Annotated in this window: 42 protein-coding genes, 8 tRNA genes and 1 pseudogene; 15 read left to right on the forward strand and 36 right to left on the reverse strand. The window is 55.5% G+C overall.

What is annotated here, in order from left to right; genetic code table 11:
• Nucleotides 1–239: 239 nt before the first annotated feature.
• On the forward strand, nt 240–752 hold the full coding sequence (locus ACI5FR_RS32350; RefSeq protein WP_405462294.1) for an SRPBCC family protein: 513 nt from the start codon (nt 240–242) through the stop codon (nt 750–752).
• A 95-nt stretch (nt 753–847) separates the two neighbouring features.
• Here the strand turns inward: ACI5FR_RS32350 and ACI5FR_RS32355 are convergent, their stop codons facing one another.
• From ACI5FR_RS32355 to ACI5FR_RS32370, 4 genes are all read right to left on the reverse strand, one after another.
• Nucleotides 848–1,294 carry a GyrI-like domain-containing protein gene (locus ACI5FR_RS32355; RefSeq protein ID WP_405462296.1) on the reverse strand — a complete coding sequence of 149 codons (447 nt, stop codon included), beginning with the start codon at nt 1,292–1,294 and terminating at the stop codon, nt 848–850.
• Nucleotides 1,295–1,334: 40 nt separating this feature from the next.
• A complete protein-coding gene (locus ACI5FR_RS32360) occupies nt 1,335–1,721 on the reverse strand; it encodes a VOC family protein (RefSeq protein ID WP_405462298.1) in 387 nt (128 codons plus the stop codon).
• 63 nt (nt 1,722–1,784) lie between these two features.
• The gene (locus tag ACI5FR_RS32365; RefSeq protein ID WP_405462300.1) at nt 1,785–2,258 is read right to left on the reverse strand and encodes a DinB family protein; all 474 of its coding nucleotides are present in this window, start codon (nt 2,256–2,258) and stop codon (nt 1,785–1,787) included.
• Between the two features lie 11 nt (nt 2,259–2,269).
• Nucleotides 2,270–2,998: a class I SAM-dependent methyltransferase gene (locus tag ACI5FR_RS32370; RefSeq protein WP_405462302.1), complete on the reverse strand. Its 729-nt coding sequence runs from the start codon at nt 2,996–2,998 to the stop codon at nt 2,270–2,272.
• A gap of 60 nt (nt 2,999–3,058) precedes the next feature.
• Here ACI5FR_RS32370 and ACI5FR_RS32375 point away from each other — a divergent pair, with 60 nt between their 5' ends.
• Nucleotides 3,059–3,568: a DinB family protein gene (locus ACI5FR_RS32375; RefSeq protein WP_405462303.1), complete on the forward strand. Its 510-nt coding sequence runs from the start codon at nt 3,059–3,061 to the stop codon at nt 3,566–3,568.
• A gap of 2 nt (nt 3,569–3,570) precedes the next feature.
• Here the strand turns inward: ACI5FR_RS32375 and fabZ are convergent, their stop codons facing one another.
• From fabZ to ACI5FR_RS32390, 3 genes and pseudogenes are all read right to left on the reverse strand, one after another.
• Nucleotides 3,571–3,999: a 3-hydroxyacyl-ACP dehydratase FabZ gene (gene fabZ, locus ACI5FR_RS32380; RefSeq protein ID WP_405462383.1), complete on the reverse strand. Its 429-nt coding sequence runs from the start codon at nt 3,997–3,999 to the stop codon at nt 3,571–3,573.
• A gap of 110 nt (nt 4,000–4,109) precedes the next feature.
• Entirely contained in the window at nt 4,110–7,625 is a 3,516-nt protein-coding gene (locus ACI5FR_RS32385) for an Ig-like domain repeat protein (RefSeq protein WP_405462386.1), read from the reverse strand.
• A gap of 765 nt (nt 7,626–8,390) precedes the next feature.
• A pseudogene (locus tag ACI5FR_RS32390) lies at nt 8,391–9,710 on the reverse strand (hemoblobin-interacting domain-containing protein); the annotation flags it as partial.
• 443 nt (nt 9,711–10,153) lie between these two features.
• On the opposite strand from ACI5FR_RS32390, the gene ACI5FR_RS32395 reads away from it, so the two are divergent.
• The 3 genes from ACI5FR_RS32395 to ACI5FR_RS32405 are packed head-to-tail and all read left to right on the forward strand — an operon-like array spanning nt 10,154 to nt 11,875.
• The gene (locus tag ACI5FR_RS32395; RefSeq protein WP_405462305.1) at nt 10,154–10,522 is read left to right on the forward strand and encodes a GntR family transcriptional regulator; all 369 of its coding nucleotides are present in this window, start codon (nt 10,154–10,156) and stop codon (nt 10,520–10,522) included.
• Nucleotides 10,519–11,220, forward strand: coding sequence for an ABC transporter ATP-binding protein (locus ACI5FR_RS32400; protein WP_405462308.1), 702 nt, complete (start codon nt 10,519–10,521; stop codon nt 11,218–11,220). The genes ACI5FR_RS32395 and ACI5FR_RS32400 overlap by 4 nt, the downstream gene beginning before the upstream one ends.
• A complete protein-coding gene (locus ACI5FR_RS32405) occupies nt 11,207–11,875 on the forward strand; it encodes an ABC-2 transporter permease (protein WP_405462310.1) in 669 nt (222 codons plus the stop codon). Before ACI5FR_RS32400 ends, ACI5FR_RS32405 begins: the two co-directional genes overlap by 14 nt.
• 22 nt (nt 11,876–11,897) lie before the next feature.
• On the opposite strand, the gene ACI5FR_RS32410 is transcribed toward ACI5FR_RS32405, so the two are convergent.
• Nucleotides 11,898–12,716 carry an HAD-IIA family hydrolase gene (locus ACI5FR_RS32410; RefSeq protein WP_405462312.1) on the reverse strand — a complete coding sequence of 273 codons (819 nt, stop codon included), beginning with the start codon at nt 12,714–12,716 and terminating at the stop codon, nt 11,898–11,900.
• Between the two features lie 108 nt (nt 12,717–12,824).
• Here ACI5FR_RS32410 and ACI5FR_RS32415 point away from each other — a divergent pair, with 108 nt between their 5' ends.
• Nucleotides 12,825–13,163, forward strand: coding sequence for a DUF1801 domain-containing protein (locus ACI5FR_RS32415; protein WP_405462314.1), 339 nt, complete (start codon nt 12,825–12,827; stop codon nt 13,161–13,163).
• A gap of 77 nt (nt 13,164–13,240) precedes the next feature.
• On the opposite strand, the gene asd is transcribed toward ACI5FR_RS32415, so the two are convergent.
• From asd to ACI5FR_RS32430, 3 genes are all read right to left on the reverse strand, one after another.
• Complete coding sequence (gene asd / locus ACI5FR_RS32420) at nt 13,241–14,311, reverse strand: aspartate-semialdehyde dehydrogenase (protein ID WP_405462316.1); 1,071 nt, start codon at nt 14,309–14,311, stop codon at nt 13,241–13,243.
• 365 nt (nt 14,312–14,676) lie between these two features.
• Nucleotides 14,677–15,864 (reverse strand): iron-containing alcohol dehydrogenase, encoded by a 1,188-nt coding sequence (locus ACI5FR_RS32425; RefSeq protein ID WP_405462318.1) that lies wholly within the window; start codon nt 15,862–15,864, stop codon nt 14,677–14,679.
• A gap of 20 nt (nt 15,865–15,884) precedes the next feature.
• Nucleotides 15,885–17,060, reverse strand: a complete 1,176-nt coding sequence (locus tag ACI5FR_RS32430; protein WP_405462320.1) for an MFS transporter — start codon at nt 17,058–17,060, stop codon at nt 15,885–15,887.
• A gap of 106 nt (nt 17,061–17,166) precedes the next feature.
• Between ACI5FR_RS32430 and ACI5FR_RS32435 the strand changes: the two genes are divergently transcribed.
• The 3 genes from ACI5FR_RS32435 to ACI5FR_RS32445 all read left to right on the forward strand — a co-directional run bounded on the left by ACI5FR_RS32435 (nt 17,167) and on the right by ACI5FR_RS32445 (nt 20,060).
• The gene (locus ACI5FR_RS32435; protein ID WP_405462322.1) at nt 17,167–18,729 is read left to right on the forward strand and encodes a HAMP domain-containing sensor histidine kinase; all 1,563 of its coding nucleotides are present in this window, start codon (nt 17,167–17,169) and stop codon (nt 18,727–18,729) included.
• Nucleotides 18,680–19,270, forward strand: a complete 591-nt coding sequence (locus ACI5FR_RS32440; RefSeq protein ID WP_405462324.1) for a response regulator — start codon at nt 18,680–18,682, stop codon at nt 19,268–19,270. Before ACI5FR_RS32435 ends, ACI5FR_RS32440 begins: the two co-directional genes overlap by 50 nt.
• Nucleotides 19,271–19,358: 88 nt before the next feature.
• Nucleotides 19,359–20,060: a DUF3995 domain-containing protein gene (locus tag ACI5FR_RS32445; RefSeq protein WP_405462325.1), complete on the forward strand. Its 702-nt coding sequence runs from the start codon at nt 19,359–19,361 to the stop codon at nt 20,058–20,060.
• A gap of 50 nt (nt 20,061–20,110) precedes the next feature.
• On the opposite strand, the gene ACI5FR_RS32450 is transcribed toward ACI5FR_RS32445, so the two are convergent.
• Both ACI5FR_RS32450 and ACI5FR_RS32455 read right to left on the reverse strand, forming a co-directional pair.
• On the reverse strand, nt 20,111–21,031 hold the full coding sequence (locus ACI5FR_RS32450; protein WP_405462327.1) for an NADP-dependent oxidoreductase: 921 nt from the start codon (nt 21,029–21,031) through the stop codon (nt 20,111–20,113).
• Nucleotides 21,028–22,446 (reverse strand): MFS transporter, encoded by a 1,419-nt coding sequence (locus tag ACI5FR_RS32455; RefSeq protein ID WP_405462329.1) that lies wholly within the window; start codon nt 22,444–22,446, stop codon nt 21,028–21,030. Before ACI5FR_RS32455 ends, ACI5FR_RS32450 begins: the two co-directional genes overlap by 4 nt.
• A 137-nt stretch (nt 22,447–22,583) precedes the next feature.
• Here ACI5FR_RS32455 and ACI5FR_RS32460 point away from each other — a divergent pair, with 137 nt between their 5' ends.
• Nucleotides 22,584–23,453 carry a LysR family transcriptional regulator gene (locus tag ACI5FR_RS32460; protein WP_405462331.1) on the forward strand — a complete coding sequence of 290 codons (870 nt, stop codon included), beginning with the start codon at nt 22,584–22,586 and terminating at the stop codon, nt 23,451–23,453.
• On the opposite strand, the gene ACI5FR_RS32465 is transcribed toward ACI5FR_RS32460, so the two are convergent.
• Genes ACI5FR_RS32465 through ACI5FR_RS32485 form a run of 5 tightly spaced genes read right to left on the reverse strand, consistent with a single transcriptional unit; the run spans nt 23,450 to nt 26,960 of the window.
• Entirely contained in the window at nt 23,450–24,559 is a 1,110-nt protein-coding gene (locus ACI5FR_RS32465) for a sensor histidine kinase (RefSeq protein ID WP_405462333.1), read from the reverse strand. The genes ACI5FR_RS32460 and ACI5FR_RS32465 overlap by 4 nt on opposite strands.
• Nucleotides 24,552–25,247, reverse strand: a complete 696-nt coding sequence (locus ACI5FR_RS32470; protein ID WP_405462336.1) for a response regulator transcription factor — start codon at nt 25,245–25,247, stop codon at nt 24,552–24,554. Before ACI5FR_RS32470 ends, ACI5FR_RS32465 begins: the two co-directional genes overlap by 8 nt.
• A 33-nt stretch (nt 25,248–25,280) precedes the next feature.
• Nucleotides 25,281–25,517, reverse strand: coding sequence for a hypothetical protein (locus ACI5FR_RS32475; protein ID WP_405462337.1), 237 nt, complete (start codon nt 25,515–25,517; stop codon nt 25,281–25,283).
• A gap of 40 nt (nt 25,518–25,557) precedes the next feature.
• The gene (locus tag ACI5FR_RS32480) at nt 25,558–26,079 is read right to left on the reverse strand and encodes a VanZ family protein (protein WP_405462340.1); all 522 of its coding nucleotides are present in this window, start codon (nt 26,077–26,079) and stop codon (nt 25,558–25,560) included.
• Nucleotides 26,076–26,960, reverse strand: a complete 885-nt coding sequence (locus tag ACI5FR_RS32485; protein ID WP_405462343.1) for a M15 family metallopeptidase — start codon at nt 26,958–26,960, stop codon at nt 26,076–26,078. Before ACI5FR_RS32485 ends, ACI5FR_RS32480 begins: the two co-directional genes overlap by 4 nt.
• Nucleotides 26,961–27,107: 147 nt before the next feature.
• Between ACI5FR_RS32485 and ACI5FR_RS32490 the strand changes: the two genes are divergently transcribed.
• Genes ACI5FR_RS32490 through ACI5FR_RS32505 form a run of 4 tightly spaced genes read left to right on the forward strand, consistent with a single transcriptional unit; the run spans nt 27,108 to nt 30,643 of the window.
• Complete coding sequence (locus tag ACI5FR_RS32490) at nt 27,108–28,367, forward strand: ABC transporter ATP-binding protein (RefSeq protein ID WP_405462345.1); 1,260 nt, start codon at nt 27,108–27,110, stop codon at nt 28,365–28,367.
• Between the two features lie 3 nt (nt 28,368–28,370).
• Nucleotides 28,371–29,030 carry an ABC transporter permease gene (locus ACI5FR_RS32495; RefSeq protein WP_405462348.1) on the forward strand — a complete coding sequence of 220 codons (660 nt, stop codon included), beginning with the start codon at nt 28,371–28,373 and terminating at the stop codon, nt 29,028–29,030.
• Nucleotides 29,027–29,935, forward strand: coding sequence for a glycine betaine ABC transporter substrate-binding protein (locus tag ACI5FR_RS32500; RefSeq protein ID WP_405462351.1), 909 nt, complete (start codon nt 29,027–29,029; stop codon nt 29,933–29,935). Before ACI5FR_RS32495 ends, ACI5FR_RS32500 begins: the two co-directional genes overlap by 4 nt.
• A 6-nt stretch (nt 29,936–29,941) precedes the next feature.
• Nucleotides 29,942–30,643: an ABC transporter permease gene (locus ACI5FR_RS32505; protein ID WP_405462354.1), complete on the forward strand. Its 702-nt coding sequence runs from the start codon at nt 29,942–29,944 to the stop codon at nt 30,641–30,643.
• A 121-nt stretch (nt 30,644–30,764) separates the two neighbouring features.
• Here ACI5FR_RS32505 and ACI5FR_RS32510 read toward each other — a convergent pair whose 3' ends face one another.
• The 14 genes from ACI5FR_RS32510 to ACI5FR_RS32575 form a co-directional block, all read right to left on the reverse strand.
• Complete coding sequence (locus ACI5FR_RS32510; RefSeq protein ID WP_405462357.1) at nt 30,765–31,628, reverse strand: RNA polymerase sigma-70 factor; 864 nt, start codon at nt 31,626–31,628, stop codon at nt 30,765–30,767.
• The gene (locus ACI5FR_RS32515; RefSeq protein WP_405462358.1) at nt 31,606–32,907 is read right to left on the reverse strand and encodes a phytoene desaturase family protein; all 1,302 of its coding nucleotides are present in this window, start codon (nt 32,905–32,907) and stop codon (nt 31,606–31,608) included. The genes ACI5FR_RS32510 and ACI5FR_RS32515 overlap by 23 nt, the downstream gene beginning before the upstream one ends.
• A gap of 328 nt (nt 32,908–33,235) precedes the next feature.
• Nucleotides 33,236–35,065 carry a glutamine--fructose-6-phosphate transaminase (isomerizing) gene (gene glmS / locus ACI5FR_RS32520; RefSeq protein ID WP_405462359.1) on the reverse strand — a complete coding sequence of 610 codons (1,830 nt, stop codon included), beginning with the start codon at nt 35,063–35,065 and terminating at the stop codon, nt 33,236–33,238.
• A gap of 605 nt (nt 35,066–35,670) precedes the next feature.
• Nucleotides 35,671–37,017 (reverse strand): phosphoglucosamine mutase, encoded by a 1,347-nt coding sequence (gene glmM / locus ACI5FR_RS32525; protein ID WP_405462361.1) that lies wholly within the window; start codon nt 37,015–37,017, stop codon nt 35,671–35,673.
• A gap of 317 nt (nt 37,018–37,334) precedes the next feature.
• Nucleotides 37,335–38,771, reverse strand: coding sequence for a CdaR family protein (locus ACI5FR_RS32530; RefSeq protein ID WP_405462364.1), 1,437 nt, complete (start codon nt 38,769–38,771; stop codon nt 37,335–37,337).
• Nucleotides 38,755–39,576, reverse strand: coding sequence for a diadenylate cyclase CdaA (cdaA, locus tag ACI5FR_RS32535; RefSeq protein WP_405462366.1), 822 nt, complete (start codon nt 39,574–39,576; stop codon nt 38,755–38,757). Before cdaA ends, ACI5FR_RS32530 begins: the two co-directional genes overlap by 17 nt.
• A gap of 164 nt (nt 39,577–39,740) precedes the next feature.
• The gene (locus ACI5FR_RS32540) at nt 39,741–40,346 is read right to left on the reverse strand and encodes a zf-HC2 domain-containing protein (protein WP_405462369.1); all 606 of its coding nucleotides are present in this window, start codon (nt 40,344–40,346) and stop codon (nt 39,741–39,743) included.
• 148 nt (nt 40,347–40,494) lie between these two features.
• Complete coding sequence (gene sigW, locus ACI5FR_RS32545) at nt 40,495–41,067, reverse strand: RNA polymerase sigma factor SigW (RefSeq protein ID WP_405462371.1); 573 nt, start codon at nt 41,065–41,067, stop codon at nt 40,495–40,497.
• A 211-nt stretch (nt 41,068–41,278) separates the two neighbouring features.
• Nucleotides 41,279–42,190, reverse strand: coding sequence for an EamA family transporter (locus ACI5FR_RS32550; RefSeq protein ID WP_405462374.1), 912 nt, complete (start codon nt 42,188–42,190; stop codon nt 41,279–41,281).
• A 113-nt stretch (nt 42,191–42,303) separates the two neighbouring features.
• Nucleotides 42,304–45,093: a phosphoenolpyruvate carboxylase gene (gene ppc, locus ACI5FR_RS32555; protein ID WP_405462377.1), complete on the reverse strand. Its 2,790-nt coding sequence runs from the start codon at nt 45,091–45,093 to the stop codon at nt 42,304–42,306.
• 148 nt (nt 45,094–45,241) lie between these two features.
• Nucleotides 45,242–45,312 (reverse strand) — tRNA-Gly (locus ACI5FR_RS32560).
• A gap of 18 nt (nt 45,313–45,330) precedes the next feature.
• Nucleotides 45,331–45,407: transfer RNA gene (locus tag ACI5FR_RS32565), tRNA-Pro, on the reverse strand.
• A 29-nt stretch (nt 45,408–45,436) separates the two neighbouring features.
• Nucleotides 45,437–45,513 (reverse strand) — tRNA-Arg (locus ACI5FR_RS32570).
• A 6-nt stretch (nt 45,514–45,519) separates the two neighbouring features.
• Nucleotides 45,520–45,594 (reverse strand) — tRNA-Gly (locus ACI5FR_RS32575).
• A gap of 304 nt (nt 45,595–45,898) precedes the next feature.
• Here ACI5FR_RS32575 and ACI5FR_RS32580 point away from each other — a divergent pair.
• Nucleotides 45,899–47,059 (forward strand): oxalate decarboxylase family bicupin, encoded by a 1,161-nt coding sequence (locus ACI5FR_RS32580; RefSeq protein WP_405462380.1) that lies wholly within the window; start codon nt 45,899–45,901, stop codon nt 47,057–47,059.
• Nucleotides 47,060–47,115: 56 nt separating this feature from the next.
• Here ACI5FR_RS32580 and ACI5FR_RS32585 read toward each other — a convergent pair.
• The 4 genes from ACI5FR_RS32585 to ACI5FR_RS32600 all read right to left on the reverse strand — a co-directional run bounded on the left by ACI5FR_RS32585 (nt 47,116) and on the right by ACI5FR_RS32600 (nt 47,575).
• Nucleotides 47,116–47,195, reverse strand: a tRNA-Leu gene (locus ACI5FR_RS32585).
• An 11-nt stretch (nt 47,196–47,206) separates the two neighbouring features.
• Nucleotides 47,207–47,282 (reverse strand) — tRNA-Lys (locus ACI5FR_RS32590).
• 78 nt (nt 47,283–47,360) lie between these two features.
• Nucleotides 47,361–47,432, reverse strand: a tRNA-Gln gene (locus ACI5FR_RS32595).
• 67 nt (nt 47,433–47,499) lie between these two features.
• Nucleotides 47,500–47,575 (reverse strand) — tRNA-Thr (locus ACI5FR_RS32600).

The raw sequence follows: 47,575 nt of genomic DNA on the forward strand, positions 1-47,575 counted from the left end.
CCTGGCGATCCCGGGCTACGCCGTGCTGAAGGTTATCTGCACGCACCTGTTCCGTTGGTTCCAGGCGCGCTCCGGCTTGTATGAGGAACGGGCGTGATGGGGGAATTTCTCAAAAAATTATAATTGTATTCCTTTACAGGAATATTCCATATATGTTATATATTATAAAGTGAGCCCTATCACCCCAGTGAAATCGATCGATCACTCATCCCAACAATCATACTCAAGGAGGCTATCTGATGTCCGACTCTCAAGCTACCGAACACGCACTGGTTCTCTCCCGCGTCTTCAATGCCCCTCGCGAGCTCGTTTTCCAAGCGTGGACGGATCCCGAGCATCTGAAGCGCTGGTGGGGCCCCAAAGGCTTCACCCTGGACGTCGTCCAGCTGGACCTGCGTCCGGGCGGCATGTTCCTGGGCAGCCAGCGTTCCCCGGAGGGCCATGTCATGTGGGGGAAATTCGTGTATGAGGAGATCTCTCCTCCCGATAAGCTCGTCTATATCCAGTCGTTCTGCGATGCCGAAGGCAACACGATCCGCGCCCCGTTCAACGCCGACTGGCCGCTGGAGATCATCAACATCCTGACGCTGACCGAGCAGGACGGCCAGACGCTGCTCACCCTGCAGGGTGGTCCGATCAACGCCACCGAGCAGGAACGCGCGGCGTTCGAAGGCATGAGGCCAATGGTGGCTCAAGGGTTCACCGCCACGTTCGATCAATTGGCCCAACACTTGGCCAGCCAGCAGCAATAACAACGTCATTCAACGGAGAGGGGCCCTGCGGCCCCTTTTTGGCGTTCAAAAAGCTCCGCCCTTGTAAAAGAGCGGAGCCTGGTCGCGTCGCGGATTCAGGCCGTCCGAATCGGAACGTAGATCTCGGCGTTATACTTGCTTTCGGCCTGCCCGAACCGGAACACTTCCATGGAAAGCGTCCCGGCGTTCAGCTCCCATCCGTGCTCGGCTATGTACTTCTGGATCGTACTGTAGGGCTCGTCCTGGGGCTGCTTGATGCAAGCGTACGTGTTGGCCGGCAACCTGAAGGAGATCATCCCCTCCGGCTTCTCCGACGCATCCGACACCTCCATGCAGTAAATGTACGTGAACAACACCTCATTCGAAAAATGCAGGCAAACGTACTTCTCCGGATTCGCGGCATGAAGGATCTCGTCGCGTCTCTCCATGAAGGCGGATTGAACCGCTCCGATAGGGGACGGATCGCTATACGAACATGTGACCGGAAGCCCCACGAACTGCTTGCCCTCCAACTCCACGATCTCGACCGGTATGGTTTTCATTGGAATCGCTCCTTCCAAGTATGGTCTTCCATCCGTTCACTCACTTCTTCGGATCTTCGATCGCCCAGAGCCGGTTGCCGCTAGGATCATAGAACATCATGTCCCAGCCCCCTCCGCCGCCTCGTGCCAGATCACCAACGCGCGCCCCGTTCGCGATTAACTCCTCGCGCAGCCGCCGGATATCCGATGTGACGAATTGGATGCAGAAATGCGGATGGGCCTTATAGTCTCCGGCATACCAAATGCTAGACTCTTCCGGGTCCGGTTCATAAAGAAGCAGCTTTTGTCCCGAAGGCAGCTTCACTTGGGCAATGCCCATTTTGAAAACCAACTCACACCCCAATACCTTTACATACCAATCAATCGCACTGTCGTAATCCTCCACGGGGATGCCTATTACCGCTTCTCTAGCTGGGATGAAGTCCAATGGAACACCACCTTATAGGTTTTTAGGATAATTTTACCACATACCGAGCATTCTGGGTCGTGGTTATTCCCTAGCAGCATAGATTTTACGTCCGATCACATTGGCCGACACTGGTTGAAGACCAAGTTCTCGGGACCAGACCGACAACTGCCCTATATGATGAATTTCATGAGCAATGAGATGGCGTAAGATCTCGCCTTGTGCGTGGGCTTCTTCTGTCCACGGAACGTGAACCGGAAGATCCTCCTGGCGGGGATCCCAGGAATCCGAGAATGGTTCGATCTCGGACTGGCAGAGGGCTGATAATTCCCTCACCTGCTGTAGCGACGCATAGGCTTCGAGACGAATCGGTACATCTGACTTGCCCTGCATCCCTCGGATCCAACTATACTCGACATCCAGGATATGGACGAAAGTAGCCAGAATACCGCCAGCCCCTCCCACTCTCGGCCGCAGCAGTTCATCGTTCGAGAGCCGTTCGCACCAATCCAGCCATTCTTCCCGAACGATCCAATTGTAACGGAACCATCTGCTCATGTCTCTCATCGTTACCTTTTCTGGGCCTTCACGATTAGGAAATGCGGATTTTTGGACAACGGCTCCTCCCATCGCTTATACCATTCCGATGCCTGGGGATCCTTCGCGAAATCCGGGCTTGGCTGCGGCTCAACGATACGATCGATCACGAAGTGTTCGGCGGTTACGTTCACGATCTCTTGGAGCGGTCTCCGGTAGAAGGTCACCTCGACGATACCCGCCTCTTTTTTGTTCCAAGTATCCTTCAGCAGCTCATGAGCGAAATAATCCGGCCTGTCAAAGAGCTTAAAATCCGCAAAGGGATGATGGACCGAGTAGATGAACGTCCCCCCGGGCTTCAAGATTCGACGAAACTCCCGGAAGGTCGGCCCCCAATCGTCAAGATAATGCAGCGTCAACGAACTGACAATGAGATCGAACGAGTCGTTCTCGAGCGGAAGCGGCTCCGTCAGATCGCAAGCAAATACCGTCGCCTTCCCGTTCACGCGTCTCTTGCAGGCTTCCACCATCTCGGGGCTTAAATCGATCGCCGTCACGCTTGCTCCGAGCTTCATCAACCGCTCCGTATACCACCCTGCTGCGCAACCTGCATCCAAGGCGGATTGCCCCCGCATCTCGGTAGGCAGCATGTTCACCATGGCCGGCCGTTCGTAATAGGCGTTATGTCCGCTTTCGGTATCGACGTGCTTTTCGTAATCCAGGGCCATTTTATTATACGCTTCGAGTACTTTGTCCTTCATTCTCCGCCTCCGTTCTGCTACAATTAAGCTTCATAACGTCCAACAGGAGGTGCACCCGCCATGCATATCCCCAAACCGCAGGAAGGCGATTTCCCGCCGCACTTCGCTCCTTACCTCGACGCCGTTCCAGAAGAGGATCTGATCTTACTTCTCCAAAAGCAGGAGCAAGACCTTCTTTCGGTGTACTACACGTTCAGCGAAGAGAGGAGCTTGTACCGCTACAGCGAAGGCAAGTGGAGTCTCAAGGAAGTGCTCGGCCATATCCTCGATACGGAGCGCATCATGAATTATCGGCTGCTCGTCGCTGCCAGGAACGATCAAACTCCTCTGCCGCGACACCAGGAGCTCTATGTAACCGCCACTAACTTCGACCGTCGTCCTCTTAGCGAGCTGGTCGCCGAATTTCGCGCCGTCCGGGCTGCTACGATTGCGCTTGTACAGGGTCTCACTGAAGAGGAGCTGCTGCGGGCCTGTGTCCTGAACACCGCTCGGGCGACCGCGGCGGCGCTGGTGTACTTTATCGTCGGGCACGCCGTCCATCACCTGAATGTGGTTCGTGAGCGTTACTAGCGCTAGACCGCGCTTAACGCGAACATGATTTCTGCCTCACAGGCCGTTTCTCCGTCCACTTTGGCGGTGCCCTTCCCTTTCACGATCGAGCCTTTGGCCCGAGTGACTTCGAATTCCAGGATCAGCCGATCCCCCGGCGTCACTTGCCGCTTGAACCGGCAGTTATCGATCCCAGCCAGCAACCCGATCGTGTTGCGGCTCTCCTCCGGATTCGAGACGGCCAGCCCGCCTACTTGGGCTAAAGCTTCGACAATTAGCACACCAGGCATTACGGGATAATCCGGAAAATGGCCGGCAAAAAACGGTTCATTGAGGGTCACATTTTTGACGCCTACCGCACGTTTGCCGGCCTCGATCTCGATAATCCGATCTACTAGCAGAAAGGGATACCGATGAGGAATGCGTGCTTGGATCTGAGTAATGTTGAGCAGGGAGATTGCTCCTTTCGTTGATGGGATCGAACTTAGTTTACCAGAAAATCAGAATGAAGAATGAAAAAACGCGCTTCCTCTGCTGAGAGCAGAAGAAACGCGTTTCTTGCTTATTGGGTAAAAGTCGTGGAAGCCGATTCTACATCCGCCGACGCCCAATGCGTGAGCGAGACATCGGACCAAGTCGATTTCGTCACGCCCGACCGGTGCGGTCGATGGTACAGACGATTGAGCACGGTAACCGCCTCCGCCCGAGTCAATTGACCGTCGGGGTGGAACAGTCCGTCGGCGTAGCCCTGCATGAGGCTGATCGCCTGAACCTTGGCGATCGATGCTTCAGCCCAGTGGCCGGTCGAATCTGCGAAGACAGGCGCCTGTACAGGCGCGGTGGTCGAAGCCACTTCGGCCAGCGCAGCGGCGAGCTTCGCGAGCTCCGCGCGCGTGATGGGGGCGTCGGGGCGGAACACGCCGCCGTCATAGCCGTTCATGACGCCCGTGCTTTGCAGAGCGGCGATATAGCCGCTGGCCCAGTGGCTGGCCGGCACATCAGTATAAGCAGCCGTCGGAGCGGCTGGTACCGTCTGCTTCGAGTTACGTGCGAGGATCGCAGCAATCTCAGCGCGTGTGATTGGCGCTTCCGGACGGAATGTCCCGTCCTCGTAGCCAAAGATATATTTCTCGTACGTCATCGCCGGCTTTTGTACGCTGACTATTGTGAATGTACTGAACTTCTCAATCGTAATCTCGAGTCCGACCGGCTTGCCTGCTTTATCGTAGATGATGGTGCCGCGTTGCAGCGCCTTCTCCCCGTCACTATGCTCGATATAGACGCTGAGCCCGTCGAGGAAACGCTGCAGCTCCTGCGGATCGGTCGGGAGGTTGATGCCCGCCAGTGGGAATTCCACCTTCGTCGCGCGGCTGCTATAGTTCGTCTCGATCGTCATCGGCTTACCGACGACATCGACGTCGCCGCCTTGGGCGACCTGCTTCACTTGATCCGCCGTCACGGCGCGGTCTTCCGTTTGCTTCCGCTCCTCCGGCTTGTTGATCGGCACGATGCGGAAGAAGAAGTCTTTGTTGTCGCCGCTCAGCTTCTCCAGCGTATCCTGCGACAATGTGATCTTGACGTCCTTCGTGGCGATCTCGAGTGTAACGTCGCTGTCTTTCAGCTTACCAATGGTGCTCTTCGGCAAGTCGACCTTCACTTCGTCCGCCGGGTTATTGGGCAGATCGTCGATGACGATGCGTGTGACGGTCTGGCCGGCAGCGAGCGCTTTGTTGATCGATTCTTCCGCTTTCTTCTCATCGAACTTCACCGTGTCGACCTGCAGGCCGTTCTCGGTGCTGCGGGTAATATCGACCTTCGCCGCCACCGATTGGTTATCGCCTACGACGACATCCACTTGTCTGGTTCCGGTTGTCGGAACGGTTGGTGCCGGATTGGAGCCTGTGCTAGGGGCCGCTTCCCGGTTCACCACCACGGTGTAGGTCAACGGGGTCCCGTCCTGAGCCGTCACCTTCACGACAATCGTGTTCGGGCCTTCCTGCAGGGAGAGGCTGTGCGATGCCGCTCCGGAGGCGACAGCCACGTCATTCACAGTCAAAGTGGCGTACACGCTATTCGTGACCGAGGTTACCTGAACCGCCGATACGTCGTAACCAACCGAAGCGGTATAGTTCAAATTGCCCGCTGTGAAAGCTGGTCTGAGGGCGATCGGCGTCCCGCTCGCATCCGCCGTTTTCAAACTCAATCCGCTAAGCTGGGCATCCGGCGAGCCGGAACGAGTTACATCCACAGTGTAGGGCCATGGGTAATTGTTCTGTGCCACTACTTTTACCTCAATCGGATTCAAACCGACATTCAGGTTAATACTCGAGCTGGCCAGCCCGCTCTGGGCTCCGACACCATTCACTAGAATGGTCGCGTATTCATCCTCAGCCGTGGCTAGAATCTGGACTCTATCGACGTTATTAGGGACGGTCGCTTCATAATACAATCTCTCCGCTTCGAAGGCGGGTTTAAGCGGAATGGTCGACGATCCCGCCAACAGCGCCAATCCACTCAGCGCCGCATTGTTCCGCTCCAACACGGTCCATGCAAATGGGGTTGGCGTCAACCCGGGAGTAAACGCTGAGTCCCCGGAATACATGGCTAAAATCATATGGGTTCCGAGGGATAAAGTAGAGCTCATGTAGATAGCTTTCCCTTCCCCATCAAGCTCGCTTTCGCCCAATTCCAGACTGCCTTCAAAGAATTTTACCGTACCGCTTGGCACACCGCGTCCATAGACGGCTGCGGTGACAGTAGCGGTAATTGTCGCCGGACGTCCATAAACCGCCTGGGTGACCGTAGACAAAGTCACAATCGTAGGAGCCGGTAAAATGTTGATTGGGTTGCTCGGTGTATCGTTACTTCCATGGATCCCGGCCCCCAGATAGTTAGCCCAGATGTTGTGAGCTCCTACCGACAGGTCGAATGTTGTCCACTGAGCCTCCCCTTGTGCATTCAGTGTTGCAGTTCCCAGCGTAGTGCTTCCTTCCTTGAACTCCACCGTGCCGCTCGGCACCCCGCCGATCTCTACTACCGGCGTTACCAGCACGTTGTACGTAACAGGCTGACCATAGACGGCAGAATTTACCGAGCTCGTCAACATCAGTTGGGTGCCAATCCTACTGTAAACCGTAACGGTTGTTGCGGAGGAGTTACCGGAGGAAAATACAGAATCCCCGCTGTACTGGGCGGTTATGGTGTGACTGCCTTCCGGAAGCGCCGTCGTTGTGAGCGAGGCCGTACCATTCGTCAGGGCAACTGGGCCACCCAGCACTATTGTGCCGTCCTTGAATGTAATCGTTCCGGTCGCCTGTCCTGGCGTCACCGCTGCCGTAAGTGTGACCGGGGCTCCGTACACTGTCTGGATGACCGTACTAGTCAATGTCACATTCGTAGGAACGGGATTGATGTTGATCGAGATGCTCGATGTGTCGTTCCCGCCATGGATATCGGCCCCCAGATAGTTAGCCCAGATGTTGTGAGCTCCTACCGATAGGTCGGCTGTTGTCCACTGGGCCACCCCTTGTGCATTCAGTGTTGCCGTTCCCAGCGTCGTGCTCCCTTCCTTAAACTCCACCGTGCCGGTCGGCACCCCGCCAATTAGCGTCACCGGCGTTACTTGGACCGTGTACGTGACAGGCTGCCCATACACGGCCGAGCTCACCGAGCTCGTTAACGTCAGTTGGGTGCCGATCCTGGTGTAGACCGTAACGGTTTTCGCGGACGAGTTGCCGGAAGCGAACACGGAATCCCCGCTGTACAGGGCGGTTATGCTGCGGCTGCCTTTCGGCAGCGCCGTCGTCGTGAGCGAGGCGGTACCGTTCGTCAGGGCGACCGGGTCTCCCAACACGGTTGCGCCGTCTTTAAATGTAATCGTTCCGGCAGGAGTTCCATCATCCGCTGCCCCTGGTGTTACCGTTACGGTGAACGTGACTGAATTCCCGTATACCGCCTCCGACACGGAGCTTCCCAAATTGACCGTGACAGGCTTCGCAAACTTCATTTTCGGGTACTGTCCCGCTAGGAAGTTCCATTTGTCCGTGCTCCAGGTGGCGTAGGTATCAGGAGATTTCATCTCTCCCGTCGTCTTTTTGCCCTGCTCACCACCTGAATTATCACCAATGGCCTGCGCCTGCGTTGTGGTACCAGTGTCCCAATAGGAGTCACTAATTGTAACATCACTGGGATACGATCTGCCAATCAGCCCGCCTTTCACGGGGGCATCCGTTCCCGTTGCAAGAACCTTTCCTACAGCGTAGGATCGAAAGATTGCTCCTTCTCTACCGGTTAAATGAATATGGCCAACTAAACCTCCGACATCAGAGACCCCTCTCACCTCGACATCGGAGTAACTATCCGCGATCTCCCAACCTGGGCCGCTTACGTAGCCCACAAGTCCACCTGCAAGGGCATAGTTAGTGTCAGTGGACTCGATTAAACCGCTCGCGCCAACATGATCCAATTTTCCACGATTCAGGCTGCCGACAATACTTCCTAAGGAATTCGTACCTCTAATATTAACATGGGTTGCCATCAAATTCTTTACAGTCCCAGCCACGCCGCCGAATAGTCCAAGATACGAGGAGGAAGGTCTGTTTATAGTTAAATTGGTAATCTCGTGACCCTGCCCGTCTAAGATGCCTGCGAAATTGTATGGCTTCCAGCCCGCTCCGTTCTCATTGGCCGAGTACTCCGTTAAATCCAAATCGGCCACCAGCTTGTAGTACGTATCCGTTGTGCTGGGTCTATTGCGAATCTCACTAAGTTGTCCCGGAGTCCGGATCTCATAAGGAGACGTCGATGTGCCATCGCCGGCCATCTGAGCTATCGTGACGTTCATGGGCATTGAAGCGGATGTAGAAGCGTGATGCGAAGCATCACCCACATATTCCGCTGAAATATTCCGTGTTCCCATCATAAACGCGCCCGTCCAAGAGGCTTCCCCGTTTGCATCGAGGGGTATGGATTTGAACGCAATCCCGTTGTCTTTGAACTTCAAAACACCGGTAGGTCGGATGTCACGGACTTCAGGTATGACATCAGCGGTGACGGTAGCCGTTATCGTAGCATATTCCGTCTCGGCTCCTTGACGAATCGACAAAGTCATCATGGTTTGAAATTTATCGACCGTTTGCGGTACCGTCGCATCTGCGTAGCCGGTTGCTTGAATTCGGATATCATAGCTTCCCTGTACCAAGCGATTGGACTTGATGACCAATTGCCCTGCACTAAGTGTATAATCTTCGGGTGTGTTCAATGTGATAGTGGTCACTACGTTATTCTCGTTCACACTTGCGCTGACTGCGGTCACATGGCTCCGCCATGCCGGGTCGTCCTGGAACGTGATGGTTAAGTCTAGCCCGGTAACGTTGTTCGTCATATCTGCTGTTAGTACCGGAGACGGAATTGGAATTAGCTGCACGACTTCGACGTCTTGGAACGAGGGTACCGAAATTATTATCGTATTTACGCCGTATTGGAGTATGCTGTCTGTTTCCTTGCCTAAAATCTTGAACTCTCCTTGGACAGTTGTGTCATATTCCGTTGGCTGAAGCACAAACTCCCCCGCGCTATTCCGAACTTTGACCGTGGGAGGAATCATTGAAAACATGCCCTGCCAACCCACAGAATCCTGAAATGTAAGAATGATATCTTCTGAGGGGCTGAGAACGGTTGGATCTGGAGTCAGCTCCGGTGGAGCATATCCCAGTATCATTTGTGAGACCGTAGCATCCGTATAACCCGACACCTTTACATGAACCTCATTCACTCCAAACTGGAAGCCGCAAAAAGATGAGATGGTCAGTTTCCCTGAGGTAAAGGCGTAACAACTGGAGCCATGAGCGATCTGGGCGGACCCCATGCCGCCACTATCTATTATCTCAATATAGCCACTCTGAGCGAACGCCTCCTCCCAAGCCAGAACAGGTGTAAATGTCAGCTCGATATCCTGATCGATTGCATTGTTCGTCGTGTCCGCCGTCAAGGTAGGCGGAGTAAGTGGTGTAGGTTGCGCGAAGCTCAACTGAGGCGTGACCCCAATTAGCGCTATTAGCATAAATAGCATCACAACCGCAGACCCGAATAGATCTCTCCTTTTTCTCCATTTGCTCATCAAGGTTTCTACTCTCCTAATTAGAAATTTGCGCACAACACACATTTGCCATGCCCATAGACCTAATTATAAAGTCGAAAACTGACAAATCCCTTACAAAAGACCTAATGAAACCACGAGAGGGAAAACCTCCCCCTCTTCCAGCGTCATTGCCCCAATTCAGCCCCTACAGAGGGAAAACCTCCCTCTTTTCCCAACAAATCGACCAAAAATCGGGCAAAATGCCGGAATGAGAGGGAGGTTTTCCCTCACACCATTTGGATTTGGACGTTTCCAGACGAAAGAGGGGGAGGTTTTCCCTCTTGCAACTCCGTTACCCGCTCCCCGCCGCCTTTACCGCCCCTGCCCTCCCGTCTATCCACACCCCCGCGAACCGCTGCCCCCACAAAAACCGATGAAAAAACTCTATTGCTCCCACCATCCTCATGTGTTACCGTATTAATTAACTAATACAGAGATACAGTTTTAGCGAGAGACGGGAGATCGCAATGGAATTTCATACCCGAGAACCGGTGTACACCCAAATCATCGAAGACTTCAGGATCAAGATCATCAACGGCACATACGCGCCCGGTCAGGAAATCCCCTCCCGCCGTGAGCTGGCGAAGCAGCTGGGCGTCAATCCCAACACGATCCAGCGGGCGTACCGGGAGATGGAGGATACCCATCTGGTCGTCACCCATCGGGGGCAAGGCAGCTATGTCACGAGCGACTGGACCGTCATCGAAGCGCTGCGGCAGGAAGCCCTCGACACGGCGGTCCGCCGGAGCATCGAGCTGCTGCGTTCTTTCGGACAACCGGACGAGAAGATCCTGAAGTTGATCCATACCTACATGAAGCAGGGGGAGCCGCAATGATCCAAGTGGAGCACGCTATAAAATCATTCGGGAGCAAGCGCGCCCTGGACGATCTGTCCTTCACCGCGGAGGAAGGGCGCATCGTTGGCCTGCTCGGGACGAACGGCGCCGGCAAATCGACGGTGCTCAAGGCCGTCGCCGGGTTGCTGCGCTTGGACGAAGGCCGCGTCACGATCGATGGGAAGCCGCCCGGACTCGATTCCAGGAAGGCCCTCTCCTACCTCCCTGATAACCAGGCTTGGTATACGTGGATGAAGCTGTCCGACGCGATGACATACATGGCGGATATGTATGTAGACTGGGACCGGGACAAAGCCCGGCACTTGGCCGAGTTCCTCGAGCTCCGTCCGGACATGCGCATCCAGAGCGCATCCAAGGGCACGCGCGCCAAGATGAACCTGCTCCTGGCCCTGAGCCGGCAGTCGAAATACGTGCTGCTCGACGAGCCGTTCTCGGGAATCGATCCGTTCGCCCGGAAGCAGATCGCGCAAGCGATCGTAGAGGATTTTATGGAGGAGGGCCAATCGATCCTGATCACGACTCAAGAGGTGTCGGAGGTCGAGACGATGCTGGACGGCGTGCTGATCGTGCACGACGGCCGGCTGCTCCTGGAAGGGGACGTCGAGACGCTGAGGCTGGAACGGAACCAGTCGCTCTTCGAGATTTGGAAGGAGGTGTACGATCATGCACGCATTTAGCCGTCTGCTCAAGACCGACCTGCGCAACCGGAGAACCGCCCTATGGATGACTCTGACGACGCTCGTCCTGCTGCATGGCGGGTTCGTCTCGATTCCCTATTTTACAGAAACGCCCCCCTACCCCCTCATCCTGAATATGAACGTCATCCTGTTCGTGGTCGCTCTGTCCCTGCCGTTCCTGCACGCGTTCAACATCTGGCTGGAGGAGTGGCGGCATAACACCGTCTTCCGGTTGCTGTCCTTGCCGGTGCACCGTACGAAGCTGCTGCTGGCCAAATATGCGGCGATCGTCATCGAGGTGCTGCTGATCACGGGCGTGATGCTGCTCGGCCTAAGCGTGCAGAATGGGTTGGCGGACGGGCAGCTGTTCCGGTCCGAGCCGCTCTTGACGTGGGGTTGGTCGACGGTCGCGTTTGTGTTCTCGCTTCTTCTGCTCATGTCCGGCCTCATCTTCCTGATTTTCTTTAGCGTCCTGTTAGGCCGAAGCGCAGGACGCTGGCCGTTCCTGACAACCTTCCTCAGCTTCGTTGCCGGACTTGCCATTTCCAGCTTCGCGTTTGCTCTCGTTCCCTCTACGGTTGTACTAGCCGTTCTTGGGCTTGCGTTCTTCTGGGGATGCTTCTATTGGCTCGAGCAAAAAACCGGCATCGCCTGACACCGGTTCTTGAAGAGGGGGGCTATTCGGAAAACCCTTTGTACAACGCCAGCAGCTCTAGCATGTCGAGGACGACCAGGTTCGGAGTTGGCTCCTCCGCACCGCCGCCTACTTGCTGAATCGGATCGAGACCTCGGATCCACACCGTGCTCATCCCCGCCCCGCGGCCGCCGGCGATGTCGGTGTTCAAGTTATCCCCCACCATCACGCACTGCTCCGGATCCGCTCCGAAAAGCCTCATGGCATATTGGAACAGATGCGGCTCCGGCTTGCCTACCGTCTCCATCGGTTTACCCGTAATGGCGGCCACGGCAGCCGCGAGCGCCCCCGTCTCCGGCACCCGGCGTCCCCCGGGTCCGGGATGCCACATGTCCGGATTGGCCGTGACGATTCGAGCCCCACGCTTTTCCTGCTCGACGATCGCCTGCAACTTGTCGAATGTGAACTCCGTGTCCCGCCCGATGACGATAATGTCGGCCGTCTGGACCGCATCCAGCTGGATCGTCCGATGTCCCTGCCCCTCGATCGCCCGCTCCAGGCTCTCCGAGCCGGCCACCATAACGGTGCTAACCCCGTAGCGCTTCCGTATGTAGCGGCCGACGGCATCCGTAGCGGGGAAGATCTGATCCGGCGCCAGGTCGAATCCCATCCACGCCAGCTTCTCGGCAATTTCGCCCGGTGATTGTCGGGAATTATTCGTTACACAGGCAACTTGCTTCCCGTCCCTCTGCAGCAGCTCCAGCAATTCCTGCGCCCCAGGAGCCGGTTGATCCGTATGATAGAGACAGCCGTCCAGATCGAACAGCCACCCTTTTTTGTCCCGTAGTTCTGCACTCAGCATCCTTGATCGACCCCCTATTTGAAAATAACCGAAATATTCCTTTACAGGAATATTCCTATTGTGGTATATATTAAGTATACTAACTAATTGGAAGGAGCCCCATTATCCATGAATCCGGAAGTTACCGCCTTTATCGAAGCCCTTAACCTCCCTTGGCAGGTCGAGCTCAGCAATCGTCTCCGCGAGATGGTGCATCAGTCCATCCCCGGGGTAGACGAGCGTATTCAGTACAAGAAGCCCCATTTTCTGAAAAACGGCAAATATGCCGCCGTCATCACGCCCTCCAAGGACTCCATAGCGTTCATGATCTTCAATACGACCGAGATCGACGTGCCGAAGGGGTGGGACGGTCCGCCCGAGCGCAAATGGATCAAAATCAAGGAAGGGCAAACGCCTGATTATGAGCTGTTGTCCAAGCTCCTCGTCCAGGCTTCGAGCACTCTATAAACTCTTCTGGTTCCAAACAAGGACGGAGATCGTGCCCACGATCTCCGTCCCTTTCGTTACAATCCTATTGTATTATATCAGCTTAACAAGCCCTGCTCCAGCATCGATTCGGCCAGCAGCACCGCTCCCTTGCCCGCCCCCATCTTCGTGTTGTGCGAGACTAGCAAATATTTGACTCCACCCAACACCGGCTCCGCTTCGAGTCTCCCCAGGCTCGTGGTCATCCCGCCTCCCAGCTCGCGATCCAAGCGGGGCTGAGGCCGATACGGATCGTCGAACACATGGATCATCCGCTCCGGCGCGGAATGCAGACGTCTCTGCCCGAACGGATTGTAAGCATCCAGGACGGCTCTGACCTCCTCGAGACCGGCCGGCCGCTGCAGCCCGACGAACACGGACTCCGTGTGTCCGTCCAGGACGTTGGCTCGAGTGCAGATGCAGTTGATATTGATCTCCGCTGGCTGGATACCCTCGCCGGTATATTGTCCCAGGATTTTCAGCAGCTCCGTTCGCACCTTCCCCTCTTCCTTCGGAATGTAAGGGATGATGTTGTCCAGGATGTCCAGCGTCCGGATCCCAGGGCTTCTCCCCGCTCCGCTCACGGATTGCATGGACACCATGAGCACGCTGTTGATGCCGAACTGCTCATGCAAAGGCTTGAGCGTAATGGCCAACCCGGTCACCGTACAATTGGGGACGGGCACCACGAAGCCTCTCCACCCACGCTCCTGCTGCTGCTTGCGCACCAGGGCTGCGTGGTCGTCATTGACACCCGTGATGAGCAAGGGGGTATCGCTGAAGTAGCGGAACGCCGACGCGGTCGAGAACGTGGGCGTCGTCTGGGCGAACCAAGGCTCCAGCTCCTGAGCCAGCTCGGACTCGATCGCGGTGAAGATCACATCCACCGAATCGGGGCGAAATTCCTTGGAGCTCACAACCGGGACCTCCAGCATCTCCGTCGGAACCGGCTCGCTCTGCGTCCATCTGGACGATCCGTTCGCTTCCAACAATGCCTCTCTATAGCTGGACACCGTTCTGGAGGTCACCATGGTGACCACTTCGATATTCGGATGCCCGGCCAGCGCCAGCACGAATTGCTGACCGGCCATACCTGTAGCGCCTACGACGGCTGCTCTTAAACGCGACATTGATCGTTCACTCCTCAAGTTTATTTGGATCATCCTCGTTCAAAGTTAATGGCACAAAATAAAAAAATCCCACCCCCAAGACCGTAGTCTTAGGGACGAGATTCGTATCCTCGTGGTACCACCCCAGATTCGCCCCTATGTCGCCATAGCGGGCCTCTTCAAGTACGGCATCGGCAGCCGATGCTTATACTCTAGCTCTGTAACAGGAGCTCCTGTCGCACCATCCCCTCGCGGTTCCTTTGCGCTGCTCCGAGGCTTTTTTCAATAAAGGGCCTTTTGCTCCTTTTCACCGGCCGGAGCTCTCTGGGAAAACGCCCGTTTATCTACTCGTCTCATCATCGCATTTGAATATTGCGATTATCTTATCAAATCGACGTAGTAGAGTAAAGGTATTTTTCGTCGTAGGCGGCTTGTAGAATCTGCATGTACTCCTCGGCCCCAATCGAACGGATATTGCTAGGTGTCGAATTATTCCGGACCGCCAACTCGACAATTCGCGCAAAATCCTCTTTCCTTACCCCCGGCAGGTCCTTCAGCTTCGGAATTTCGAGCATCGCTGTAAAGTCCCGGATTCCGGTTATCATTTTGTGAATCGCGATTTCATCTGGATCCGACTCCGTCGCGAAATGCATAATGCGTGCCAGAGCGGCATGGATCGGTTTCTCCTCCTGCGTGTTATATTGCAACACATAGGGCAGGAATACGGCGTTGGCGACTCCATGAGGCGTATCGTACAGTCCGCCCAGCGCCTCGGCCAAGCAGTGGACAGCGGCCACATCGCTAGAACCGAAGCACAAGCCCGCGAGCAGGCTGCCCTCCAACATGTTATACCGCGCCCGTTCGTGCCCGGGATCCCGGAAGACAATCGGCAGCGCCTCAACAATCGTCTGCATCGCCCTTGCGCCGAACGCTTGTGAGATGGGATTGGTTGCTCTGCACGTATAGCCTTCTATGGCATGAACGAGGGCATCCACCCCTGTGGCCGCTGTGACTGCCCTTGGTACGGTGAATGTTAGCTTCGGATCCAGGATGGCCATCAGCGGCCGTAGCGTTGCATGCTTAAGGGTCAGCTTCCGATGCGTGGACGCCTCGGTAATGACGGCGGAACGCGTTACCTCCGATCCGGTGCCTGCCGTAGTCGGGACACAAATGATGGGAGCGATGTTGGTGTACGGCCGTTTCCCTTCTACATAGTCAATCGGCGTCCCTCCATTGGGACCCAAGAGCGCGATCGCTTTCCCCGTATCCATTGCACTGCCGCCCCCGATGGCGACCACAGCCTCTATACCCTGCTCGCGAAACCGCTCGGCCCCGGCCAAGCATTCCGTATCCCTCGGATTCGGCGAGACCGTATCGAACAGATCGACCCGGTAACCGGACGCCTCCAAAGCCGCCTGAATCGGGGATACGATCCCTGCCTTCACGATACCTGGATCGCTGACTAGTAGAATCGATGAACCGATGTTCAACGAGCTCAACAGTTCGGGCAGTTGTCCGGATAGTCCCATCCCCATCTCGATTCTCGTATTGCAGAAGTAGCTGTAACTGCGCATTTGACGTCTCCCTTATTATATTAATCGTATCCCCGAACCCTTCTCTCCCGGTACAACACCATGCCAATCATAAGTAAGGACAGGGCTGTAAGCGAGCTGGGGATGAAGAAGATGTTCGGTGTTATTCCCTGAATGAACAGAGGCAAGCCATATCCTATTAAAGAAGCCGTCTGCGAGATGAACACGTATAAGCTGGCTCCGAAGCTGGTTCGGCTCAGGAACATCCGCTGTACGTAGCCCATGGCAACTCCATACAGAATCGAAACAAACAACGAATACAACGGCTGTACGACAAAAAAGACGGGAAGGGCTGGACTGCTCGTATACGTCAAAAAAGTGGCAAGCGCGAAGCAACCGCCAAGAAAAATAATCCGCTTACTGCCATACCGGGCCGCCCAATATCCGCCCAAAGTCATGAACAACAGTTCGAATACCGCCTGAGCGCTCCATATGTAGGACATGATCTCCGGTTTACCGAACAGCTTTAAGACGACTAGCTGCAAATATAAGCCCCGAATGGCATCGGCGCAAGAGAGAGTTAGAAGGGCAATCAGCATAATCAGGGAAAACGGTTCCCCTTTGGCCGCTTGCTTCGCTTTCGGTTCTCCCGTTGTTTCCTTGAACCACAGCAGCAAAACGACCAAACACACATACCCGGCCATATTCCCCCACAGTACGCCTCTAAACGTGGCGATGAGGAAGATGTTCGCACCAAGCAGCAAACCCGCAAAAAAACCAACGCTATAGGAGGCCCGAAGCCATAGCTGGGCCATCTCCACAATGTCCCCGGCGGCACGGGAGAAATGATTCCTGGCCATCCCGAACAGCTGCCCCATGATCATGCCGGACGGTGCAACCGCAATCGTCATTCCAATAAGCGCACTGCGAAAGCCCTCGGCATTCATGTAAAGGGTTAGCCCGATGATGCATAGGAAAGCTGCTGCTACCGGGAGCCTCTTCTTGCTCTTGAGACGGTCGCCGATCCAGCCGACGGTAATCGTAATCGCCATGTTGCTCGACAAGGAGACTGAGAAGACGGCTACGATCTGGGCTTTGGTAAGCCCGAGGCTCTCGAGATAGACCGCATTCATGGGAGCTAGAATACCCGTTCCTATTCCATAAAGAAACAGCATGGTGAGCAGCGTTCTCGCTTGGGGGATCGATACAAACTTGCGAACGTCGCGAATGACCTGCATGGATACCTCTCGTAATGGAGCATTTCTTTTTCATTCTAACATAGTTGGTGGTAAGATAAACGAAATACAATGAACTGGGTTGATGGGAAAGGGGAAGAGGAAGGAAATGAACGCTCCCTTCGGCTTTCAGCGATTCCGCCGTCTTCAATGGAAATTAACATTTTTCTATATCGTTACCACGATTGTCGTCCTAATCGCGATCGAGCTCCTTTTTGTTCTGGTGCTATACATCTCGAACGACTATAGAAAGAATCAAATTCTTGCCGTTCAAGTAGGTCGGGTCGCTGAAAATGTAGGCGCCAATTTTAGCGGAGCCTTCATCAATCAGGACAAGCTGGCCGCAACCTTAAGCGAATGGCCATCAGAAATGGGCGTCGAATTCCAGGGCTATTCTGCAGCCGTAGATCGTAATGGTGAGCTGATAGCAGCCGCAGGCGATCCACTCCCGGAACGCCGTGAATGGTTGGCAAGCTTACCTGAAGCGGTACAGCAGCGTATGAGGGCCGCGGTTCAAGAGGAGTCCTCCGTCTCTACATATGGCGAAGAAGATTCTGTGTATGTAGTGGCTCCTCTTGCGAATCAAAAGGAGATCTACGGAGTATTGGTGGTCAGGGCGGAACAATTCCGGTTTACATTCCGCCAAATCTGGACGTATTATTTTCAATTTATCGGTCTTAGCCTAGGAATCTTCTTTATAGGGGCGGCGGTTGTCGGCTTCGCTTTTGGAATCGTCACTTCGCGAAGCCTGGTGCGCCGGATCCGGAGAATCTTGTATTCGGCGGATCGATGGAGTCAAGGCGATTTTGATACGTTCGTAAAAGATCCTTCCGGCGACGAGCTCGGGGAGGTGGCGCAGCGGCTGAACCAAATGGCGATGCAGCTTCAACAGCTGCTTAGAGAGCGTCAGGATCTGGCTACGCTAGAGGAACGCAACCGTCTGGCGCGGGACCTCCACGATAGCGTCAAACAGCAAATGTTCGCGGTCTCGATCTGGGTGAACACCGCCAAATCGATGATTGGACAAGACGAGCAGGCCTTGCGTTCGCATTTGACCGAAGCGGAGAGCCTGATCAACGAGACGAAGCAGGAGCTCAGCGCCTTGATTCGGGAATTGCGCCCGGTCGCCTTGGAGAGCAAGCCTTTCGCGCATGCCCTGGAGGAGTACGCCCGCACTTGGCAGGGTCAAACGGGAATCCAGACCTCTATTGAGGTGCGTGGCCGGCGGCCAATTCCTCCCTCGATGGAAGAAGCATTCTTCCGCATCACGCAGGAGGCCTTGTCCAATGCCGCCCGACATAGCAGAGCCAGCCTGGTGAGCATCCGTCTGGAATGTGCCGAGGAAGCGACGCTTGTCATCTGCGACAATGGCCGTGGATTCGACGTGCCGCAAGCGGATCGTCAAGGGATTGGGTTGTCCTCCATGAGGGAGCGGGTGCAAGCGATGGGCGGTCAGATCGATATCCGGAGCGAGCGCGGGCAAGGTACGAGCATCACGATCCGATGCAAGCTGCCGGAGAATCATAAGAATACGGAGGATGCCGACGGAGAACATGAAACCTGCGGAACCGATAACGATTCTGATTGTAGACGACCATGCGATCGTACGGCAGGGCTTGCGTATGCTGTTTACGATCCAAGCCAATTGCAGCGTGGTGGGCGAAGCCGATAATGGCGAGAAGGCCGTAGCCCTAGCGGCAGAGCATGTACCCGATATCGTACTCATGGATTTGGTGATGCCCGGTCTGGATGGTGTTGAGACCACACGCCGCGTGAAGCAAGTAAGTCCCCGCTCGCAGGTGATTGTGTTGACTTCGTATGAAGATGATGAACATATTTTTCCGGCGTTTCGTGCAGGGGCGCTATCTTATGTTCTGAAGGATATTGACCCCAACCAACTGCTGGAGACCGTATACAGAGCCGTACTCGGCGAATCGATCCTGCATCCGCGTGTGGCCTCAAGAGTCGTACAGGAGATCCATAACACGAAGTTTGCCGCTTCGGACCCTTTCGCCGACCTGAGCGAGCGAGAGCTGGAGGTGCTTCGATTGATCGCCCACGGTCTTACCAATGCGGAAATCGCCGAGCAGTTGATCATTAGTGAGAAGACGGTCAAAGGCCATGTCAGCAATATATTAAGCAAGCTGCATTTGCTGGATCGTACGAAGGCGGCTGTATTCGCTTGGAAACAGGGGCTTATGCGCCCGGACTGAAGAGCAATCTGAGGTTGCGGAACAGTTCCCGGGAAGGGTACTAGAACAGACCTGCAGACGCGTTCCAAAGGAGGCTCCTTCATGTAAGATGAATGACACAGCGGTGCAACTGCTGCCTTGTCCCATTCATGATGAAGGAGCTGGTTTAATGTTAGCCGATTCCAAATTAATTTCCTTTGAACGCTTTACGAAGACTGCCGTATGGCCGGCTTACGCCGGTTGCATTTGGGCTCTCCTGTATGCGGTCTTCGTTCGATTCTATCAAGCGGCCGGCGGTCCGATCGGCATGGCAGGGGAACCCGTAGATCTGGAAGCCTTTTACATGGCCAGCTACATCGCCGGCGTGGAGATCGTGCTGTGCGGATTCATCTTGATTGGGCTTGTCAAGCCGTGGGGAAAAGTGCTGCCGCAATGGGTCCCATTCCTTGGAGGCAGGAAGATCCCTCGACTCGTTGTATTACTCCCAACGCTTGTCTTTACCGCCTTTCTACTTGCTCATGGAGTGGCCGGAATCGTTACAAAGGCACTTTACTTGGGTGGGGTCATTACGATGCATTTCACCGGCTGGAGTGTGCTCGATGCTCATAGCCTCGCCTTATGGGATCTTTTGTTTTACGAGCCGTGGTTTGTCATCATGGGCGTTTTGTCCGGCTTGACGGCTTCACATTATGCTCAAGCTACCTGTGGCTCACTCGCGGCTTGGAGACGAAACACGATCTACTATTTGATTGCCGTCTTTCTCCTGACCGCGCTTATGGTGTACATGATCATCGATCAGTTTGCCCGCTAACGGGAAAGGCGACCGACTATTCTTGTCAGTCGCCCGCTGTGAGCAGAATGTTATTGATCCATCCGAAGCACAATTTTCCCGCGGCCGTGCCTCGATTCGATTGCCCGGTGCGCATCGTCCGCCCGCTCCAGCGGGAAGACCTGTCGGATGGGGATGTGAAGCTTGCCCTGCGCATGAAGGTCCACCAGTTCGGCCAGGCGAGCCGCCGACCGTTCCCCGCGGACGACGCGAAGGCCAAGCTCCTCTATGAGATCGTAGGCGTAGAACGTGCAGATGCGGTTTTTATCTGCTACTAATTCCACCGCGGCCCGAAGCCCTTCCCCTCCAGCCGTATCGAAGGCGGCGTCGACGCCGTCCGGTGCGAGCGCCCGCACCCGTTCGGCAACCCCTTCCTCATACGTAATGGGTACCGCGCCCAGCGAACGGAGAAAATCATGGTTGCGCTCGCTTGCGGTGCCGATGACCGTCTTGGCTCCCCACACCTTCGCCAGTTGTACGGCAAAAGCCCCCAACGATCCGGCCGCACCGTTGATCAAGACCGTATCGCCCGGTTCGACTCCGATTGCCTTCAAGGCAATGTAAGCCCCCTGGCCGTTGCCGGTCAGCCCGCCTGCTTCTTCCCAAGACATCGCCGCGGGCTTGTTCACGATTTGGTCGGCACCGACAACCACGTATTCAGCGTAGCAGTTCAGTAGGGCGAAACCGAGCACGGGGCTCCCTATGGCAAAGCCGGTAACACCGTCTCCGACCTGGTCCACGATCCCAGCGAATTCATTGCCCGGAATTTGCGGAAGATTCACCGCAATTCCATAGGACGGCGTCCAACCGCTCCGTACCGCGCAGTCGTAATGCTGTACGCCGGCTGTTTTCACGCGGACCCGGACTTGGCCCGGACCGGCCTGCGGATCCGGAAACTCCATCACTTTCATAACTTCCGGTCCTCCGAACGAAGAAAATGCCGCTGCTCTCATCCTCTACTCCTCCTTCTACTGTCGGCTCTACCGAATTGAAAATAAAAGAGCCCTAAAATGATGACGTGCAAAATCCCTAGCACCAAATATATATTGCTGTACACAAACGCGCCCGAAGACGAATTGATCGTATTCCAACCCCAGCTTGCGCCTAGATCCACCGTCGTGCTGTACACACTGGCGGCAACCGCTCCGGCAATAAAGTTCATCATGGCGAGCAGTCCCATGCCTACTCCTGTCTCTTCCTTCGGCAGAGTCCGAGAGATCGTATTCGACAAGGCGATCATCAGGAACGATTGCCCTACATTGCCGAAAATCAAGAAGACGGCGATCCCAACCGGGTTCATTCCCGCAAAGGAAGACAACAGAACAAATCCGGTTACTAGCAGAGCGGATGCCGAATAGAAAAGAAACGGATTGCCTCGCGCATCCGCGAGCTTGCCGGCTTTTCGACCTAGAATCGCCGTCGTAACGGCCGCAGGAACCATCGCGAAGCCGACCAGTCCTGGAGCCAAATGATGGACTTGGGACAACAGCTGCGGGCTCAGAAACGGAAGCGAGTACCCGATCCCCGTCGTCAGGAAGGCGATCCCGAGCACAAGGGAATAACTCTTATTCCGGAACAGGTCCGGCCGGATGAACGGATTTGGCACGGAACGGATTCTGACCATAAACAACACGAACACGATCAGGCCACCGACAGCGGGCATCCACGCTTTGTTCGTGATAGCCAGCAGGAACAGCGCAGCCGTTGCAGCCAGCAGTCCGCCGCCTATCCAGTCGATGCTGCCTGCTTCTCCATGTTCATCGTCCAAGTACTTACGGTAATAGGGCAAGGTGAACAAGGTGAAGAGCGGCATGCAAAACAGCCATCTCCAATGCACTAGACTGACCACCAAGGAAGCTACGACCGGGCCGATGGCGGAGCCAATGGCCAACCCGGTCATCGAGATTCCCAGTGCCCGTCCCCGGCGTTCCGGCGGAAAATAACGAACCGGAATAATACCGGCTGTAGCCGGAATGACCGCCGCCCCCACCGCCTGCAAAATCCGGCCAAGCAGGACCATCCAGTAAGCTTGAGCCACCAGGCCGATCAAGGAGCCGAATGCAAAAAAGACTAGGCCGAACGTCAGCAAGTTTTTGAGCTTATAGATGTCGGCCAGTTTCCCATAGACCACCGTTCCAACGGCATAGATCAGTAAAAACGCCGACGTAACCCAACTCACTTGCGTGAAGGAAAGCGCATAGTCCGCACGAATCTCCGGCAATACGATATTGAACATCGTCGCACTCATCACCGAGATGATAAGCGTGAAGGCTAGAATTCGAATCAATTTCTCTCCAGTTGGCTGATGAACTCCGATTTCCACTTCCTCATCCTGCTTTCTGTATGGTAGGGCTCCTCCCACCGACATCGAATCGCAAGTCTATCTCCCCGGGAAGATTGGATTCCGCTTGCTTAGATTCATTTTATGGCGGATAATTGATAAATAAAAATACATCTTACTCTATATGATTCATTCCGTTGAGTATATAAGAGGAGGGACGAAGGATGGAACTGCTGCAGCTGCAGTATTTTCGGACGGTGGCCCGGATGGAGCATATGACGAAGGCGGCCGAGGATTTGCGGATCGCTCAGCCCGCTCTGAGCAAGACGATCGCCCGGTTGGAGGAACATGTAGGGGTACCGCTATTCGACCGTCAGGGCCGGCAAATTCGGCTCAATTCTTTTGGCAAGGCGTTTCTGGAAAAAGTCGAAGCGGCGCTCACCTTGTTGGAGGAGGGGCAGAAGGAGCTGTCCGATCTCGCGGGATTGGAGCAAGGGAGCATTCATCTGGCGACATCGACGCTGGAACGTCTGTCGGAGCCTTTGAGCGCTTTCCTCTCCCTTCACCCGAAGGTCAACTTCCGGATTACCCAGGCTTCGATGGAAGAGATGGCGCATCTCCTGGAAGTCGGCGAAGTGGATATATGCTTTACGGCACTGCCCATGGAAAAGGCGAATTTTAGTACGATGACCGTCATGAAGGAGGACATTTATCTCGCGGTTCCGCCGGGGCATCGATTAGCGGGCCATTCCAGCGTCCGCTTGAACGAGGTCGCGAATGACCCGTTTATCGGCTACAAAGAGGGGTTTCCTTTTCAGAAAATGAACGATGCGTTCTTCCGCCAAGCTGGGATCACGCCGAATTTCGTGTGCCGGGTCGACGAACCCGCCGCCATCGCCAATCTGGTTCGGGCCGGACTCGGGGTTGCGCTGGTCGGCAATTGCGGCGGCCCGGATTCCCCGCTTCATCTGCTGTCGATTGAATATCCGATTTGTAAGCGCCACTTTCAACTTGCCTGGCATAACAAACGGTACTTATCACTGGCCGCTCGCGAGTTTAGGGATTTTGTGATTGCGTATTATGGGGGCGGTTAGCCAGATCCGTCGGATGCTTTTATTTGGGGGAAACGAACTTCAAAAAGCGTTTGAATGCGGTCGCTTTGGGCCGTGATGGTGCCTTGATGCTGCTCTACAATATTTTTCGCAATGAACAAGCCGATGCCGGAGCTTCCTTCCCGCTGGGTGCGCGCTTTATCGCCCGTATAAAACATATCGAAAATATGCGGCAGCTCTTCCGGGGGAATGCGATTCCCATAATTGACCACCTGGACCACTGCATTCTCCGCATCCACGTGGCAATGAATATCTATATATTGGCCGTCTTTGCCATAACGGATAGCGTTCGTCAGAAGATTTTCGAATACGCGCGCCAATTGATCTCCGTCGCCCCAAATCGTCACATGTGGGGTCACATTCAATCGGGTGGTCAGGTTATTTTTTTCTAAAGCAGGATATAACTCTTCGTTTAATTGGATGAGCAGCTCGCTCAAATCGATCGGTTTTTGGTCAATCGGATGCTTGCCGTAATTCATGCGGGCGATCTCAAACAGCTCATCAATCAGCTTCTCCAAACGTTGAGACTTGGTGAACGCAATGCCTGTATAGTGTTTGATTTGTTCCTCCGACAGCCCTTCGCCCTGAAGAATGAAATCCAGGTAGCCTAACACGGAAGTGAGCGGCGTACGCAAATCGTGTGCCAAATTCAACACCAATTGTTCTTTGCTGTTCTCCGCGAAGTCTCCCCTCTCGATCGCTTGCTTCAATTTTTCACTGGCCAGATTGATATCCCGCGCAACATCATCGAACTCGTCGTTCGATTGAATGTGGATCCTGCTATTGAAATCGCCGTTGGCCAATTGATTGATTCCGCGCGAGATTTCATGGAAATAAAGCGAATACCGTTTCGTGAAGAGAAAGAAAAAATAAAAGGAGAGAGGAATAAAAAGAATCAAGAAGAAGTTGACGTCCCCGATTTCTCTGATTAAGTAACGATATTTAGTCAACGGGTCCTCTCTCTTCGTCGTATGGTAATACATCTGGAGCACTTTATAGATCAGATAGGTGATCGTACCGGAGCAGAGGGTACTTAAACCAAACAGCAGAATCATTTTAAACTGGAAGCTTCGGGTGAGTTTAGCCATTAAACGAATACCCTACCCCCCAGACCGTCTTGATCCATTTGTTCTTATGCATGTCTTCCCCAAGCTTCTTCCGCAACGTGCGTATATGCACCATGACCGTATTGCCGCCCTGGTAGTAGGCTTCCCCCCAAACATGCTCGAAAATATTTTCCGTGCTGAACACCTTCTTCGGATGACGGGCCAGCAGATACAGAATATCGAATTCTTTCGGAGTTAGTTCAATCGGGTTGTTATACAGAAAAACGGTTCGTTGTTCGGGATGGATGACCAAGCCGCCCGCCTCCAAAACGGATTGGCTCGAAGGAGCCGAAGTATTGAACTGCATAGCGCGCCGCAACTGCGCATTTACGCGAGCGACCAATTCCATCGGGTTGAACGGCTTGGTCACATAATCATCGGCTCCTCGGACCAGTCCTGTAATTTTATCGAGGTCGCTCGTTTTGGCGCTTAAAAAAATGATCGGCAGATGGTGACTTGTCCGGATGAGCTGCGTCGCGTCGTAGCCGTCCAGATTCGGCATCATAATATCGAGAATCGCCAAATCGACGGGCTTCGTCCGAATGACCTGGACGGCCTCCAGCCCGTCGGACACCTTGATGCACCGGTAGCCCTCTTTTAGCAAATGCAGTTCTATCAAATCGGCAATTTCCGGCTCGTCATCCGCTATTAGAATGGTGATCGGTTTCATGACCCACCTCAGGCAAATAAAGATTAGGAGTACCTACATTGTATCAGATTTTCCTTGCCGCAACAGCGACGCACGGATGCTAGTCCGGAGGACCTTCTCCCTCCGCGCTTCGTCGGAGTCGGTGAAAAACCGGGCATCGCCCGCAATGTTCAGCAAAGTTGCCTCCGCCGCCCGGGAAGCCTGCGGCTCGCGCTGTAAAAGATAATGGCAAATCTGGTAGCAATAAGGCTCATACTGTCGCAAAATCGCGATTTTCTCCTGCCGGTCCAACTTTCTCCCTCCCCCAATGCTTTTTCCTGTGAGATCTTCTTCATCGGGCCGGTTTCCCGTCCGGAACACTCGATGCCGCGGTCGTCAGCCGGGAACCCAGCCTATACATAACGAAACCCAATGCGCCTCCGAAGGAATTCAGAATTAGGTCGTCCACGTCGAACGCTCCGATCGAGAATAACACTTGTGCGCTTTCGAACCCGAGACTTACTGCGAAGGAGCGCCATAACGCCCCCGCCAGCGCCAGCTTTCCGGCTCTCCCCAGGGCGCCGAGGAGTAGCCCGAACGGGATGAAAATCACGATATTTCCAAGCAGGTTCAACAGGCCAGGCCCCGTCATCGTATCCAGCGTCTGGGAGATTTCTTTCAAAGGAATCAGGTTGCCGGCTTGCAGATTACCGACGATATACTCGGTGTGGGCTATATTCCGCTTCAGCCGCTCCCACAGAAACCATGCGTCCCTCGGGTGGAACTTGAGCACAATAACTTTGAACATCAAGAATATATAGACAGTAAGCAACACACGAACGACCCCGTTTTTCCACTTGCTGCCGGCTTTCATTCGTTCCCCTCCTCCGGAATCTCCTCCACGGTCACAATCACGCCATCGATATTGTTGCCTGAAATCTCATAGCGGCCCTTTGCAGGCACATGGACCGTTGTATTGTGGGAGACGGGATAATAAAAAACTTCATACACCTGGTCGTCTATCGTGGTCTTAATGGACTTCTGGACCTTCAAAAAATCCAAATATTCCTCCAGCACAAACGCTTTCTCCTCCATAATCGCGCTGTGCGGCAAACCGACATAACGAAAATGCCAGGGCTCATTCCGAATACCCGTGATAGCCGTTTTGTCCTCGGGGTAACGCACAATAAAGCCGTACTTCCAGGCGTTGTCTTGCAGCCACTTGCCTTCGGCGGCATGCTCCATCTTCCCTCGCGTGGACCCGATATCCAGCGACAACCCGAGATTGTGCTCGCTGTAGCCCGCCGGCATCGCGTAGTCAGGGCCCATTTTCTTGTACAGCGCGCTTTGCTCCTTCTCGTCCCGATAGCCGCTGCTAATCATGAAGCGATTGACTCCATCCAGTTTGGCAGCCTCAATCATCGTTGAGAATGTTTGCGCCAAGTTAGGCGACAACCGGATCGAGTTATCCAGCAGCACGAATCCGTTCACCAGCTCCAGATGTTTAGACAGATTCACGGCCCCGGACGCTTCAGCCTCTGGAGGAACAGGATGATCCTTGTTGACCAGCAACAAATTGCCTTTGTAAATCTGATCTTGGGTTATCCGAATCGAAAGCCCGTTCTCCCGCGGAACCTTATCTTGCGCTTGAAAGTCTTCAACCGATACTTGAGCGGGATCGACTTTCGGTTTATATTGTGCAGCCCCATAACCCAAAATGATCAGGATAACAAGCCCCATCCACCATTTCTTCATCCTTACTTTCCTCCCGATCCTTCACTCCCTTTACGGTAAGGAAAACTCTTAAAAAAGAAATGGGGTTAAAAATAAAATTTTTCTTAAAAAATCCAATTTGGGTTCATATTAACACGTATGATCAATGAAATTACGGGGGCATGTTCGATGATTGAGATCAAAAACGTGAACAAAATTTATGCTGACGGCTTCCATGCCCTGAAGGACATCAATCTTACCTTGGAAAAGGGCAAAATTACGGTTCTGATCGGTCCCAGCGGCTGCGGCAAATCGACCACCATGAAATTGATCAACCGGCTGATCACGCCCTCAACGGGTACGGTGCTCATTGATGGAGAAAACGTGGCGGACACCGATCCGGTCCAGCTAAGGCGGAACATCGGGTATGTGATCCAAAGCATCGGCTTGTTCCCGCATATGACGATCGGCCGGAACGTTGCGGTTGTTCCTCATTTGAAGCGATGGGAGAAGACCAGGATGAGCAGGCGGGTCGACGAGTTGATGAATATGGTCGGCCTGGCGCCGGATACGTACCGCGACCGCTACCCTTCCGAGCTTAGCGGCGGCCAACAGCAGCGAATCGGAGTGATTCGAGCGCTTGCCGCAGATCCGGACATCATTCTGATGGACGAGCCGTTCAGCGCGCTCGACCCGATCAGCCGCGAGCAGCTGCAGGACGACGTGATCCGGCTCCAGCAGGAGCTGCAGAAGACGATCGTCTTCGTTACCCATGATATGGACGAAGCGCTGAAGATCGCCGACCGAATCGTCCTTATGCAGGCGGGCACCGTCGTCCAAAACGACACGCCGGAGCGCATCCTGCGCTATCCGGCAAACGATTTCGTCCGGTCCTTCATCGGGCAGCAGAGGCTTCTGCATGAAAATACATACGACGTCCCTACTGTCGATGAAGTGATGGTGCACCATCCCGTCACCGTTTACCCGAACCGAGGACTGGCCGAATCGATCGCGATTATGGAGCGCCGCCGGGTCGACACGCTTTTCGTAACCGACCGCAGCCGCCACCTGAAGGGGATCGTCTCGATCTTCAATGTGCTGGATCAATACGGGGAAGAGAACAAGACCATCGGCGACGTCATGAAGCCGGTGGTGTACTGCGTGTCCTCGGGAACACCGCTGCCACAGGCGGTCGAGCTGCTGAACAAGCATCAGCTGTCCAATCTTGCGGTAGTGGACGCCCAGAACAGGCTGATCGGGCTCATCACGAGGGGCAGCGTCGTCCGGCATTTGGCCGAGGTATTCCCGACCTTAACTAATACGACGGAATCGCCGGAGGATCATGCGGGAGTTTCCGGGGACGATGCGCGGTCCGATGCGCCGATGAAGAATAGCGTTGATACAGGCGGGGGCTCTGAAGGTCAAGGCTCTTCCGAAAGCGAGGTGTAGCCCGTGGCCGATATTTGGAGCTTCCTGCAGGAGCGGATGCCGGATATTCTGACCGCGCTGCGCGAGCATCTCGTCATCTCTTTCTCCTCCATCGTACTTGGCAGCATCGTTGCTATCCCGCTCGGCGTCGCCCTCGTATACAACCGTGTCCGCTGGGTCAACACCACTGTGTTTTTCATTGCCAACCTGCTACAGACGGTGCCTAGTCTAGCCCTGCTGGCCGTTCTTATCCCTCTGCTCGGCATTGGCATTAAGCCGGCCGTGCTTGCCTTACTGCTTTATGCCATCATGCCGATTCTGCGCAATACGTACGATGGTTTCCAAGCGGTAGACCAGCATGTGCTGGAATCGGCAACAGGCATGGGCTACGGCACTTTGCAGCGAATCCTGTCGATCCAGCTCCCGCTGTCGCTGCCTTATATCATGTCCGGCATCCGCATTACGACGGTTTACATCATTAGCTGGGCTACGCTCGCCACGCTGATCGGCGCCGGCGGACTCGGCCAGCTTATCGTCTCCGGCATGGGTGTCAACAAGCCGGAGCTCATCTTCGCGGGAGCGATTGGCGCCGTTCTCTTGGCATTCGTCGCGAACTGGCTGCTCGGCCTCCTCGAGAATTGGCTGTCGGGCAAGTTCGGTCGGACGGGAGGGGTGAAGGCATGAATCTCATTTATCGCCGGATGCAGGCCGCAGTCGCCGTTCTCTGTCTGATGGCAGTCGTCTTATCGGCATCCGCCTGCGGGACGACCGATCAAATCGTCATCGGGGCGCAGACGTTCACCGAAGCGAAGATTCTCGCGGAGATGTACCGGGCCCTCATCGAGGACCGGACGAATGTGGACGCGAAGGTGATACCGGACCTTGCCTCCAGTCCGCTCATTGTCACCGCGATGAAGCGGGGGGACCTTCAGGTGGCGACGCTGTACAGCGGCGAGATCTTCAATAATCATTTTCCGATCGAGGACACGAAGGACCGGGCGCGCGTCCTTGAGCAAGCGAAGACGGGCTTCGACCGATATTTCGGATTCAAGTGGTTCGATCCGCTCGGCTTCGAGAATACGTACGCTTTCACGGTGCGCAAGGATGTCGCGAAGGAGAAGGGGTTTACGAAAATATCGGATGTGAAGCCGGAAGCCGGAAACATGCGCCTGGGCGTCGATACGACTTGGCTGGAGCGGCCTTCGGACGGCTACCCGGCCTTCACCAAGCATTACGGATTCTCCTTCGGATCCACGTACCCGATGGAGCTGGCTCTCGTCTACTCGGCGGTAGCCAACAAGCAGGTCGACATCGTGCTCGCCTATTCGACGGACTCCCGACTGAAGGCATACGATCTCGCGACGCTCGAGGACGACGGGCACTTTTTCCCACCCTACGACGCGTCGACTGTGATGCGCAAGGATACGATCGAGAAGTACCCGGAAGCCGAAGCGGCGCTCTCCGAGCTGATCGGAACGATGGACGTTAATACGATGATTGAATTGAATTATCAGGTTGATATCGAGAAGAAAAGCGAGCGAGAGGTCGCGCTGGCGTATTTGAAACGAGTCGGCCTGCTGAAGGAGTGAGGGACCGTGAATCAGCCTCAATTAACGTTCGGGGATTTTATTAGCTATGTCTCGCGCAACCAGGCGATGCTGTGGGAATATTTCTTTCAGCACATCGTCATGGTGTTGATCGGCGTGGGACTCGCCATTGTGGTCGGCGTGCCACTCGGCGTTCTGAGCAGCCGGAACAAGGCGTTCGCCCGGACCATTCTCGCGGTTACGAATGTGCTTCAGGTCATCCCGAGCCTGGCCATGCTGGTGCTGCTCATGCTGTGGCTTGGCCTAGGCTCCACCACCGTTACGGTCGGGTTGTTCCTCTATTCGCTCAACCCGGTGGTGCGCAACACGTACGTCGGCTTGACGCAGGTCAACCCCAGCAATGTAGAGGCTGGCCGGGGGGTCGGCATGAGCAGCGTCCAGATGCTGCTGCAGATCCGCCTGCCGCTGTCGCTGCCCTATATCGTATCGGGCATCCGGATTGCCGCCGTCATTGCGGTCGGCGTCGCCGCGATCGCCCCGCTCGTCGGCGGCGAGGGGCTCGGCCGGGAGATCTACGCCGGCATTAACAACCAGAACTCGCTCCGCCTCTATGCGGGCGCCATTCCCGCCGCCTTGCTCGCGATTGTCGCCGACATTCTGCTCGGCGCCGTGCAGCGCAAGGTGAGGCTGGAGGACCGCAGGTCCCGCAAGAGCGACGTTGTGCCCCCCGTGCCGAAGACGCAAGGCTGAAGGGCACTTCCTCCGGGCGAAACCGATTCATCCGAGAGTGGGTCCGTTCGACCACCCAGCCTCTGGCCCGGTATCCCGGAATCGCCGCTTTTTCCTAGGCAGCACTTTTAAGCAGTGATTCTTATAGATGTCTTAACTTTTCCGGATTTGCGACCGTATAGATCGCTTCGATTTTATGATCTCGATAAGCAAAAGAATAAACATATTGAATCCCTTCATCTAAACGAATGCGGATTCCGGGGAGCCCATTCACCACGAGGAACGAGTACGTAATTTTACCCGCATGCCTGTTGATCATAGTTTGATGAAGCTTCAGCACTTGCTCAAACCCGACAACAGGCACTTGTGCCGCGCTTACTTTGCCTCCGCCGTCCGAGTAGAGCACAACATTTTCACTAACCAGTTCAAGAAGCTTCGTCGTATTTCCTTGCAACAGCGCATTCACAAACTCTTTAATCTTCTCCTCCGCAATGGAAACCGACGGTTGCTGGTCCGGGTCGAAGTGGATGCTTTTTTTGGCGCGGTGGAAAATTTGCCGGCAATTCGCACTGCTTTTCCCGACTATATCGGCAATCTCTTCAAACGAATAATGAAAAATCTCTCGAAGAAGAAAAACCGCCCTTTCCGTTGCACTCAATTGCTGCAGAAGCAGAAGATAAGCCGTGGAAATCGACTCCGACCGCAAGTACCTGTTGGATGGATCGTCATCCGAAGCCCCTTTTTCAATCAGGGGCTCCGGAAGCCATGGACCGACGTACATTTCCCGCTTTTTGGCTGACGAACGCAACAGATCCAGGCAACGATTCGTTACGATTTTGTATAGGAATGCCCTTTCGTTTCGGATTGTCCCGACGGTGGACAGTCCGTCATAGCGCAAAAAAGCATCTTGTACGATATCTTCCGCGTCCATCACGCTGCCGAGCATTCGATAGGCTAACGAAAACAGCTCCGTTTTATAACGTTTATATAATTCCTCTGTGCTCATAGAAGGCATTCCTCTCCTTACCCTCAAGGGAGAGCATGTGTTGTATGGCTCTTTTGGCGCTTGCCGTAGCGGCATCAACCAAAACTTCACCGTGCGACGCCCATTCTCCTGCTACATATAATCCTTGTATTTCCGGGACTGCGGGTCCTGGATTCTCAAGACGTTTCATATGCATAAAGTCGTGACAAACCGTCATTTTAGGAAGGTATTGCTTGACAACCAATTGTTCCCGCCATCCCGGCTGCATCAAATCCAGCACGCCTTCCAGTTCGTGCAAATCTTTATCCGGGTCCGTTTCTTTCCCTTGGTACTTAATGAGCGATATGACTTGCGCGCCATCGTCGCTTAGGTAAGCCGCACGCGAATAATTGCTTAGGAGCACGGTCTGATCAATCCCGTATGCAAATTGTTGTTTAGGCTTGGGAAGTCGTTTCAAGGCCACATCCAGGCAAGCCGCGGTTACCTCAATCGCTTGCTCTTTCCAGGTATGAAGGGCGGTTTTTTCTGCAAAGGGCACCAACTCATTGGCGATAGAAGGCGGTGTGGCAAGGATAACATGTTGCGTATCGATTTTCGTTCCGTCTTCACAGAGAACTTGCCGTACGATCCCGCCACGGGTATCGATGGACGAGACTTTGGTATTTGTTATGAACCGCACTCCCAGGTCGGTTGCCTTCTGCCGCAATTCCTCGATCAATTCGCCCCAGCCACGATCCAGGTACAACGCGCCTTTAAGGGCATTCTGCAGCTGTTTCAATACAGGACCCGCGGCTGGCAAATCCGGTCCGGCCACATAACTGGCGGCACGAAGCAACGAATAAAAGATATTGCGCACCATGGGATCTCGCAAATTCCCCTCGACCCATTCGCGGACACTGATCCTGTCAAATTGACGAGTATCCGCTTTTGAAAGTTTCGCAAGACACGAAGCGAACTCCATCTTTCCTTTCCAAGACAACAGCGGAGTCGTAAACAAGGATTTTAAATCCATAGGCAAGGTTTTCAATTTTCCTTTCCAAACGCCATAAGCGTCAGCGGAAGGTTTCTTTCCTTGTAAGTTCAGTCCCAGTTCCCGGAAAGTCGCGTACGCATCTCCCTTATACAAGGCATGCGCGCCCAGATTGAAGTAAGCTCCTTTTTTCTTGTTGGTAATGGCTCGGCCGCCTAAGCGATCCTGTTTTTCAACGACCATGGTTTGTTTCCCGGCTTTGGCTGCGTAAATTGCAGCGGTTAGACCCGCAATCCCTCCACCAACCACTACTACATCAACTTTTTGCATCGCTCATCATCCCTTTCAAATTTTACCTGTATGACGGGCAAGGGATGTGGAGTGTGACAGGAAGGCAAAAAAAATTAAGGAAAATCTCCTCTGGATACTAACGGAATTCCCAGCGGCTTTACGAGCCTTATCTCACCTTGCTTCGCGCTAGCGTAACGATCATGTAGATCCCGCCCTCGCGACGACACCCTTGCTTTTGGCTATGCGAGGAGTATTGATGACGCCCATGCTGGGCGTACATAAAAAGGAGGCGCCTTTTTATAGGTGCCTCCTTTAGTTCCCAACATTATATTGAGATCCAACATTATTTTTCTCGTTGTATTATTCCCTACTCCACCGTCACACTCTTCGCCAAATTACGCGGCTTGTCGACGTCGTTGCCCCGTGCGAGCGAGCCATAGTAGGCGAGCAGCTGCAGCGGGATGACCGACAGCGCCGGTGTGAGCAGCGGATGAGTGCGGGGGATCGTGTACCCTTCATCCACCACGTGAGCCAGCTCGTCATTGCCGGCGAGCGCGATGCCGAAGACGCGGCCGCCACGGGCTTTGACTTCTTTGATGTTGCTTACTGTTTTTTCCAGCAAAGCCTCTTGGGTCATAAGCGCGATGACCGGGATGCCCTCTTCAATCAGCGCAAGTGTCCCATGCTTCAGCTCGCCCGCCGCATAGGCCTCCGAGTGAATGTAGGAAATCTCCTTCAGCTTCAGCGACCCCTCCAACGCTACGGCGTAGTCCAGGCCCCGGCCGATGAAGAACAAGCTCTGGTGCTCCGCAATCTGTTCGGCGTATGCCCGGATCGGCTCGCTCTGGCCGAGCAAATACTCGACCTGCTCCGGCAGCAGCCGCAAGGCGGCCAGCACCTCGCGGATATACTCCGCGGGTTGCGATTCCAGCGTCTGGGCGAGGTACAGCCCGAACAAGTAGAACGCGACGAGTTGGGACGTGTACGCCTTCGTCGAGGCGACGGCGATCTCCGGCCCGGCCCAGGTGACGATCACATCGTCCGCCTCGCGGGCGACGGAGCTGCCGACGACGTTCGTGATCGCGAGCACGCGAGCGCCGCAGCGCTTGGCTTCCCGCAGCGCGGCCAGCGTGTCGGCCGTCTCGCCGGATTGGCTCACGACGATGACGAGCGTCTCCGGCGTGATGATCGGCGAACGGTAGCGATACTCCGACGCGACGTCCGTCTCGACCGGGATGCGCGCCAGCTTCTCGATGACCCCCTTGCCGATCAAGCCGGCATGATAAGCGGTCCCGCAAGCCACGATGTGAACATTGCGGATGGAACGAATCGCCTCAGCCGACATCCCGATCTCCGGAAGCACGACCCGCGTGCCGTCTGGCGAGATGCGGCTGCCCATCGTGTCCTTGTATGCCTTCGGCTGTTCATGAATTTCTTTGAGCATGAAGTGGTCGAATCCGGCTTTTTCCGCCGTAATCAGATCCCAATCGACACGAAATAATTCCCGGGAAATAAAATTCCCCTCTAAGGTCATTAATTCGACACCACCGCGTGTCAAAACGGCCATTTCGCCGTCGTTCAGGATATACACATTCCGAGTATACTCCAGAATCGCCGGGATATCCGATCCGATGAAGTTCTCGCCTTCGCCAACCCCGATGATAAGCGGACTCGCGAGTCGTACTGCCACGAGCTTATCCGGCTCGTATTCGGTCAAAACGCCCAGCGCGAACGCTCCCCGCATCTTCTGAACGGCCTGCTGAACCGCGCGAACGATATCCCCGTCATACAGATCGGCGATCAGGTGAGAGATGACTTCCGTGTCCGTCTCGGATACGAAATGATGCCCCTTGGCTGTCAGCTCTTCCTTCAGCCCGATGTAATTCTCGATGATCCCGTTATGCACCACCGAAAATTTCTGAGAATTGTCCGTATGGGGATGCGAATTGACGTCCGAAGGCTTGCCGTGGGTAGCCCAACGCGTGTGCCCGATCCCGATCGTCCCCTGCAGCGGCGTGACCTCCAGCTGCGATTCCAGAACGGCCAACCGCCCCTTCGCCTTCTTGATCTCCAGCCCGGTCCCGGTGAACACCGCCACCCCGGCGGAATCATACCCGCGATACTCCAGCTTCTTCAGCCCTTCCAGCAAAATGGGTTGCGAATTCCGATTCCCGATATATCCAACGATTCCACACATCCGATTCATGACCTCCGTCTCATGTTCGTCCGTGCGGCTTTTCATGCCGAGCGGCATGACTGAATAAGCGTTAGGCTATGCAATTGTCATTCCGTCTCGCATGAAAAGACAGCACGAAACAAGCTTCCGAATGAAGCAAATTTATTTAATCACACAAATAATAAGTGCCCTAAACCTAACAAACCTTAACCTAACCGCAGGCCGTGTTCCGTACACGCCTCGGTTCCACTCCAACGTACAACTCATCATCACACAGGAATCTTGTAGTGACCGGTCACCCAGTCCTTTTGCCTTCCTGTTCACGGCTCTGATGCAAGCCGAGAGGTCCCCGCCGATATCCGAACACCTCTACCTCGTCAACTTGGGCGTGTCGCCGCTCCTTATTCCGTTCGGGACTCAGCGGCCGCAAGTTCTGGCGCTTGTGATGCTGAACAACCTCGATCCACCTTTCCATTCCAGAGTGCTGTTTTCTATACTATTCAATTTGCCGCCCAGATGCAACCCCATTTTGTCCTACCGGGTTAAATGGCACACGGCGCGAATTCCGTCGAAAAAGGTCATATCCTCCTCCCGAACCGCGCCGTTATGCGGATTGCGTTGTCCTGCTATGCGTTCAGTTGTACCCGGACCACGTCCGCAATTTCGTCCACATATGCCTTCACCACGGCCTCTTCAGGCCCTTCCGCCATGACGCGTACGAGCGATTCGGTTCCCGAAGGACGCACCAGCACGCGGCCGTTGCCGGCGAATCGCTCTTCGACGCTGCGAATCGCCGCTTCGATGGCCGTATTGCCGTTCAGCTTGCCTTTATCCGCTACGCGAACGTTGACGAGCACCTGCGGGTACTTCTTCATGACACCTGCCAGCTGGCCGAGGGACTTGCCGGACTGCACCACCGTCTGCACGAGCTGCAGGCCGCTCAGCATGCCGTCGCCGGTCGGGATGTAGTCGAGGAAAATCATATGGCCGGACTGCTCCCCGCCCAGGTTGTAGCCGCCGCGGCGCATCTCTTCCATCACGTAGCGGTCGCCTACGGCCGTTTGGGCCGTCTCCATGCCAAGGTCCTTCGCGGCTTTGAAAAAGCCGAGATTGCCCATCACCGTCGTCACGATGGTGCTGCGGCTTAAGCGGCCCGCGCGATTCAGCGCATCGCCGCAGATGCAGAGCATGTAGTCGCCGTCGACCACGGCGCCTGTCTCGTCCACGGCGATGAGGCGGTCGGCATCGCCGTCGAACGACAGCCCGAGGTGCGCGCCATGCCGCAGCACCTCGGCCTGCAGCCGCTCCGGATGCGTGGAGCCGCATCCGGCGTTGATGTTGGTGCCATCGGGCTCCGCGCCGATGGCGATGACTTCCGCGCCCAGCTCCCGGAAGAGCCGGGGCGCGAGCTCATAGGCGGCCCCGTGCGCGCAGTCGAGCACGAGCTTCAAGCCTTGGAACGACACGTCTACGGTCGTCTTCAGAAACTCCGTGTACGCGAACTTCGCCTCGGCGTCGTCGCGGACCGAACCGAGCCGCGTCCCGACCGGACGCGGCAGCTCGTCGACGGCCGCATCGAGCAGCTGTTCGATCTCGAGCTCCGTCTCGTCGAACAGCTTGAACCCGTCGCTGCCGAAGAACTTAATGCCGTTGTCCTCGACCGGATTGTGCGAGGCCGAGATCATGACGCCCGCGCTCGCACCGAGCTTGCGTGTCAGATAAGCGACGCCCGGCGTCGAGATCACGCCCAGGCGCACGACATCGGCGCCGATGGACAGCAGGCCGGCGACGAGCGCCGCCTCCAGCATCGGCCCTGAGATGCGCGTGTCGCGCCCGATCAGCACGACCGGCTTCCCGGTCGCATGCTGGGTCAGCACATAGCCGCCGCAGCGCCCGATTTTATACGCAAGCTCCGGCGTAAGCTCCTGATTCGCAATACCACGTACACCGTCAGTTCCAAAATATTTCCCCATAGCTTCTCTATCGCTCCTCTAATGGTTCTTTTTTCTGGCGGGTTCACCCGTCGTAACCATGCATGTTGCCCGAATAGCAACTTTGCGTGCAGCTAACGACCGTAAACCGCGAAAATGTTGCTGAAAAGGCAACATTTCAGTTGGAAATAGGTTCTTTCGAGACAGAAATGTTGCAATTTGGGGCAACAAGTTCTTCATTTGAGCTGTGAAATCCAGAAAAATGTTGCCTATTGAGCATCATTGAGCCCGGCGTGCATCTCCCAGTTGACACGCCTGCACAGCTGCATGCCCCGCGCCCCGGCGTGCCGCGGCGGGGCCTACCCCGCACCGCCGCTCCGGCCGCCGCTCCCGGCGCCCGCGCTGCCCGTCGGCGTCGGCTGCGGGGTCGGCTGCGGCGTTGGCGTAGGCGCCGGCGTCGCCGTGCCCGACGGCCCGGCCGGACCGCCGCTCGGCGTCGGGCTCGCGCTCGTCCCGCCGCTCACGCCGGCGTTCGCCGGAGCGGCTCCGCCGCCCGCTCCGCCTGCGCCCGGCTTGGCGCTGATCTCGACCATCGCCCGCAGGTCGGCGCCGGTCCTCCGTACGAACGGCGAGACGTTCACGCTGACCGGGACGTCATGCTTGCCCGGGGGCAAGTTGCTGACATCGACGATCGCCTGCACATCCGTCACCTTCAGCTTATCCAGCACCGCCGGCGCCCCTTCCAGCGTGAAGGAGACCACGCCGTTCGTCGGCGACGTAATCTTCGTATCGTACATATCGTTCTGGCCTACGATCGTCAGCGGCACCTGGTCGAAGGCGCGAGTCGTCGACGGCACGATCTCGACCTTGACATCCACCTTCGGCGGATCAAGGGTGGTGACCTTGTTCCGCAGCGGAATATCGAGCGTGAACGTCTTGCTCTCCTTGAGCCCGGTCAGGTCCACCGAAGGCCCTTCATAGAATTCGAGCGTGTTTAGCAGTTCTTGTGGGCCGTAGACCGTAATCTGCTCCGCGCTAGGCGTGAACGACGCCACACTATAGCCTGCAAGCGGCGATCCGGTCGTTTTGATCCGCAGCGGCATTTTCTTGAACGGCTGAGTGATCGGCACTTCGACGTCGACCACCTGAGGATTCATCGACACGTCCAGCGGCTTGCCGTTCTTGTCGTAGGCGACGAGCTTCACTTGCTTCGTCACCGCGCTGGAGGCGCTCTCCACGCTCACGTCAGCCCGTACGGAGGCGACGCTGTCTATTAGGCTGCTAGGCGCCGTGACGATAACCCGCATCGGGCGGATGACCGGCTGCCCGGCTTTGTACCCGTTGACCGGGTTCCCTGTGACGTTCGCCGTCACCGGCATTTCCTTCTGCTGCTTGCCCTCGAGCACAACCTTCGCATATGGCGGGTAGATTGACACCTCGACCCCATTCGGGAACTTTTCCGGCGTAAGCGGCAGCGTATTCTCCCCGACCTTGGCGTTCGTCAGATCGAGCACGATCCGGTACGTGGCGGTGTTCACCTTTTTGAGCGCGGTATCCTTGCCCTTCACCTTGATCATGACTTCGGCCGGATCAATGGATTGGATGTGGTAGGTCTCGCTATCGTAGATCGGCGTTACCTTGACGTTCGTGATCGTATTCTCCCGCTCCGTAGGCAGAGCACTGCCCGGAGTCGTTTTCTCGTCGGTCTGGACGGCGAACCACAGCAGCACCCCGAGCACGAGTGCGATCACTTTCAGGACATTCGGCTTACCGAGCCATTCATTCATTCGACCCATCTTGACCCCCCTTTCTCTTCCAGAAAGAAGGCTTATCTTTGGTTTTCGGACGCAGCTCTTCATACAACTTCGACACGAGCGACTCTTCCTTAATGTCGCGAACGATCTGGCCATTGAGCGCCAGCGAGATTTGCCCGGTCTCCTCGGAGACGACGACACAGACGGCGTCCGATACTTCCGACATGCCGATCGCGGCGCGATGCCGGGTCCCGAGCTCCTTGCTGATAAAAGGATTTTCCGACAAAGGCAAGTAACAGCCCGCCGCCATAATCTGACCGTTCCGAATAATAACCGCTCCGTCATGCAACGGCGTATTCGGGATGAAAATGTTAATGAGCAGCTCTGACGTAATCTGGGACCCGATCGGAATCCCGGACTCGACATAGTCGTTCAACCCGGTATGCCGTTCGAACACGACGAGCGCCCCGATTTTGCGTTTCGCTAGATGATTCATCGCCTTAAGGATATGGGCAATCCGCCCCGTGACTTCCTGATCCTCGGTTGAGGACGTCGTGCGGCTGAACAGCCTTCCGCGCCCTAACTGCTCAAGAGCACGGCGCAGCTCCGGCTGGAATATGATAATGATGGCCAATACTCCCAGCGTCAGCATTTGGTCCATGAGCCACTTCAGCGTATTAAGCTTGAACCAGATGCTGAGCGCCCACGTCAGCACGACCACGAAGATGCCCTGCAGCAGTTGTACGGCCCTTGTCCCGCGAACGAGCAGAATTACTTTATAGATGACGTAGCTGACGATCAGGATGTCTACGACATCGTTGATGCCAATCTCTCGAATCCAGTCCATCCGCCAACCCCCGAGCAGCTTTTGTGTAGATTGTTTTAAGGCCGCCTACACCCCATCATACCATATTTTCAACAGAAACCCCACAAAGTGACTTCTCAGGCTGGACAACAAAAAACTCCCTTCATGCAGAAGGGAGGTGTCCGACCGATCGTGTTAAGCCATGTTTACTTGGCCACCGAGGCAAAAAATTGGTTCGTTTTGTACCAGAGCCACTGTACCGCTTGATCCACGGATTTGATATCGCCGGAGATGCGGGCGGTAGAAGCGAGTACATACGAGCCGTCGATGACGACGAGGTTCCCCTCGATGGCGCCGTCTACCTGGATCGTTCCATTCTCGACGACGAGATTGCCGCGCACCGTATGGTCTGCGGGTACGTATACTTGGTTGCCCTTGATGACGACCTGTTCCAGATCCGTGCCTCTCACGATCAGGTCCGTATCCTGGTTCCAGAGCGAGAAGAAGCTGCTCAGCATGACGACGGCGAAAATCGCGGCCGCGGTGGCCGCCGGGTGGCGGCGCACCCAGTTCGTCCAGCTCCTCCGGCGATGCGGGGCAGGCAGCGCCCGGAGCACGCGGTCGGTCATGTGCGGCGGAGCCGCTACGGCGCTGAGGGAGCGGAACAGATGATCCGCCTTCTCGAGCTGCTGGAATCGTTTATGACAGGCGGCGCAGGTTGACAGGTGAGCCTTCAGCTCCATCGCTTGCGTGCCGGATAATTCTCCATCCAGATAATCATGGATCAGTGGGACGGCTTGTTTGCAATCCATCGGAGAGCCACTCCTTTCTGCTTGACGTTCTCGTACGGGTTCCCGGTTCGTTCTGAGAATTCGTATTGTACTATACGTACGACCCCGAAGATTGTTTCACTCATTAACGCCTCTCGGCCAAGTTTTTTCACTTCCACATTCCGGTACATTAGAGTACGATTTCCTTTTCCAGCTTCTGACGCAAAAACTCCCGCCCTCTGTGCACCCGCGTCTTCACCGTCGTGACCGGCATCTCTAGCACATCGCTGATCTCCTGCAGCGACATGTCATGCAGATAGCGCAGGATCACTACCGCCTTGTACTTCTCCGGCAACGAATCGATGGCGTCGCGCACCTGCTGTTGTGTCTCCGACAGGAGCAGCTCGCCTTCGGGTGTCAGATCGGGGCTCGACAGCATCGAGTACCAGTCCGTGCCCTCGCTGTCCGCCACCTCGGCGTCGAGCGAATAGCTCGGCTTGCGCTTGCGCAGCCGGTCGATGCACAAGTTCGTACCGATGCGGTAGATCCACGTCGAGAACTTCTGCGTTTCGTCATACCGGTGGAGGTTCGTGTACACGCGCAGGAACGTCTCCTGCACCACATCCTCGGACTCCTGTACGTTATGCAGCATGCGGTAGGCCATATGATAAATTTTATCCTTGTACAAATCGACCAAATCGATAAAGGCGCGCCGATCGCCGTTCCGGGCGAGCTTGGCCAAGCGCGTTTCCACGTAATTCACCGACATTCCTCCCACGCCTGAACGCTAGCTGAGCTGATTTCTTCTTCCCACAGCCCGTGCCCGTTCAGCGCCGTTCCCTCCGTCCAAGCGTCATGTCCTTCCGACACCGCCAAGACGATCTTTCTCTCTATCGTTCCGTAAGATTCCGTACTCGATGCAGAACCTCTCCATTTACCGTACGGACATCCCGGCGAAAAGTTCCGAAAAGTTGTTATTCCGATCGTTTCGGTTCTTCCTCCCGCTTAGGCTGCCGTTCCGAGACGAAGATCCCGATCAGGATGAGCCCCATTCCTGCCCATTGCATCCACCCGACCGGCTCCTTCAAAATCAGGAATGCCGCCGTAATCGCGACAGGGAGCTCCATAGACGCGAGCATCGCCGCAAGTGTTGCCCCGATACGCGGGATGCCGATATTGAAGGCTACCGCCGGAAGAGCTTGGCCTAGAAAGCCGAGCAGCAAGCCCCAGAGCACGAGCGATCCCGTATTCGACTGGAACACAGCCGCCGGCGGATAAATGATGTAGATGACAGGCAACGCCGCCGTCAGCATAATGACGGACTTCAGAATAGGGTGCGCCGTCGTCCGGACCCTTCCCGTGAAGAACAAAAACACGCTGTAGGTAAACCCGGACAGCAAGCCGAACGCCACTCCCACTCCATCGAGCTCGCTCATCGAAGTGCCGGATACGTCTACCGCGAGCAGCGTCCCGATCATGACGAGAATGACCGCCCCGACCTGGTACTTCGTCGGCCATTTCCGATCGAATCCGCATTCCAGCACGATCGTCATCCAAGTGAACTGGAACAGCAAGACGATCGCCAGCGACGCGTCCAAACGAGACAAGCTGTTGTTTAAGAAAAAGGTAGTCAGCGCCAGCCCGAAAATGCCGATCGCCGACAACCGGATCCAAGGCGTCCGAAACGGATTGGACCAGGCGCGAGGATTCACGAGCAAGAGAACCCAGAGCAGCACCGTCCCCATCGTCACTTGGCTCGCGCTGACTTGCACGTCGTTCCAGCCGCGTTCATACGCCATCTTCACGAGGGGAGACAACAGCCCGTAGCTGGCCGATCCGATCAGCACCAGGATGATGGCCACCCAGCGCCAAGCGGTAGGTTTCATGCAGGGTCCTCCAATTCTTTCCTTCATTGGCTCTACTTTACCCAATTTCATGCAAAAAGTCGAGCCTCCCCCTCAAGAGAGGAGTGGCCCGACTTCGAAGCGTCAAACGAGGATCAGCCGGTGTTCCGCAGGCCGGCCGCGATGCCATTGATCGTAAGCAGCACTTCCCGCAGCAGCTCTGCATACTCGTCCGTCTGCTCCGTCTGGGAGCGTAGCTCGGTGAGCAGTTGCACCTGCAAGTAGCTGAGCGGATCGACGTACGGGTTCCGCAAGCGGATCGATTCCTGGATGACCGGCACGTTGTCCAGAATCTCCTCTTGACCGGTAATTTCTAGAATCAAATCGGAGGTGAGCTTGTACTCGGTCTCGATGAGGCCAAAGATGCGTTCGCCGATGCTCGGATTGGTGATCATGCCCGAGTATTCCTTCGCGATCGGCAGGTCCGCCTTGCCGAGCGCCATCTGGAGGTTGTCGATCATCGTGCTGAAGAACGACCATTCCTTGTACATCTTCTGCAGCGTGCGCAGGTTGTCCGGGTCGCCCTGCGAGAACGTCTGCAAGCCTGAGCCCGCCGCGTACCACGCCGGCAGCAAGTACCGGCTCTGCGTCCACGCGAACACCCATGGAATGGCGCGCAGGTCCTCAAACCGATCGCTGTTCTTCCGCTTGGACGGTCTGGAGCCGATGTTCAGCTCCCCGATCTCCGGCAGCGGCGTCGATTCTTTGAAGAAGGCCATGAAATCCGGATCGCGGAAAATCAAATCCTGGTACTTCGTCTGCGCGTTCTCGGAGATGTCCTTCATGATCTCTTCCCAGGCTCTCTCCTGCGCGTCCGCCTCTACCCCATTCCGAGCCAGCTTGGCCGCGGATATAAGAGCCGAAACCGCCTGCTCCAGACTGCGATACGCAATGCCTTTGAGCGAGTAGCGCGACGACAGTACTTCGCCTTGCTCGGTAATCTTGATGCCTCCGCCTAACGTCTCAGGCGGCTGAGCCATGATACTGCGGTTGAGCGGCATACCTCCGCGGCCTAGAGCGCCTCCGCGGCCGTGGAAGAACTTCAGCTTCACTTGATTGCGTTTCGCGACCTGCGTGATTTGCTTCAGGGCGACGCGCAGCTCCCAGTTGGCGGTCAACACCCCGCCGTCCTTGTTGCTGTCGGAGTAGCCCAGCATGATCTCCTGAAGGCCGCCAAAGCTGTCCAGGCTCGCCTTGTACGCCGGAATGTCGAACAAGGTCTGCATGATGCCCGGAGCCGCATGCAAGTCGTCGATCGTCTCGAAGAGCGGCGCCGGCTGCAGCGTGCAGGTGACACTGCCGTCCGCTTCCCTGCGGTACAAGCCCACTTCCTTGCCCAGCACCATGACCTCCAGCAGGTCGCTGGCGCCTTGCGTCATGCTGATCAAGTAGGTTTGGATGCAGCGGGCACCGAACTCCTGCTGAGCCGCCTTGATCGTCTTGTAGACGTTGATGCATTCCATGGTCCCCTCTGTGTACTCCATGTAAGGCGACACGAGCGGGCGAGGATCGTTCAGCAAGCCGCTCAGCAGCTTGATCTTCTCCTCCTCCGAGAGGGAGGCATAGTTGTCTACGATTTGCATTTTGGCCAGAATCTCCGCCATCGCCGACTCATGCTCTTTGCTATGCTGGCGTACGTCCAGTGTGGCGAGATGGAAGCCGAACAGCTCCACCTGCCGGATGATCTTTTGCACATAATGGTCAGCGGCATAATCGGCGTAGTGACTCCGCAAACTAGCCTCGATGACCTTCAAGTCCGCCGTGAATTCCTCCGGCGAATGATATTTCACGACCGCTTGGGTCCGAGATTGCGTATTCTCGAGCTTCTCCAGCATGTACGACAGCTTGATTCGGTACGGTTCCTTCTCATTGCGCCATACGTCCTCGGTCTTCAGCTGGATCTGCTGCTTGTCCAACTCGATGGAAGCCAGCAAGGCCGGCGTTACGTCCACGATGGACGTGCTAAAGCTGAGGTTCTCCATGAGCCCCTTAAGGGCCTCCTGGTATTTCTGCAGTGTCAGTCCCCGCTGCATCACGAGCGTCTCCCACGTGATCTCCGCCTTCACGGACGGATTGCCGTCGCGGTCACCGCCGATCCAAGAGCCGAAGCGCAGGAAGGAAGGGACGTTCCAGTTCTCGCCTGGGTAGTACTTCTTCAGACACCGCTCCACTTCGCGATACAGATCCGGCAACACCTCGAAGAGCGTCTCGTCAAAGTAGTACATGCCGTTGCGCACTTCGTCCAGGACGGTCGGCTTGCGGTCGCGCAGCTCGTCGGTCTGCCACAGCGTGAGCACTTCGTTCACGAGCTTCTCCCGCAGCTGCTCCCGCTCTCGGTATGTGAGGCCCGGGTTCTCCAGCTGCATGACTTCTTTGGAAATGCGCTGATGAATGTCGAGCACCGCGCGGCGGCTCGCTTCCGTCGGGTGTGCGGTCATGACCAGCTCGAGCGAGATCGTGTTCAGGATCTCCTGGACATCCCGAGGTGGCACATTGGAGGCGCGCAGCTCGTTGATCACGCCTTCGATGGAACCCGGCTGGATTTGCTCCATAGCCGACCGTTCGTAGTCGCGCTTGCGTCGAATACGGTGGTTCTGCTCGGCGATGTTCACCAATTGAAAATAAATGGCGAATGCCCGGATCACCTGGTGGCGGTTCTCCTTGCTCAGCGAACGAATGACGTTCTTGAAGTCCTGGAAGAGCGCCGGATCGGACGATTCCCGCATCTTCTTGCTCATCTCTCGAATTTGCTCGACGATCGTGAGCAGCTCCTGCCCGCCCTGATGGACGAGGACCTCGCCCAGAATGTTCCCTAGAAACCGCACGTCGCGGCGCAGCAAATGATTGGAGCTTACCCGATGTGTGTCATTCTTTACTTCAGACATGGTTCTCTCTCACCTCATTCTCTATATCCTTCAATAATTCGACAACCTTCGCGACATTCCTGCTTTAACGCACTAAACATAATTCTGGAATATTACTAATTATATACACAAAAAAAGACCTTGCGGTCTCTGTGCTTGACTTCTAGGAAGCGGGTGATGGGAATCGAACCCACGCTACCAGCTTGGAAGGCTGGAGTTCTACCATTGAACTACACCCGCATCATGCGAGAATAATAATGGTCGGGACGACACGATTCGAACATGCGACCCCCTGGTCCCAAACCAGGTGCTCTACCAAGCTGAGCTACGTCCCGACAGTACAATATGAAGTTAAAAAGAAAAATGGCGTGCCTTGAGAGATTCGAACTCCCGACCTTTTGATTCGTAGTCAAACGCTCTATCCGGCTGAGCTAAAGGCACATATTCTGGAGCGGACGACGAGATTCGAACTCGCGACCCTCGCCTTGGCAAGGCGATGCTCTACCACTGAGCCACGTCCGCATATGATGTTGAGGGCTTGCCCTTCGTGTCATCCGCTCGTTTCTTTCGCGTTCCGTTTGCGGCGACAAGAAATAATATATCAAAGCTCAGAACAAAAAGCAAGTGTTTTTAATGAAAAAGTTTATGGTTTCTTCTTCCTGCATGCCAAAGGGCTTCAAACTCTATTTTACCCATTCCTACAACATAAATCCCTGTCGCGCATCATACACCAATTGTAGCGTGCTATGCAGGGTTAATACGCCAGTTTATTACGAACAGTGGGGAGTGGGTTATGAACCGTTCAGAACCGCCTAGAGGCCTTCCTATGGACATTCCACAGCCGATCCGAAGCGACGGTGCGGGAAACGTCGATCTGGGGCCTCGCGATATCATGAGGGATCGGGAAAACCCGGATATGCTCGTCCCGCCTGTGACGGATGCCGGGTTAATCCCGAATCTGCGTTATTCGTTCTCGGATACGCACATGCAGTTAAACCACGGCGGCTGGTCCAGGGAAATTACGGTGCGCGAGCTCCCGATCGCAACTACGATGGCGGGAGTCAATATGAGCTTGACCCCGGGTGGCGTCCGTGAGCTCCACTGGCACCAGCAGGCGGAATGGTCGTATATGCTGCTGGGACGCGCCCGAATCACGGCTGTGGACCAGAACGGGCGCAATTTCATCGCCGATGTCGGTCCCGGTGACTTATGGTACTTCCCTCCGGGCATCCCACATTCGATTCAAGGGCTGGAGGGAGGGTGCGAGTTCCTGCTCGTCTTCGACGACGGCAGCTTCTCCGATTTGAATACGTTATCCATCTCCGATTGGTTCGCCCATACGCCTAAGGAGGTGCTGTCGGCGAATTTCGGCGTACCTGAATCCGCCTTTGACCGGATCCCTACGGATCAGGTGTACATCTACCAGGATCGTGTACCCGGCCCGATCGAGAGCCAGGCTATCGCTTCCCCATACGGCACGATACCGCTAAGCTTCAAACATGAGCTGCTCGCCCAACCCCCCATACGAACACCTGGGGGCAGCGTGCGCATCGTCGATTCGAGGAACTTCCCGATCTCCCGGACGATCGCGGCCGCGCTTGTGGAGATCGAACCCGGCGGCATGCGGGAGCTGCATTGGCACCCCAATAACGACGAATGGCAATACTACCTGACCGGACAAGGGCGGATGACCGTGTTCGCCGGCAATGGGGCCGCCCGCACCTTCAATTACCGGGCCGGCGATGTGGGATACGTGCCATTTGCTTTTGGTCATTACATCCAGAACACGGGGACCGAGCCTTTATGGTTCTTGGAGATGTTCAAGAGCGACCGGTTCGAAGACGTGTCCCTCAATCAGTGGATGGCCCTGACGCCTACGCACCTCGTCCAGACGAACCTGAACGTCGGCCCTGAGCTGACCAACGCTTTACGCAAAGAAAAATGGCCGGTCGTGCGCTATCCCGGCTATGGGTATGTCCCTAAATAAGCACGGTTTCCGATTGTAACGTAAAAAAAGACCCCTGCAAGGGGTCTTTGCGTTAGTGCGCGTAGAGGGACTTGAACCCCCACGGTCGCCCGCTAGATCCTAAGTCTAGTGCGTCTGCCAATTCCGCCATACGCGCGAGATAAAACATGGTGAGCCATGTAGGACTCGAACCTACGACACCCTGATTAAAAGTCAGGTGCTCTACCGACTGAGCTAATGGCTCGCAAGATAAGACACGGGGTCCCCGAAAAGTAATCGGAATTAACATCGAAGCGATACGTCACTTTTTGGGGTATAGAAACTGGGGATCTAGGATTCGAACCTAGGAATGACGGAGTCAAAGTCCGTTGCCTTACCGCTTGGCTAATCCCCATCGGATTGGAAGCTTGCTGCTGTAGTATCTCCGATTTCGACCCGATTCATGAGGCTTGTAGAAAAAATGGTGCCGTCGAGAGGACTTGAACCCCCAACCTACTGATTACAAGTCAGTTGCTCTACCAATTGAGCTACAACGGC

It is taken from the genome of Paenibacillus sp. HJGM_3, assembly GCF_045062745.1.
Lineage (GTDB): Bacteria > Bacillota > Bacilli > Paenibacillales > NBRC-103111 > Paenibacillus_AA.

Coding starts and splice junctions, on each gene's coding strand:
- ACI5FR_RS32350 (WP_405462294.1), top strand. CDS start 240: ATGTCCGACTCTCAAGCTACCGAACACGCACTGGTTCTCTCCCGCGTC.
- ACI5FR_RS32355 (WP_405462296.1), bottom strand. CDS start 1,294: ATGAAAACCATACCGGTCGAGATCGTGGAGTTGGAGGGCAAGCAGTTC.
- ACI5FR_RS32365 (WP_405462300.1), bottom strand. CDS start 2,258: ATGAGCAGATGGTTCCGTTACAATTGGATCGTTCGGGAAGAATGGCTG.
- ACI5FR_RS32370 (WP_405462302.1), bottom strand. CDS start 2,998: ATGAAGGACAAAGTACTCGAAGCGTATAATAAAATGGCCCTGGATTAC.
- ACI5FR_RS32375 (WP_405462303.1), top strand. CDS start 3,059: ATGCATATCCCCAAACCGCAGGAAGGCGATTTCCCGCCGCACTTCGCT.
- ACI5FR_RS32385 (WP_405462386.1), bottom strand. CDS start 7,625: ATGAAATCTCCTGATACCTACGCCACCTGGAGCACGGACAAATGGAAC.
- ACI5FR_RS32395 (WP_405462305.1), top strand. CDS start 10,154: ATGGAATTTCATACCCGAGAACCGGTGTACACCCAAATCATCGAAGAC.
- ACI5FR_RS32400 (WP_405462308.1), top strand. CDS start 10,519: ATGATCCAAGTGGAGCACGCTATAAAATCATTCGGGAGCAAGCGCGCC.
- ACI5FR_RS32405 (WP_405462310.1), top strand. CDS start 11,207: ATGCACGCATTTAGCCGTCTGCTCAAGACCGACCTGCGCAACCGGAGA.
- ACI5FR_RS32410 (WP_405462312.1), bottom strand. CDS start 12,716: ATGCTGAGTGCAGAACTACGGGACAAAAAAGGGTGGCTGTTCGATCTG.
- ACI5FR_RS32415 (WP_405462314.1), top strand. CDS start 12,825: ATGAATCCGGAAGTTACCGCCTTTATCGAAGCCCTTAACCTCCCTTGG.
- asd (WP_405462316.1), bottom strand. CDS start 14,311: ATGTCGCGTTTAAGAGCAGCCGTCGTAGGCGCTACAGGTATGGCCGGT.
- ACI5FR_RS32425 (WP_405462318.1), bottom strand. CDS start 15,864: ATGCGCAGTTACAGCTACTTCTGCAATACGAGAATCGAGATGGGGATG.
- ACI5FR_RS32430 (WP_405462320.1), bottom strand. CDS start 17,060: ATGCAGGTCATTCGCGACGTTCGCAAGTTTGTATCGATCCCCCAAGCG.
- ACI5FR_RS32435 (WP_405462322.1), top strand. CDS start 17,167: ATGAACGCTCCCTTCGGCTTTCAGCGATTCCGCCGTCTTCAATGGAAA.
- ACI5FR_RS32440 (WP_405462324.1), top strand. CDS start 18,680: ATGCTGTTTACGATCCAAGCCAATTGCAGCGTGGTGGGCGAAGCCGAT.
- ACI5FR_RS32445 (WP_405462325.1), top strand. CDS start 19,359: ATGAATGACACAGCGGTGCAACTGCTGCCTTGTCCCATTCATGATGAA.
- ACI5FR_RS32450 (WP_405462327.1), bottom strand. CDS start 21,031: ATGAGAGCAGCGGCATTTTCTTCGTTCGGAGGACCGGAAGTTATGAAA.
- ACI5FR_RS32455 (WP_405462329.1), bottom strand. CDS start 22,446: ATGTCGGTGGGAGGAGCCCTACCATACAGAAAGCAGGATGAGGAAGTG.
- ACI5FR_RS32460 (WP_405462331.1), top strand. CDS start 22,584: ATGGAACTGCTGCAGCTGCAGTATTTTCGGACGGTGGCCCGGATGGAG.
- ACI5FR_RS32465 (WP_405462333.1), bottom strand. CDS start 24,559: ATGGCTAAACTCACCCGAAGCTTCCAGTTTAAAATGATTCTGCTGTTT.
- ACI5FR_RS32470 (WP_405462336.1), bottom strand. CDS start 25,247: ATGAAACCGATCACCATTCTAATAGCGGATGACGAGCCGGAAATTGCC.
- ACI5FR_RS32480 (WP_405462340.1), bottom strand. CDS start 26,079: ATGAAAGCCGGCAGCAAGTGGAAAAACGGGGTCGTTCGTGTGTTGCTT.
- ACI5FR_RS32485 (WP_405462343.1), bottom strand. CDS start 26,960: ATGAAGAAATGGTGGATGGGGCTTGTTATCCTGATCATTTTGGGTTAT.
- ACI5FR_RS32490 (WP_405462345.1), top strand. CDS start 27,108: ATGATTGAGATCAAAAACGTGAACAAAATTTATGCTGACGGCTTCCAT.
- ACI5FR_RS32500 (WP_405462351.1), top strand. CDS start 29,027: ATGAATCTCATTTATCGCCGGATGCAGGCCGCAGTCGCCGTTCTCTGT.
- ACI5FR_RS32510 (WP_405462357.1), bottom strand. CDS start 31,628: ATGAGCACAGAGGAATTATATAAACGTTATAAAACGGAGCTGTTTTCG.
- ACI5FR_RS32515 (WP_405462358.1), bottom strand. CDS start 32,907: ATGCAAAAAGTTGATGTAGTAGTGGTTGGTGGAGGGATTGCGGGTCTA.
- glmS (WP_405462359.1), bottom strand. CDS start 35,065: ATGTGTGGAATCGTTGGATATATCGGGAATCGGAATTCGCAACCCATT.
- glmM (WP_405462361.1), bottom strand. CDS start 37,017: ATGGGGAAATATTTTGGAACTGACGGTGTACGTGGTATTGCGAATCAG.
- ACI5FR_RS32530 (WP_405462364.1), bottom strand. CDS start 38,771: ATGGGTCGAATGAATGAATGGCTCGGTAAGCCGAATGTCCTGAAAGTG.
- cdaA (WP_405462366.1), bottom strand. CDS start 39,576: ATGGACTGGATTCGAGAGATTGGCATCAACGATGTCGTAGACATCCTG.
- ACI5FR_RS32540 (WP_405462369.1), bottom strand. CDS start 40,346: ATGGATTGCAAACAAGCCGTCCCACTGATCCATGATTATCTGGATGGA.
- ACI5FR_RS32550 (WP_405462374.1), bottom strand. CDS start 42,190: ATGAAACCTACCGCTTGGCGCTGGGTGGCCATCATCCTGGTGCTGATC.
- ppc (WP_405462377.1), bottom strand. CDS start 45,093: ATGTCTGAAGTAAAGAATGACACACATCGGGTAAGCTCCAATCATTTG.
- ACI5FR_RS32580 (WP_405462380.1), top strand. CDS start 45,899: ATGGACATTCCACAGCCGATCCGAAGCGACGGTGCGGGAAACGTCGAT.